This window comes from Thalassospira sp. B30-1 (assembly GCF_015767575.1).
In the GTDB taxonomy this organism is placed as follows: Bacteria; Pseudomonadota; Alphaproteobacteria; order Rhodospirillales; family Thalassospiraceae; genus Thalassospira; species Thalassospira xiamenensis.
Window position 1 is genome coordinate 152,501 of sequence record NZ_CP065232.1, and the last position, 57,103, is coordinate 209,603.

The window sequence follows — 57,103 nt, forward strand, 5'->3', positions numbered from 1 at the left end:
GTGCAGAATAGGCGGGAGGCTATGAACCCGAAGCGCCAGCTTCGGTGGAGCCACCTTTGAGATACCGCCCTTTTGCTTCCTGATATCTAACCGAGGTCCGTTATCCGGATCCGGGACCCTGCATGGCGGGTAGTTTGACTGGGGCGGTCGCCTCCCAAAGAGTAACGGAGGCGCGCGATGGTAGGCTCAGGCTGGTCGGACATCAGCTTAAGAGTGCAATGGCAAAAGCCTGCCTGACTGCGAGACTGACAAGTCGAGCAGAGACGAAAGTCGGTCATAGTGATCCGGTGGTCCCGCGTGGAAGGGCCATCGCTCAACGGATAAAAGGTACGCCGGGGATAACAGGCTGATACTCCCCAAGAGTCCACATCGACGGGAGTGTTTGGCACCTCGATGTCGGCTCATCACATCCTGGGGCTGGAGCAGGTCCCAAGGGTTTGGCTGTTCGCCAATTAAAGTGGTACGTGAGCTGGGTTTAGAACGTCGTGAGACAGTTCGGTCCCTATCTGCCGTGGGCGTAGGATACTTGAGAAGAGCTGTCCCTAGTACGAGAGGACCGGGATGGACGCACCTCTGGTGTACCGGTTGTTCCGCCAGGAGCATCGCCGGGTAGCTAAGTGCGGAAGGGATAACCGCTGAAAGCATCTAAGCGGGAAGCCCCCTTCAAGACTAGGTATCCCTATCAGATCCCTGGAAGACCACCAGGTTGATAGGCTGGGTGTGGAAGCGTGGCAACACGTGAAGCTAACCAGTACTAATTGATCGATCGGCTTGATTGATCCCTCTTGCTAATTGAACATTCTGACTTCTTGCGCAGCGGTAAAACCCGCCAAAGCAAAATACAAAACATCCAATATCGCATCACAAAAACTCCGATCTCTTCGCTGTGTTTCGACGGCCCGGTGGCCATAGCGGCCGGGAACCACCTGATCCCATCCCGAACTCAGAAGTGAAACCTGCCTGCGCCGATGGTACTTTGTCTTAAGGCACGGGAGAGTAGGTCACCGCCGGGCCTTCAAAACACAGCTCCATATTCCCTAATCACACAAAACATCCAGCGCCGCCTCACTCCATGATGCGGCGTTATCTGTTTAACCCACCGGTTAATCATCACCCTGACGCGGGGTGGAGCAGCCCGGTAGCTCGTCAGGCTCATAACCTGAAGGCCGCAGGTTCAAATCCTGCCCCCGCAACCAAATAAAAAAGGCGGTCCCTTCCGGGGCCGCTTTTTTTATTTGATCACGTGAAGAGCCTTTAAACCTCTGATCTTCCTGCGTTATGGGCCTGTGCTCATAACTTGAAGGCTGAGGCTGTGAAGAAATCGCTCCAGTGGAGCGATTTTAAGCCGAAGGTTGAGCACGGGCGGGAGCCCGCGCGCAGACTGCGGAGGTTCGACGCATCCTCCATCCCGTCTGCAATCCGCGCCCCCATATCTTTTTCCAAAAAAGTTCTTGATTTGTTCTTTTGTTTATGGCATAAGATAAAAGTCAACGGGGGAAATGCACCCGGACCGAAACCCGCGAGGCCTTGAGCCTTGCGGGTTTTTGCGTTTGGGGCTGGATGAAAGAGGTGATCAGGATGATGCGGCAAAGAGACGGAATGAGACAGAGACGGGGGCCGGGCGGCGAGGTGACCGGCAGGATATGGGGCGGCGGATGGCGGAGCCGTTACGGCGGGATTCTGCCCAAGGACTAAGGGGACTAACCCGGTCATTTGTCATGACGGGAGAGGTGCGTCTTGTTGGAAAAGGAGCGTTGAATTTGCCGGGAGCGGCAGCGATGGCAGCAGCGGGCAGCGGTGATCTGTGACCCGTCGATGGTGGACCAGTGGGGGCCGTGCGCCCGAAGTGTGTCTGGACCTCGCCGGTTAGCGGAAAGTGCCGCCATTGCCGAAAGTGAGCGGAGCGGGTGGTGGGCCCGGAGATCGTCAGTTGGCGAGGATAGCAGACGCCCGAGATGCGTCCGGGCTTCATCGGTTGCGGGAAATGTCGCGATGGCCGGAGGTGATGGGAGCGGGCGGTGAGCCCGAAGGTCGTCCGTCGGTGAGGATGGAAGACGCCCGAAGTGTGTCAGGGATCCATCGGTTGCCGGAAGAGTCGCCTTGGCCGGGAGTGACCGGAGCGAGGGGTAAGCCCGAAGGTTGTCTGTTGGCGAGGCTGTCGGAGGTCCGAGCTCTGTCCGGGCTTCATCGGTTGCGGGAAATGTCGTAATGGCCGGAAGAGATCGGAGCGGGTCGTGGGCCGAGGTTGCCTGTTGGTGAAGCTGGTGGAGGCCTGCGGTTTGTGTCCGGCGTCTGTGGTTGCCGGAGGAAGTTCGGTTTTACGATGCCTTTGCCGTCAAACTGGACCGGGCCACGTATAGCGCCTTTCGCGAGAAACGGATCGACTGTATCAACGGGTCTGATCTGGCGTCCTTTGGCTGTACCCCCAAGATACAGCCAAAGTGATCTTTATGCGCGGTCGGGAATAAGAAACCAGCCGGCGTTATCCGGCGTTATGCGTTGATCCGGTGCGGAGGCATCAGACCTTTATGCGAAACAGTTTTTCCGCATTTCGGAACGCAATTTTTTCCTTGGCCTCCCGGGGCAGATCGACTGCGCGAAACCAGTCGGTGCCCTGCTTCATGTCGGCAAACGGATAATCGGTTCCAAACATCACGCGGTCCACACTGATGTATTTCAGCAAAAGATGAAGCAGTTCATCCTGGAAAAATGCGCTGGTCGTGTACCAGAAATTGTCATTGAAATACTGCCCGATAGGCCTGTTGAGCGAGCCTTCGGTCACATCGCCCAAATCCCCGACGATACGCTCGTAGTAGAATGGAAGGCCCTCTCCCATGTGGCCGATGATCATCTGCAGTTTGGGGAATCTGTCGAACGTTCCGGTCATGATCAGTCGAAGACATTGCGTAAGCACTTCCTGATGCCAGCCATATCCTGAGCCACTGAGAATGTAGTCCTGATATGCGTCATTATATCCGGGCCGCGCAATGCGGTAGTAAATGTCGAAGACTTCCTTGGGCGGGAAACCCGGATGCAGGTATATCGGCACGCCAAGTGCCTCTGCACGGGCCAGAAGGGGCTCGAAATCGGGATGGTCGAGAAACTTTTTGCCAATGAAGCCATTGGTCATGGCCCCGACAAAGCCATCCCTGCTAACGGCGCGTTCCAGCTCGTCTGCTGATGCCGCCGGGTCCTGCAGCGGCAGGGTTGCATAGGCCCGGAACCGGCCCGGATAGGTGACCATCGGGCCCGTGGCAATCATCCTGTTAAGGCGATAGGCAAAATCGATGCCTTCCTGCCCCGCGAGATCCTGCACGCCCGGCGTATGTGCCGAGAGGATCTGAACATTGATCCCCGCCTGATCCATCGCCCCGATGCGGCCAGGGCCGAGTTCGGCAAGACCGGTTTCCCTGAGGTATTCCACGTGATCATCGTTGATCGCGTTCAGCGCAATCAGCTCGTCGGTGGTATAGGTTTCTTCGGTGGCGATAAAGGGCAGGTCGTGGTCTCGTAACGCGATGATCGAAGAAGCCTCTGTCGCATCTGTCGCGGCAGAGCGGGAGATAAGGGCGGGGGCTGCCAATCCGGTACCAACACCAAGTGCCGCCGCGCCCCCCAGAAAGCTGCGGCGTCCGATTGTGAGGCTATGTTGGGGTTTTTCGGTCGGTTTCATGTCAATTCTAATCCGCTATTGTTGTGTTGTGCAGTTGGGGGGCTGTTTTCGTCATCATGTTGGCGTGAAGGGGGGGGCAGACATCGCATCAGCGGGCAAAAGAGATGCTCCTTCGGGGGATTGGCGCAGACCGCAAGACCGCATGGCGGGAGATACATGGCGGGATAAAAGACAGGACATCTATCCGCAGCTCAGCCGCTATCAGCCGCCCAGTTGCTTCGGGCTAAACCCACCTAGGGCAGATGGATCAGCGGTGTCAGCCATCCCTTTTCCTGCATCAGCTTGATGGCTTCAAATATCGGCCCCGCCGCCAGAAACCACATCGCATCGCGTGTTGTGGTTAAAAACAGTGCCGGTTTGCACAGCAGGTCTTCCTCATCGCGCCAGCGAAACCAGGTCGGGCGAAAGCGCGGGACGGTATTTTGATAGTACCGGAACGCCTTGCCAAAACGTTCCGAGAGCAATGCCTCTTCGTGTGCGACAACATTGCGAAACACCATCCAGCACAGGCCGGCAAACAAACAGCCAAGCACGATACTGCCGGTCTGTGCCCCGACACCGAACGCGCCGATCATGTTGAAAACATAAAGTGGATTTCGGCAGCTCGAATAAGGCCCGGTGGTGACAAGCTCTGTTTTTCTTGCGCCCGCCGATATAAAGGGAGCACCAGCCACGCCCGAAGATGCATAGGCCAATCGCAAACAGCCCGGTGGCTTCGATCATGTCGTGAAGCTCGCTCTGGCGCTCCGCCATCGCCTGACTTCCGGCAACAAGAACCAGAAGCACGACAACGCCAATTCGAAGGATGCGTTTTCGTCGGCGCTGTATGGTGCGCAGAGCCGCGCCTTCGGGAAGTATCCCCGGCGTCTGGTTTGATGGGTCTTTACGGGCGGAACCGAGTTCGGCCGAACACGACATGAAATTTACTCCTGCAAGATCAAGCCGCAGAAGTCATATCGTCAGGGGCTGGTGCTGGCGTCCGGTACTGCATAACCCGGTCGTTCGGATGGCCCTCCCGGACGTATCGCCGCCGACATGGACAGGGTGGCGGGGTACTCCGCAGGATACGGGTTGGCCGATGGCGGTATTCTGTAAAGGGACTAAATAGGACTAACCCGGTCATTTGTCATGACGGGAGAGGTGCGTCTTGTTGAGGAGGAAGCGTTAAATCTGCCGGGAGCGGCAGCGATGGCAGCAGAGGGCAGCATTGAGCGTGGCCTGTCGATGGTGGACCATTGGGGGCCGTACGCCCGAGGTGTGTCCAGGCTTCATCGGTTGCCGGAGGTGTCGCTATGGCCGGGAGTGATCGGAGCGGGCCGAGGGTCGGAAGTGGTCTGTTGGCGAGGATGGCGGTCACGCCAGGGCTTTGATCCAACAGGCTGGTCAACCGCTGCGCCATGCCGAGCGCAAAGGTGCCAGTGATGTGAATGCAGGTGTTATCAGAGCTGAGCGCTAGCGCATACTGGCTAGCCCGGGCATCTTCAAGCACGGTCAGGTTGACCGGAATAAATCTTTCCGGGGCGAGGGCACGGACGGATGCCGCGATGCTCAGCACTGTAAAAGCCAAACAAAGCCCGATCACCACATAGGTCTCAACAGTCCAGATACTGGCAAGGATGCTTACCTGATGGCGGATGGCGCCGCAGTACACCGATCACCTGCCAGACAAAAAAACACCATGAAAAAGAAGAATAACCGCAACCGTTTCGATCAGCGCTGGGAAGCGATCAGTGATGTAAGGCGGGGGCATATAGCCATCGGCAAACAGGATCATGGCACGGATCAGGCAGGTTGACGCACAGCGCAAATAACATCGTATACTTTCCTTGCCAGTGATTTCCGTCAAGGAATCATCCCTCAAATATTGAAAGACTAGTTTTTGGAGAAATGTTGTGGATACCCGTTATCCCGGCTTTGGTGTTTCGAAATATTGATTTAACTGAGAGAATAAACGCCTTTGCAAAAAAATGGTTACGCGACGTTTACGTTACCTGATTCAGGAAAGGTTTTGCAAACCAGCGGCACATTCCTGCAAAGGGTGAGGAGTCTGAAGTCAATTGAAGTATATGATTGCGTTCACTATTGATTTTATTTGTAACAGTATCTTTGAGTTCAAGCGGGGTTGTTGGAAGAAGCATTGCCAACAACTTGACTTGCTCAATTGAGGATGCCAGAGACACATATGTTCTAGAACGTTCTTTCACTAAGCCTCGCCGGTTTAGGCCATAAGTATCTATCGATGTTCGAGCTTTGCGATAATCGATAGATTGTAAATCTGTCGATTCCGGTTTTATTATGCATTTCTCATAAAGTATTTCATACTTAAATAATTTCTCAGGGTATTCTTTTGTGGGGTCAATAAGAAGTGGGATTTCATTAATTTCGCCACCTTCTGTCGTCGCTCTAAGGTTTTCGTTGGTCAGAGGAAAACGATTGCCCTTGCCGACTTTAAGTGATGTGCCATCGAAAAGAGAAAGGGTCTTGGTCTTGTTGCAACGGGCACAAGACGGAAGAAGGTTGTTCCAGTCCGATGCAAGCCACCAATATCCGGGGCGCAAAATCCCATTTTCTGTATCTATCCTAGCCTTTGGACGGAAATGCTCAACATCTTCAGTGAATGCGCCCTCATATGGATGTTCGCAATAAGCACACTTTCCAAGAAACATACTTCTCAATGCTTCTCTTACTGTAGGGTGGGAGTACGCAGTAAATTTAAAGTCATTATTGTGTTTGGGCTGTGAAAAATAGTCGCGTGCCCGTGCTAATTCTTTTTTACCGTTGCTGGTTGATTTTTCCTCTAAAACTTCTGGGGCTTCACCGCGGTTTGCTCGGATCATTATTCATCTTCGCCTTTCAGAAAGCCATTGGTGTCGGCGAAGAATGTTCTAAGTATGTTGGCGCTATCACCTTCTATTTCGTTTGGCTCTCGAGCCTGTCTTTCGCGAATAAAATCAGAGGATGCTTGCAGCATTGCGTTCTCTCTCGCATTACGACCCAAGGCCTCATAGTCCCCGAAGTCTTGGTGTATCTGTGAAATACGTTCTTGTATTTCTGATGTTTGTGGCAGTGATAGCAGATGGTAATATTCATCTAAAAGATCTTCAGCTTCCGGATCGAGCGTCGTATCTAAGCCAAATGCCTTAGATGTGAGGATTTCGTCGATTTGCATGCCTTCGATTGGGGGAAGATCAGAGTCCATCGCAACAGCACCATTTGAAGATCTTTTCAAGAGCACGACTTCCCCGTTCGATAGCCCTCGTAGTAGGAGGGGGTCGTGAGTGCTGGCTATAAACTGTACACGAGGAAAGGACGTCTTAAGAGCTGATACAACCCTCATCTTCCATCTAGGGTGTAAATGTGCGTCAATCTCATCAATCAGAACTACTCCAGATGCGCTTTCCAATGTGTCCCAGAAAGTAAAGAGAACCCGCATGATGTCTGTGGAAACTCCGATCATGGTCTGATAGCCAGCGGAGGCTTTGTTCAATGGTAACGAGGTCCCATCGTGTTGGAATAAAATCTGATTCCCGGATTTAATAAGGGTCATATCCTTTGTTTGGGGAAGTAAGTCTTTCAGTGCTCGAGCAGCTGCATCGAACTTTTCATCAGATAGACTTAGCAACCATCTGTTTGGATATTCGATGCGAGTGATCGGCTGTATAAGGTCATCAACATGAAAATATGCATGTTGCGGGGATAGACTGGAGCGTCGTCGACGTTCTACATGTCTAAGTGCTCCGAATGCTCTCACTGTCGCGGACGAACTTTGTGTTCCTTCAAAACTCTTTGCGCCACGGTTAAACAAAAGTTTCGCAATTTCTCCTGTATCCCAGAACTCAAGTTCAACGAGTCCACTGCTTGCACCATTTGAGAGTACTTTAGACGGGGTGGTTAATCGGGAAGCTTCGTCTGCGCCTACTAAGGCCAATGCAACCGCGAGCAAAAACGTGCTTTTACCCGATGCATTTTCGCCCAAAAGCATTAACCAAGGTGCGCTATCACTCTGAGCTTCTGGGAATGTAAACTCGATATTTTTTAATATGCGGAAGTTATCGATTTTAATTTTTCTGATGGGTCTTTGAGCCAGTCGAATGGCTTCCAACTTTGTTTTGTTTATCTGGCTGGGGCGGGATGTCTCTTGAATGTTTGCTACTTCCACTTTACTCGAGCTGCGGATGCTTCCAAAGGCAGCCGAAGCTGCCGCTGAGTATGGAGAAGTTGGTTGTGAAAGAGAGGAGTCATAAAATCCAGCCTTAGCCATAGAAGTTATGGTATCCCAGACCCGCTGACGCTCTTTGAGGAGTTCAAATCGGTTTAGGTTTAAAATCTCAACAGTTGTTTGTCCTTTTTGCGTTAGTCCGTGAACGATCCCGCCGGAATGAAAGCTCAAGTGTTCGTTCGGATCATCAAAGCATGGGTCAACGAGTAATGAATGTTCTGCCGAATTAATGCTTGTGATTGGTGTTCCGACTTTTGCCCGTTTCCCATGAACAGGAAAAAGGTTCCTTTTCGCTCGGTTGCAAGCCGGACAGGCGGGGTAAAGGTTTTCCCATTCGAAAGCTAACCAATGATAGTGATGAAGCGATCCTTTCCCGTCAGAATTTGCTGCGACCATCGGGCGAAATCGATCTATATGAATTGCCTTAGTTGAGCTGATTACGCTCTCACAGTAAGCACACTTTCCATGGAACATGGAAAGTAGGGCAGGCTGAACTCTCTGACGAATCTGAAACCAGAGTTTTTCACTATGAAGTCTGCTTTGACTTTGTTCTGCATAGCTTTTCCGATAATACTCGTCCAAAGACTCCTGAACCCTATGGCGAATTTCCACAAGAATTGGGTTAGGATAATGCCGCTCAATTCGGATCATATTCGTACTCAAATTTATGCATGATACCTTTGGTGGGGGTAATGTTATTATTTTCCCCTTTAAATAGGCAAGGTTTAGTCGTTTAGGATCATAAAAGTGGGTTCTTATGTTTGATGCTGGTGAGGCTATGCCAGTGTAAGATGGTAAAAAAAACACCCCCAGCCTCACGACCGGGGGTGTTCGTTTGTCAGAACCCGAAAGCTCCAATCCAGATCATTTCAAAGAGCCAAGCCCTTACGCGGCGAGATCAAACCGGTCCGCGTTCATGACCTTGGTCCAGGCCGCGACGAAGTCCTTGACGAACTTCTCGTGGTTGTCGTCCTGGGCGTAGACCTCGGCATAGGCACGCAGGATGGCGTTTGAGCCGAAGACGAGGTCAACGCGGGTGGCGGTCCATTTGGTTTCGCCGGTTTTGCGATCAACGATGTTGTAAAGGTTGTCGCCCGCCGGTTTCCAGCTATAGGCCATGTCGGTCAGATTGACGAAGAAGTCGGTCGTCAGTTGGCCAACACGGTCGGTAAAGACGCCGTGTCTGGTGTCGCCATGGTTGGTGCCAAGAACGCGCATGCCACCGACCAGTGCGGTCATTTCCGGTGCGGTCAGGCCCATGAGCTGGGTGCGGTCCAGCATCATTTCTTCGGGCGAGACCACATAATCGTCTTTTTGCCAGTTGCGATAGCCATCGGCCAGCGGTTCGAGCGCATCGAAGCTTGCGGCATCGGTCATTTCGGCCGTCGCATCGCCGCGGCCCGGTGCGAACGGGACGGTGATGTTGACACCGGCATCCTTCGCGGCCTTTTCAACTGCCGCCGTACCACCCAGCACGATCAGATCGGCAAGGCTGACTTTCTTGGCAAGGCCTGCCTGAATGCCTTCAAGGGTTTTGAGAACCTTGGCAAGGCGTTCGGGCTCGTTCCCGGCCCAGTCCTTTTGCGGGGCCAGACGGATACGCGCACCATTGGCGCCACCCCGCATGTCCGATCCGCGATAGGTCCGGGCACTATCCCAGGCGGTGTTGATCAGTTCAGCACTGGTCAGGCCGGATGCCAGCAGTTTGGATTTCAGATCGGCGATTTCGGCGTCCGAGAGGGTGTAATCAACGCTCGGGATCGGGTCCTGCCAGATCAGGTCTTCGGCGGGCACGTCCGGGCCGACATAGCGGACCTTCGGGCCCATGTCGCGATGGGTCAGTTTGAACCATGCCCGGGCAAAGGTTTCGGAGAAATATTCCGGGTCCTTCATGAATTTCTGGCAGATGGCGTTATAGGTCGGGTCGACCTTCATCGCCATATCGGCATCGGTCATGATCGGCTTGCAACGGATCGAGGGATCCTCGACATCGACCGGCATGTCTTCTTCGGCGATGTCAACCGGTTCCCACTGCCATGCGCCAGCCGGGCTTTTTTTCAGCTCCCACTCGTGGCCAAACAGCATATCGAACCAGCCCATATCCCATTTGGTCGGGTTGGACGTCCATGCGCCTTCGATGCCCGAAACCATGGTATCGCGGCCAATGCCACGGCCATTGGTTTTCATCCAGCCGATGCCCTGATATTCGACGTCGGCGGCTTCCGGTTCGGGGCTGAGGTCCGACGGCGAGCCATTGCCGTGCGATTTGCCGATGGTGTGGCCGCCAGCGGTAAGGGCCGCGGTTTCTTCGTCATCCATCGCCATGCGGGCGAAGGTTTCGCGGACCTGTGCGGCGGTTTTCATCGGGTCGGGCTGCCCGTTCACACCTTCGGGGTTCACATAGATCAGGCCCATCTGGACAGCCGCCAGCGGGTTTTGCATGGTGTCGGGGCGGGTGATGTCTTCATAACGGCTGTCGCTTGGGGCGAGCCATTCCTTTTCCGCACCCCAATAGGTGTCCTTTTCCGGGTGCCAGACATCTTCGCGGCCAAAGGCAAAGCCATAGGTTTTAAGACCGGCGACTTCATATGCAATCGTACCGGCCAGGATCATCAGATCGGCCCAGGAGATTTTGTTGCCATATTTGCGCTTGATCGGCCAGAGCAGACGGCGGCCCTTGTCGGTGTTGACGTTATCGGGCCAGGAGTTGAGCGGCGCGAAACGCTGGTTCCCGGTCCCGCCACCGCCACGGCCATCGGCCAGACGATACGAACCGGCGGAATGCCAAGCGACACGGGCGAACATGCCAACGTAGCTGCCCCAGTCGGCCGGCCACCATTCCTGGCTTTCATTCATCAGCGCGCGAAGGTCGTTTTTCAGGCCCTCGACGTCGAGCTTTTTGAGTTCTTCGCGGTAGTTGAAATCCTTGCCCAGCGGGTTGGTTTTGATGTCGTGCTGATGGAGGATGTCGAAATTCAATGCATTCGGCCACCAATCCATGACCGTGGTGCCCAGTGCGGTCATACCGCCATGCATGACCGGGCATTTCCCTGCTGTGTGTTTTCCGTCCATTTTTCTCTCTCCCGTAATGGCTGGCTGTTCTTGCTTTCCTGACCTGATCAGGTGTCTCTCTCCGGGCGGGTCGTGGGGCCGTCATATCGAGCGCAGGAACATTTGAATATTCTGGTGAACATTTCGGCGTGAGGCTTTCCTGTTCAAGGTAATGTCTAAACTTGTGATCGCAACAAGACGAGATTGTTAAATCATTGGGCGTCATGTCAGGCGATGCTGTCAAGCAGGCTAACGCGGTTTGGGTGTATAGGTTAAATAGTTATTTATGAAATTTTCGATAGATTTTATCGATGGTATTGCGGGCTGATTTTGGGTGCCGCCGGTTTTTGCTTTTAATCGGCAGGGCGGGGCCGGATAATCGGCCCGCGAAATAATGCTGTTTTGACAGGGGTTTGTGATGAAGGTCGGGATTGTCGGGGCGGGAATGGTTGGCAGTTCGGCGGGTTATGCGCTTGCCCTGATGGGGATCGTCAGTTCGGTCGTGCTGGTCGATCACAATGCCGAACTTGCGATTGCGCAGGCCGAGGATATTGCCCATGCGGTGCCGTTCATGTCTTCCTGCGTGGTGGAGGCCGGGGATTATGACCGGCTTTCAGGTGCGTCGGTCGTGATCCTTGCCGCCGGGGTCAGCCAGAAGCCTGGCGAAACGCGCCTGGCGTTGCTTGAACGCAATGCGGCGGTGTTTCGCGATGTGGTGGGCAATGTGTTGCGGGTTGCACCCGATGCGATTTTGCTGATTGCGTCGAACCCGGTTGATATCATGACCCAGATCACGGTGCGGTTATCGGGGCTTCCGGCCGCCAGAGTGATCGGATCGGGCACGATCCTTGATACCGCACGGTTCAGGAGTTTGCTGGGCCGGCATCTGGGGATTTCGCCGCAATCAGTGCATGCCTATGTCCTTGGCGAACATGGCGATAGCGAGGTTCTGGCATGGTCGAATGCGCGGGCCGGGTCGCTTTCACTTGCCGGGTTTGCCGCCCAGGTCGGATCGGCGATTACCGCCGATGTCCGGGCCCGGATCGATGATGGGGTGCGCAATGCGGCCTATAAGATCATCAAGGGCAAGGGGGCGACCTATTACGGGATTGGTGCGGGGCTTGCGCGGATCGTCAAGGCGATTGCGCAGGATCAGCAGGAAGTCCTGACGGTATCAATGGTCAATCGCGAGATCGAAGGGGTGGCCGATGTCGCGCTGTCGATTCCGCGTGTGATCGGGGCCACGGGCATCATGACCGATCTTTTCCCCGATCTGGACGCCGAGGAAAGGGCGGCCCTTCATCGCAGTGCGGCGTTGCTGAAAGCAACGGTCGAGGCGGTTTCGCTTTGATTCCGCTTTGATCTTGTGCGGGGCTGAATTTCAAAAGACATAATTGCCCGCTTTTCACAGCAGGGGCGAACGCGTTAGGCTTGCGGATAGATCAATCAAACATCATTGGGGAAGTTGTGCGACATGGACGGGTCCGATCAGGCGGTGCCGGATATCGCCTATAGCCCGATGCCCGACGAAGCAGGCATCCGTGACTTCATCGCCAGATGCGACCGGCTTTATCCGCCCGATGCGGTTGCCGCCGATATTGCGCAGCAACGCAAATGGTATGGCGCACTTTGTGATGCGTTTGCCTATCCCCATCCGCCGGGGCTTCTGAGCCGTGATGATCATATTGCCGGGGTGGCGGTGCGGATGTATTACCCGGCCAAGATTAGCACCACGCGCAAGCTTTTATACCTGCATGGCGGCGGGTTTATCGTCGGATCGCTTGATAGCCATGATGCGATCTGTGCCGAGATGGCCGAGGCGGCGGGGGCGGAAATGATTTCGGTCGACTACCGGCTGGCCCCCGAACATCTTTGGCCAGCTGCGCATCAGGATGCGTTTGGCGTTGCGCGCGATGTGCTGTCGCGCGGGGCGGAGATCGTCCTGATCGGGGACAGTGCCGGGGCGACATTGGCAGGTGGGCTTGCGATCCGGGCGCGCGACGAGGGGCTTGGCGCAGGCGTGATCGGGCAGGTCCTGATTTATCCGGCCCTTGGCGGGGATCTTGGCTGGCCATCCTATGGGCAGATGGCATCCGCCCCCGGATTGAGCACCGATGATGTGATTTATTATCGCGATGTCCTGAAGGCACCGATGGATGATCCGGTGGCCTATCCGCTTTCGGCGGAGGATTTGCGCGGATTGCCGCCGACCTATATCACCGCGGCCTATTTTGATCCGCTGCGTGATGACGGGCGGGAATATGCCGCGCGGCTGGCCCGCGCCGGGATTGATGTGACGTACCGCGAAGAACCGCAGATGATCCATGGCTGGCTGCGTGCGCGGTATATGAGTGACGGGGCGGCGACCGGATTCCGGTTTTTGTGTGACGCGATAAAGCGCATGGCCGCGGAATAATGTGACCGATAGTGCTGCGAATTTGTTCCTGTCTTCACCGGTGACGTAAAATCCCTGCGCGATGGGGATTTTGATCATTTCCTGTTCTGGTGATAGTCTTGGTCGCCTCATCTGTTTCGAAGGTGTGTTTTGCCCGTTAGGGCACCCGTAGAACGGAGGCAGGGAATGTATCGCAAGATCATGGTACCCGTGGATCTGACGCATATCGACAGGCTGGAAAAGGCGCTTTCGACGGCGGCGGATCTGGCAAAGCATTATGGTGCGGAAATATGCTTTTTCGGGGTCGGGACAAATACCCCATCCCCCATTGCGCACAATCCGGCAGAATATGATCGCAAGATGGCGGCCTTTGCCCAAGAGCAGGGCAAGAAGACCGGTATCAGCTGTTCGGGCATGACCCGCATTTCACATGATCCGGCGATTGATCTGAGCGAAATCATTGTTGATGCGGCAACAGAGGCCAGGGCGGATATGATCGTCATGGCATCCCATGTGCCCGGTATTGCCGATCATATTTTTGCATCCCACGGCGGATATGTTGCGTCGCATTGGGATCATTCCGTGTTCCTGGTGCGTTAATAGCAGGCAAATCGGAAAAATTGCGGCCGGGGGTGGCCGCAAATATGCTTTTCAAGGGAGATTTTCATGGGATCGAATGCCGAGACGGGCATCGAAAGCCCGGATGGTGCCGCCAATCCGATCGAGACCGATTATGAGGTCGGACAGGATAACTTCACCACACAGATCGGGCCGTTCGGGCTTGATGTGCACAATCCCGTCTTTCTGATATCGGGTTTGTCGATTGTGGCGTTCGTCTTTCTGACACTGGCGTTTCAGGACAGTGTGGGGCCGATGTTCAATGACATGCGGGGCTGGCTGACATCGACGCTTGACTGGTTTTTCCTGTCGGCGGCGAATGTGTTTGTTCTGTTGTGCCTGTTTCTGATCGTCTCCCCGCTGGGCAAGGTGCGGCTTGGCGGGCAGGATGCGACGCCCGATTATTCCTATAGCGGCTGGTTTGCCATGCTGTTTGCCGCAGGCATGGGCATCGGCCTTATGTTCTATGGCGTGTCAGAACCGATATCGCATTTCACCACCTCGATGGGGGGTGCGGTTGTTGGTGATGGCGGGGCCCGGACGGACTGGGCACCGCTTGGCGGGGCGATGGGCGATGCGGATGCGGCCTTTGACCTTGGCATGGCGGCAACGATTTTCCATTGGGGCCTTCATCCGTGGGCGATTTATGCCACCGTGGCGCTCGCACTTGCGCTGTTTTCGTTTAACAAGGGCCTGCCATTGACCATGCGGTCGGTGTTTTATCCGGTCTTTGGCGAGCGTGTCTGGGGCTGGACCGGGCATGTGATTGATATCATGGCGGTGTTTGCCACCCTGTTCGGGCTTGCGACGTCGCTTGGTTTTGGGGCGGAACAGGCTAATGCCGGGCTTCAATTCCTGTTCGGGTTACCGGAATCCGACGGATCGAAGGTGTTCCTGATCATCGGGATTACCGGGATTGCGTTGATTTCGGTTCTTGCCGGGCTTGATGCCGGGGTCAAGCGGCTTTCGGAAATCAATATGGTTCTGGCCGCCCTGCTTTTGCTGTTTGTGGTTCTGGTCGGGCCGACCATGGATATCATCAAGGGCTTTTTCACAAGTCTTGTCGCCTATGTCGAATATCTGCCGGCGCTTTCGAACCCGGTCGGGCGCGAGGATGCCAATTTCAGCCAGGGCTGGACGTCGTTTTACTGGGCGTGGTGGATTTCGTGGTCGCCGTTTGTCGGCATGTTCATTGCGCGCGTATCGCGGGGCCGGACGGTGCGGGAATTCATTACCTGTGTTCTGATCATTCCGTCGCTGGTCTGCGTTTTGTGGATGACCGCATTTGGCGGGACGGCGGTGCATATGGTCAATGAAGGTGTTCAGGCGATTGCCGATGCCGCCCTTCCGATCAAGCTTTTCACCATGCTTGAACAATTGCCGTTGCACTCGATCACGTCCTTTATCGGTATTGTTCTGGTGATCGTGTTCTTTGTCACGTCATCGGATTCCGGGTCGCTGGTGATTGATACGATTACCGCAGGCGGCAAGGTCGACGCACCCGTGCCCCAGCGCATATTCTGGTGCACGTTTGAAGGGCTGGTTGCGATTGCGCTGCTGCTTGGCGGCGGATTGGGAGCCTTGCAGGCGATGGCGGTTTCAACCGGTTTCCCGTTTGCGATCATTCTTCTGCTGGCGTGTTATTCGATCATTCAGGGATTGCGCAGCGAGCCACGATAAGCGGAAGACGGATAGACGTAAAAAGGGGCGCAAAACAATGCGCCCCTTTTGTGCGGGTGTTGGCCGGTCGGTTTACGGTTTGATCTGCTCGAATGTCATGATTGACTTGTTGCTGGCGTCGACCAGCATCAGATCGTCTTCCTGCAATTTCCAGCCTTTGACATCGGCCATGGCGGCGATGAAGGCGTCTTCGATCTCCATCGCGTTTTCCATGCACATCATTTTGGTGCTGCCAAGCGGGGAGACATCAAGGGCGGTGTCGTTTCGGGTGTAATTCCCGAAATAGCGGTTGCAACCGGTCGATCCGGCAACCTTGCCATCCTTGGTGAAATTGATGCTGGCGAGGATCGGGGTCATTGGCATCAGGGTTTTGTCTTTGGCCTCAATCCGCATCAATTGCCAGTCGCGATCCGCGATGGCCGACCAGTCGGCGGGGGATTTTTCCTCGGCCGGTTTGGTCGTGGCTGCACAACCGGCAAGCCACAGGCTGCTGGCGATGCCAAATGCGGCGAAGGTTAAAGAGGTTGCTTTGCGCATTGGAAATATCCTGTGTTTGGAGGCTGTCCGGGTCTGAATGCCGTGTTTCGAGCAGCATGAACCATGCCGGGATACTCATACGACTTTGCGGCGAAATTTTAGCAGGGTTACAGCGCATTTTTATCGTTCTGTCGTAAGGGTTTGGCAGGGTTGCGGTGCACAAGACCTTTGCGCTTGGCGGTGCCGGGGGCTATGGTATCCGGGCCCGCCACCATCTTTAAGGTCATCATCATGAAGCTTACCCTGTCAGACGCACATGCGCTTGTGTGTGATACCCTGCTGCGTTGCAAGGTTGATCCCGACAATGCCAGATCGGTGGCAACCGCCCTGATCACGGCCGAGGCCGCAGGGCAGGGAGGGCACGGTTTGCGCCGCGTTCCGGCCTATGCCGCGCAGGCCCGTGCGGGCAAGGTGGACGGGTTTGCCAAACCGGTTGCCGATCAGCCGTTTCCCGCCGTGTTGCGGATCGATGCGCAGCTCGGCTTTGCCTATCCGGCACTTGACCTGATGATCGAACGATTGCCCGATATCGCGCGTGCGCAGGGGATTGCGGTGGCGGCAATCCATAAATCCCATCATGCCGGGGTGATGGGATTTACCGTGGAAAGACTGGCCGAGGCGGGGCTGGCGGCGATGATGTTTGCCAATGCCCCGGCCGCGATGGCGCCCTGGGGTGGGCGTCGTCCGATGTTTGGCACCAACCCGATTGCCTTTGCCACCCCGATCGGCGATGGCGATCCGATCGTGATTGATCTGGCATTGTCCAAGGTGGCGCGCGGCAAGATCATGGCGGCCAAGCAGAAAGGGGTTCCGATCCCCGATGACTGGGCATTGGATGCAGACGGCAATCCGACCACCGATGCGGTCAAGGCGCTTGAAGGCACGATGGTTCCGGCAGGCGGGGTCAAGGGGGCAGCCCTTGCCATGATGGTCGAAATGCTGGCCGCCGGATTGACCGGTGCGCAATTCGGGCATCAGTCATCGTCGCTGTTTGATGACAAGGGTGCGCCGCCGGCATTGGGTCAGATGGTTATTGCGATTGATCCGGTTGCGGTTGGCGGGGCGGGGATCATTGATCATTTGCGCTATATCGCAGATGAGATCGCGCTTGAGGAAACCGTGCGGTTGCCGGGGCGACGCGGGCAGAATGCGCGGCGGGATGCGGAAATTCAGGGGCTGGATATCGAAGATGATGTCATCGCCGCGATTGAAGCCATCAAGTAAATCCATACGCGATGATGCGAAATACGAGACCCCGGCAGTTTCTTTCTGTCGGGGTTTTTTGTGATTTGGCCCGCCTGTATCCATATTTGTGAACGCGGTCACAAGTAATAATTGAATTATTACACTGCCATTTCTTGGATGAGCGTTTTTTTATTTGAATAATATATTGATGTATAGACAAGTTTGATTGTTGTCGGTGAAATGAAGGCGTCGTAATCATCGAACTGTAACATCATCGTCACCATAGAGTCGCGGTTTGTGCGTAGCTTCTTGACCAGCGAAACACAAGCAGGCGGACTTTAATGCTGGTCGTAGATATTTCCGGACTGAACAAGAGCTTCTCGCGCGATAAACGGGCATTGAACAATGTCAGTTTACAGGTCCGCGAGGGCGAGATGGTCGCGCTGATCGGGGCGTCCGGTTCGGGCAAATCCACCCTTATCCGTCATATTGCCGGTTTGCTGCGCGGGGATCGCGATGGTGGCAAGATCGAAGTATTCGGTGAAGTCATCCAGCAGAACGGTCGCATTGCGCGGGGTGCGCGCAAGGTGCGGGCCGATATCGGCGTTGTGTTTCAGCAATTCAATCTGGTCAGCCGCCTGACGGTTCTGACCAATGTTCTGACCGGGATGCTGGGCCGGGTGCCGGCATGGCGCGGGTCGCTTTGCCTGTTCACCAAGGCCGAGCGCATGCGGGCAATGACCGCGTTAAAGCGTGTCGGCATTGACGGGCATGCGATGAAAAAGGCGCGCAACCTTTCGGGCGGGCAGCAGCAGCGTGCGGCGATTGCGCGCACGATTACGCAGGGCGCACGTCTTATTCTGGCCGATGAGCCGATTGCATCGCTTGATCCGGCGTCATCACGCAAGGTGATGAATACGCTTGATCGGGTGAACCGCGAAGACAATGTCACCGTGATCGTATCGCTGCATCAGGTCGATTATGCCCGTGATTATTGTGCGCGCACGATTGCGATGCGCGATGGCGAAGTCGTTTTTGACGGCCCATCCACCGAACTGACGCCGGAATTCCTGCGCGAACTTTACGGCGAATATTCTTCCGAGCTTTTCGCACCTGCCCCGGATCAAGTTCCGGCCAAGAGCAGGGTTGCGGAGAAGGATCTGGCGTTCGCTTCAAGCTAGATCAGGACGATTTCTCTCTGCCTTACCTCTTTTTATTTCACCTCTACCAACCAACCTGACGGGGGACTTCCCATGATCCGCAAGACAATTGCATCCGCAGCCCTTGCTGCCAGCATGCTCGTAACCGGCGTGGCCTATGCCGATGTCGAATTCAAGCCGCTTGAAAAAGACCCGGAAACCATCGTTTTCGGCTTTATCTCAACTGAATCCAGCTCCAACCTGAAAGCCCAGTGGCAGCCGTTGATCGAGGATTTGGAAGAAGCCCTTGGCAAGGATGTCGAAGCATTCTTCGCGCCGGACTATGCCGGGATCATCGAAGGCATGCGTTTTGGCAAGGTTCACGTTGGCTGGTTCGGTAACAAGTCGGCGATGGAAGCCGTTGATCGTGCGGGCGGCGAGGTTTTCGTCCAGACGTCCAAAAGCGATGGCACGAACGGCTATTATTCCCACATCATCACCCAGGCTGATAACGACAAGCTCAACACGCTTGCTGATATGCTGAAATGCGACGGCACGCTTAACTTCGGTATCGGTGATCCGAACTCGACCTCTGGCTTCCTGGTTCCGACCTATTACGTCTTTGCGCAGAACGGCGTTGATCCGAAAAACTGCTTCAAGACCGTTCGCAATGCGAACCATGAAACCAACCTGATGGCGACTGCCAATAATCAGGTTGATGTTGCAGCCAACAATTCCGAACAGCTTGCCCGCACCCAGATGGTCAAGCCGGAAATCACCGACAAGGTCAAGGTGATCTGGACCTCGCCGCTGATCCCGTCTGATCCGATGGTTTATCGCAAGGATATGTCGCGTGAACTGAAATCCGAAATCAAGGCGTTCTTCCTTGGTTATGGTCGTCTGGGCAATGTTGAAGAAGCCAACAAGGTTCTTGGCGGCATTCAGGATGGCATGGGCAAGTTCATGGAAAGCAGCAATGCGCAGCTTTACCCGATCCGTCAGCTTGAACTGTATAAAAACAAGCTGAAAATCGAGAACACGGCAGAATTGTCGGCGGATGAAAAAGCTGCCCGCATTGCCGAGATCGACATGAAACTGGCCGAACTCGACATTCTGGTTTCTTACGAGTAACCGGTTCTATGGCAGGGGGCCCGCATGCGGGCTCCCTGTTTGCTTTTTTACCATCCGGGATTAACACCATGAACAGCAGTATTTCTTCTGCCGCGGCGGCACCGGCGGAACTTCCGCCACGCGATCTGAAACGATCCGCTGCCAATATTCTTTTATGGACCATCATCATGGGTCTTCTGGCCTGGTCCTGGGAAGGCGCGGATATGCGTCCGATGGCGCTGGTGGAAAACAGTGGCAACATGGTCGATTTCGCGGACGGGTTTTTCCCGCCGGATTTCCTGATGTGGAAAACCTATGTCAGCGAAATGTGGATCACCATCCAGATTGCGATCTGGGGTACGGCGCTTGCGATTGTCTGTTCGATCCCGTTTGGCATTCTGTGTTCTGAAAACATCGTTCCGTTCTGGGTTTACCAGCCGGTACGCCGCCTGATGGATTCCTTCCGCGCGATCAATGAAATGGTTTTTGCCATGCTGTTCGTTGTTGCGGTTGGTCTTGGTCCGTTTGCAGGTGTCCTTGCGCTTTGGATCCATACCACCGGCGTTCTGGCAAAGCTGTTTTCAGAAGCCGTCGAGGCAATTGATCCCGAACCGGTCGAAGGTATCCGGGCCACCGGTGCCAACGGGTTGCAGGAGGTCATCTTTGGGGTGATCCCGCAGGTTCTTCCGCTTTGGATTTCCTATTCGCTGTACCGGTTTGAAAGCAACGTGCGGTCGGCAACCGTTCTTGGCATCGTTGGTGCGGGTGGCATTGGCATGGTTTTGTGGGAATATATCCGCGCATTTTATTACGCGGAAACCGCAGCGGTCATGATCATCATCATCATATCGGTTAGTCTGCTTGATGTGATTTCGCAGCGTCTGCGCAAACTGGTGACCTGATCCATGACGTTCAAGATTACGCAGGCCAAACCGGCAATGAAACAATTGTCGGAGGCCCCGACGATTGATCCGAGTGCGGTGGTGGTTGATTGCGAATTTGGTGTCTGGACCGAAATTGGCCCGCGCACCAGCATCCGCGAAAGCGTGATGGGTGATTATTCCTATGTCGTCAATGACAGCGAGATCATCTATTCCGACATCGGGAAATTCGTAAATATCGCCGCCCACACGCGGATCAATCCGGGGCAGCACCCGATGGACCGGGCATCGATGCATCATTTCCAGTACCGGTCGAGTGCCTATGAGCTTGGCGATGATGATCCGGCATTTTTTGACTGGCGCCGGGAAAAGCGGGTCAAGCTTGATCATGATGTCTGGATCGGGCATGGCGCGATTGTTCAGGGTGGGGTTACCATCGGGATCGGCTCCGTCGTCGGTTCGGGTGCGGTGGTGACCAAGGATGTGCCGCCCTACACCATTGTCACCGGCATTCCGGCCAAACCGCTTCGGCCGCGATTTGATCCGGAAATTGTTGATGCGCTGCTTCGTATTTGCTGGTGGGACTGGGATCATGCAACATTGGCAGAACGGCTTGACGATTTTCGGCGTCTGCCGGTACGGGATTTCTGTCTGAAATACGATTTGCGATAAATCGACATCCAATCTGAGGCCCCATGACCGATTATCAGCGTTATGCTGTTTATTATGCACCAAAAGCCAACAGTGATCTGGCGGATTTTGGCAATGCCTGGCTGGGGCGTGATCCGGCAACCGGGCGGGAAATCGCGCGCCCGGATGTTGCGGGACTTGACCGGGACGAGATCGCATCGATCACCGTTTCCCCATCGCGATACGGGTTTCATGGCACCCTGAAACCGCCATTTGCCTTAAAGGATGGGCAGACACGCGCGCTGCTTGAAAGCGCGATTGCCGACTATTGCGCCGGGGCAAGCCCGGTTGCGTGCGGTCCCCTGATCCTGAAAGCCATCGGAAGTTTCATCGCACTTGTCCCGACCGAACCGGTCGGCGGGCTTGGCGATCTGGCATCCGGCCTTGTGAAGGTGCTTGACGGTTTTCGCCAGCCCGAAGACGAAGCCGCGATGAACAAACGCCGTGCATCGGGACTGAGTGACCGGCAGGAAGAATATCTGGTCCGGTGGGGGTATCCCTATGTGATGGAAGAATTCCGTTTTCACCTGACCCTGACCGGCAAGCTTGATCCGGATCGGCTGATGCGGGTGCGCGATGCGCTTGCCCCGATTGTTGCACCGTTGTGCGAGGCACCATTTACGATCAGCGATGTCTGTCTTTTTGGTGATCCGGGGGATGGAAAGCCGTTTGATTTGTTGCGACGCTTTGCGCTTGGATGACGGGTGATTGCGCTCCGGAAGTTAAAAAAATGCTGCAGTGTTTTGCTGCAGCATTTTTTGTTTAGACTGCCCTGTTTCCGGGCGATTGGTTCTTTGGGGCCGGGCGATGGAAAATGGCATCAATGAAACGGCCAATACCGGTTTCAAGGTCATTGTCATTTTCAACGGCGATCACGTTGGGACCATCGACCTGATAGGCCGATGCACGCCGCAGGCGTTGTTCGATATCGTCGGAACTTTCGCGGCCACGGGCCACAAGGCGTTGGCGAAGGGCATCCTCGCCCGCGCGGATGCTGATGACCCGGACGTGATCGGAACCCAGAAGATCGCGGGCATCGTCAATCACGCTGCGCGAGGCGTTGACGACAACGATTTTGCCGTTGGCGACGTCGTTCTGGACATGATTGGGAATGCCGTAACAAAGATTGTGCGCCCGCCAGCTCAGCAGGAAGGCCCCCTGCTTTGCCATCGAAGCAAAATCCTCGGCGCGGACAGGAATATGGATTTCGCCAACCGATCCGGCCGGGCGGGTAATGCAGCGACGGGGAAACAGGATGGTTTCATCGTCGTGCAAACGTGCCCGCGCCGCATCCAATAGGGTATCCTTTCCAACCCCGCTGGGGCCGACGACAAGAATCAGCAATCCATTTTCCGAAACGCCATGAGGGGTGTCATGGCGCGCGATCATGACACGCGGCTTCCCAGACGCCACACACCACGCACAATCGGATGATGCGGTGAATGATGGACCCGGATCAGGTCGCCGCGTTTGCCAACCGCAATTTCGCCCCGGTCATCAAGGCCGACCTGTTTTGCCGGGGTCAATGTTGCGGTGCGCACCGCACGCGGCAGGTCATAGGCATCGAAATCATCAAACAGTTTCATGACGCCATGCAGCAGACTGTGCGGGACATAGTCGCTTGAGATAATGTCGAGATAGCCGTGCTTTGCCAGATCGCCCGCGGCGACATTGCCGCTATGTGAGCCGCCGCGCACAAGGTTCGGCCCGCCCATCATCACGCCAAGCCCGCCTTCGTGTGATGCCTTGGCAGCCGCCAGTGTCGTCGGGAATTCGGCCACCGTCATTTTATCGGCGACGGCTTCGGCAACGTGTTCCTCGGTCGCGTCATCGTGGCTTGCCAGTGCAAGGCCCCGGCTATGGGCGACGTCGACAACGTGGCGGCGGTGTTTGGCGGAATACAGTTCGGAATCACGTTTGCGGCTGGCGACGAATTTGCGCATTTCCTCGTCCGAGAGGCCGTATTTGCCCTGATAATAGGTGTAATAGGCATCCAGACTGACGAATTGGCGTTGGCCCGGCGTGTGATCCATCACCGAGAGCATCTTGACTAGAGGCAGATCAACCAGATTATCGAGTGCCTCGACCAGCCCGCCATAGGACGTTTCACAGCGCAGATGCAGTTTGTGATCTGCGCGCAAAAGGTTGTTCTCGAGCGCATGCTGAAGGGCAGTCACCGATTCAACCAGTCGTTCGATCCGTTCTGATCCGTCTGAGACGTCGCCGACTGAGATGGCATCAAAGACCGTTGTGATGCCGGCACTGGCGACCTGATTGTCGTGCGCAATCACCGCAGCGGTAGCGGGCCAGCGGGTTTTGGGACGCGGGGTCAGGTGTTTTTCGAGATTGTCGGTATGAAGTTCGACCAGACCGGGCATCAGATAATCGCCGCCCATGTCTTCGGCACCGGGCAGATTGGACGGGCGGTCCGAGATATCGGTGATCAGTCCGTCTTTGATCTGAACGGCACCTTCGATGACATCATTGGCCAGGACAATTTTGGCATTGGTAAAAATCTGTTCAGTCATTGGCCCCAACTTTAAACGAAGTCACATCAAACGATCCCGTGCAGACCGCATCGCGGGTATCGTGATCATGGAAAATACCGGCAATGGCAGCGCCGCGTGCCTTGGCTTCTTCAATCAATGCCAGAACCGTGGCACGATTTTGGGTGTCAAGCGATGCGGTCGGTTCATCAAGCAGCATGATCGGATAATCGGCGATGAAACCGCGCGCGATATTCACGCGTTGCTGTTCGCCCCCGGAAAAGGTCAGGGGGGAAAGTTGCCACAGACGTTCGGGAATGCGCAAGCGGGTCAGAAGATCGCGGGCCTTTGCCAGTGCCGTTTCGCGGGCCGTGCCCAGCGCGATCAGGGGCTCGGCGACGATTTCAAGTGTTGGTACGCGCGGGATGACGCGCAGGAACTGGCTGACATAGCCCATGGTGCGTTTGCGCATATCAAGGATCGCATGCGGGCTTGCGGTGGTGATATCAAGCCAGTCGCCATCGTGCAGCACGCTGATCGAGCCGCTTGAACAGGTGTAATTGGCATAAAGCATGCGCATGAAGGTGCTTTTCCCCGATCCGGATTCACCGGTCAGCGCGATGCATTCACCGGCATTGAGGTGGAATTCCACCCCTTCGAAAACCGGGATCGTGACGCTGCCCTGAGTATGCAGGGTAAAGCCCTTGGCGACGTTTTTGGCGTGAAGCATTTCAGACATTTCAATCGCCCTAATTTTGCAGGATGGAAGAAACAAGCAGCTGGGTATAGGCGTGCTGCGGATCGTCGAGCACCTGATCGGTCAGGCCGCTTTCGATCACTTGGCCGTTCTGCATGACCATCAGGCGATGCGATAACAGGCGGGCGACCGCCAGATCGTGGGTGACGATGATCACCGCCAGATTAAGGTCGTGAACCAGCCCGCGCAGCAGATCGAGCAGGCGGGCCTGAACCGAGACGTCCAGACCACCCGTGGGTTCGTCCATGAAAACGAGACGCGGGCTGGTTACGAGGTTGCGGGCGATTTGCAGGCGTTGCTGCATGCCACCCGAAAAGGTTGAGGGCAGATCATCAAGGCGTTCGGTGGCAATTTCGACCTTGCCAAGCCAGTTTTCCGCGGCATTCCGGATGTTGCCGTAATGACGATCACCGACCGCCATCAGGCGTTCGCCGATATTGGCCCCGGCACTGACATTCATGCGCAAACCATCGCGGGCATTCTGGTGGACAAACGCCCAGTCGGTGCGCATCAGCAATCGACGTTGCGCTTCGGACATCTGATAGACGTCACGGATGCCATCAATGCGGGTGTGATATTCGACCGTGCCCTTGGTCGGTTCCTGCCGGGCTGCAATGCTGCGCAGCAAAGTTGATTTTCCGGAGCCGGATTCACCCACGATGCCAAGCACTTCGCCGGGGCGGAGTTCGAAGCTGACATTGCGGCAACCGACCCGGTCGCCATACATCATGGTCAGGTCGGAAACGCGCAGAAGCGGTTCATGTGAATGGGTCATTATTCTGCGGCCTTTCCGTTGCTGTGGCTGGTGCCAAGGGGCTGATCATGATGTTGCGGGCCGCGATGGCCGGCTTCCTGCCGTTCGCTGCAATAATCGGTGTCCGAGCAGACGAACATCCGGTTGCCCCTGTCATCGAGGATGACTTCGTCAAGGTAGCTGTCGGTTGCGCCGCACATGCCGCATTCGTCTTTCCAGCTTTGCACCTCGAACGGGTGATCATCGAAATCGAGGCTTTTGACCTTGGTGTAAGGCGGCAGGGCATAGATGCGTTTTTCGCGTCCGGCCCCGAAAAGTTGCAGGGCGGCCATCATGTCCATTTTCGGATTGTCGAATTTCGGTGTCGGCGACGGGTCCATGACATAACGATCATCGACCATCACCGGATAGGCATAGGTGGTGGCGATATGGCCGTGACGCGAAATGTCCTCATAAAGCTTCACATGCATCAGCCCGTATTCCTCAAGCGCGTGCATCTTGCGGGTTTCGGTTTCGCGCGGTTCAAGGAAGCGAAGCGGTTCGGGGATTGGCACCTGATAGACAAGGATCTGGTCTTCGCGCAGTTCCTTTTCGGGAATGCGGTGGCGGGTCTGGATGATCGATGCCTCGGCGGTTTTTTCCGTGGTGGCGACATTGGCGGTCTTGGCAAAGAATTGCCGGATCGACACGGCATTGGTGGTGTCATCTGCGCCCTGATCGATGACCTTAAGCGTATCGTCCGGGCCGATGACGGCGGCCGTGACCTGCACCCCGCCCGTACCCCAGCCATAAGGCATCGGCATTTCGCGACCGGCAAACGGCACCTGATATCCTGGGATGGCAACGGCCTTTAGCAACGCGCGCCGGATCATGCGTTTGGTTTGTTCGTCAAGATAGGCAAAATTATAGGCCGAAGATGCTTCCACCGGATTATTTACGGTCTGTTCCATATTGGTTACTCCGCGGCTTCGGGTTGTGATCTGGCGTTTTTGGCATCGGCTGCGTCCGCCTTTGCCAGACGTTCCAGCACTTCGGCACGCATGCGCCGGACAAGTTCAAGTTCGCCCTGGAAATCGACATAGTGGGGCAGCTTGATATGTTCGACAAAGCCGGTTGCCTGCACATTGTCGCTATGTTCCATGACGAATTCCTCGTCCTGGGCCGGGCCCATGACCTGTTCGCCCATTTCACGCGCGCGCATGGCGCGATCCACCAGTGCCATCGAAATCGCCTTGCGTTCGTTCTGACCGAAGACAAGCCCGTAGCCACGGGTGAATTGCGGCAGTTTGGTTTTGGAACCCTTGAACTTGTTGACGGTTTCGCATTCGGTCAGTTCGATATCACCGATATCAATGGCAAAGCCGAGTTCTTCGGGTTCGATTTCGACCGCAACGCTGCCATAGCGGATTTCACCGACAAAGGCGTGGCTGTTGGCGTAGCCGCGCTGGGTGGAATAACCGAGTGCCAGAACAAAGCCCTCGTCCCCGCGGGCGAGATTTTGCAGGCGAAGATCACGATCCGCCGGGAATTTGACCGGCTCGCGCGTCAGGTCGGCGACCGGGGCGTCATCATTGGTCGGGTTGGGTTCATCCTGTATCAGGCCCTCGTAATTCAGAAGGTCGTCAAGAACGCGGGGCATGGTTTCATCAACCGGGTGATCGGCGGTGTGGGCGGTTGCCGGTTCCTCGCCATTGGCCATCAGGGTGAAATCAAGCAGGCGGTGCGTGTAATCAAATGTCGGGCCCAGAATCTGCCCACCCGGCAGATCCTTGAAGGTTGCCGAAATGCGGCGTGCGATATCCATTTCGGCGGTTTTGACCGGTTTGGAAAAGGCAAAGCGCGGCAGCGTGGTGCGATAGGCGCGCATCAGAAAGATCGCCTCGATCAGATCACCGCGCGCCTGCTTGATGGCAAGGGCGGCGAGATCGCGGTCATAAAGCGATCCTTCGGCCATGACGCGGGTGACCGAAAGCGACAATTGCTGTTCGATCTGGCTGGTTCAATCTCGGCAACGTCCCTGTCGCCACGGCGTTTTTCGGCCAGAAGCCGGTGGGCATTGTTGATGGCGCGTTCGCCACCTTTGACGGCTACATACATTTTATCTGACCTCGATCCGGGTGGTGCGCGGAAGGGCGGCGATTTTGCGATCTGCGGCAAAGACGACATCGACACCGCAGGGGAACAGATGATGGTTTTCAGAACGCCATGCGTGGAAGGCAGCGGGCAGGCCGGGCACGGAAAGGTTCTGGCTGTCCTTGATGCCGGGCCCACGCAGGATCATGTCGGCCTTGTCCGATATGTCTTCGACCATCAGGATCAGGGTTGCCGACTGATCGGGATATTCGGCATTGCCAAGCGCCAGATCGGTGATGAAACCAAGATCTTCGCCAAGGTTGACCACGGCAAAATCGGCAGCGGATGGTGTTCCGGTGATCGGGCTGCCGCAATGGAATTTCAGATGGGCATTGGCCCCGTCCGATGCGCAATCAGGTGACAGCCAGATTGTCGTATCCATATCGGCCATCGCCAGCAGAAAGGCGGTTGCGGATTTGTTCAGCCCGACCGGTGCCGGGAGATCAAGCGGCAGATCGTAAATCCGACCGGGATGCGCCATCGCATCAAGAAGGGTGCGGAAAACGGCATTGGACTCAAAGGCGGCATTTTCAAAACCGCGCAGCAATTCGGGGGTCCGTGGTTGCAGGGTCATTCGTCTTCTCCGCGGACAAGGGTAAAGAAATCGACCTTGGTGGCCGCAGCCTTGCGGGCGGCTTCGCGTTTTGCCTCGGCCTGCTGGCGGGCCAGCATGTCGATGAAATCGGACGCACCATCGTCGCGTTGCATGATCGCATCAAACAGGGCGGCATATTGTGCCTGTATCCGGTCGCGCCCCTTGACATAGGCATGACCGACGGTGCCGTCGGACAAAGTGACCGCGCAGCGTGTGACGGTCATTTCGCCAAGGTTGAAGCGCTGCCCGGCCCCACCGGCGCGACCGCGCACCATGACCATGCCGATTTGCGGTTCGCGCAGGTGGCTCCATTGCACATTGGCAAAATGATCGTGCCATTCCTGTTCAAGAATTGCGCGGTTCGTGCGGGCCAGCACCGCCATCCAGCGGTGGCGTGCCTGTGTGGCGGGATCGATGTTCGATCCGTGGTCTGATCCGGATTGCGGTGCGGGTTGCGCCGTCATCTGTTTGATCCTTCTATGCGGGTATCGACAAATTCAAAATTTGTCTAGACGTCTATACATATTCACGTTATAAGACGATTACGCGCGCTTGGCAAAGGCCTTGCGGTGAAAGTTTTGTGAATGGGGATTTCGATGGATTGGGAAGCAGGGCTATCTATCTGGAAGCAAATCGAAAAACAGCTTCTTGCCGATATTGCCAGCGGGGTGTTCGCACCCGGCGATAAAATGCCGACCGAGATGGAACTGGTCCGCCGATTCGGCGTGAATCGCCATACGGTGCGACGCGCGATGTCAGCCCTTGTCGATGCCAATGTCGTGCGTGTCGAACAGGGACGGGGGGCATTTGTTCAGGAACAGATTCTGGATTATCCGCTTGGTGCCAAAACGCGGTTTTCCCAGATCGTATCGGGCCGTCATCGATTGCCGGACAAGAGATTGATTTCGTCTGAAGTCCTGAAAGCCAGTGCAACCATCGCCCAGTTTCTGGATGTCAAACCGGGGACGCGGGTTGTCGAACTGTTTTCCGTGTCGGAGGCCGATGGCATTCCGCTGGCGGTGGCGACAAGCTATCTTCCGGTTGCGCGGTTCGAGGGGATTGTCGAGATATTTACCCAGACAAAATCCCTGACCGAAGCTTTCAAGCATTTCGGGATTGATGATTACAGCCGCAAAACCACCCGCATCAGTGCCCAGTTGCCATCATCACGTGTGGCAAGCCTTTTGAAACAGGCGAAAAACCGGCCGGTGATATCGACGGAAAGTGTTGATGTCGATTCTGCCGGTGTACCGATTGAATACGGGATTACCGCCTTTTCCAGTGACCGGGTGCAGTTGATTGTCGAGTAGTAGACAGGTTCAGTATTCCCGCCCCGGACGGGCCCTATAGACCGGGAAGCTCAGTTTAAACCATATGGCACTTGCGCGCAGGGCGAAGGAACACAGGAACGCGATCAGGGCGACCGGGGCACGGGGAAGCGACAGGATATCGGTTCCGATCACATAGATTGATGCGCCGAGAAGCGCGCAGGTGATGTAAATTTCCGGGCGCAGGATCAGCGGGATTTCGTTACACACCACATCACGGACCATGCCGCCAAATGTGGCCGTGATGGTGCCAAGGATGATGGCAACCAATGGCGATACGCCAAGGTTAAGGCCGATGGCCGCCCCCGTCACGCCAAACATCGCAAGCCCGAGAGCATCAAGCCAGATCAGCGCGACATAACGCCGTTCAACCAGATGGGCGGTGAAATAGGTGAAGACGGCACTGCCGATACAGGTAATGACCCAGGCCGGGTCCCTGATCCAGAAAACCGGTGTGGCGCCAGTGATCACGTCGCGAACCGTCCCGCCGCCGATGCCGGTAAAGGTCGCGATCAAAACGAAGCCGACAATATCCATCTGGCGCCGCGATGCTTCCAGCGCGCCGGTCACGGCAAAAACGGCAACGCCGGTCAGTTCGAGCCAATAAATAATCTGGGTAATTGTCATAATGTCGCTTCAATACCGTTTCAGATATGCAGTCTTATCGGATCGATCTGACTTGCCGGATGGCATAGAATTTCAGTATCACCGATTTTTCAGCATGTTTGGTGCCATCATGCCAAACGTAAGATCGCTTTGGAAAATGTTTTCCCCGTTCGTCTTAAAAAGCCGAGAGCGCGGTCTTATATGCAGCACACGATAAGCCGCATGTCTTAAAAATGACGGCATATAAATCGGGCAATCGCAAATAAGGCTGTCCGTAGGGAAGTGAGAGGATTGACTGTGAAAAGCTTTTCGCAGGTGGGTGTCCGTGTCCAGATCGCGCTGGTCACAGCTGTGCTTGTTGCGGCACTTGCCGGCATCATGAGCTATGTCGTTGGTCAAAGGTCGGCTGACGTTCTGACAAGGCAGATCGGCACTGGTGTGGCCGATGTTGCACTGCAAATGGCAGACGAGCTTGATCGCACGATGTGGACCCATCGCGGTGAAGTCGCGGTTCTTAGTACCTTGCGCGCGATCCGAAACCTGAATGACATTGATCAGGCCAGCGAACTGATCAACCGGTTGCAGCATGAATTGCCAATTTTCACATGGATCGGTGTGGTGGATGCGAATGGCACCGTTGTTGCCGCTACGGGGGATATTCTGGTCGGCAAGGACATTTCGGCACGGCCGGTTTTTGAGTTTGGCCGCAAGGAGATGTTCATTGGCGATGTCCATGACGCCAAATTGCTGGCCGAAAAATTTCCGGGCCCGACCGGCGAGCCGATCCAGTTTGTTGATATTGCCGTTCCGTTGCTAAACGATGCCGGTAACTTCAATGGGGTTCTGGCAACGCATCTGAGCTGGGAGTGGGCGAATACGGTAAGGCGCAACCTGTTCGCAGGCCAGGGTTTGCATCGGAGCGTTGATATCTTTGTCATCAGTGCCGATGGCACGGTCCTGCTTGCGCCGGATTTTGAAAGGGCGGGCCAGAAGCTTGATCTTGATCTGAAAAGTGCAAACGACACGCCGAATGCTGGCTGGCAGATCGCCCGCTGGCCCGATGGCAATGACTATCTTACGGGGGCTGCACCGGCCGATGGCCACCTTGATTATGCCGGGCTTGGCTGGACTGTGCTTGTGCGCCAGCCGGTAACCTCGGCATTGATGCCGGTCAACGATTTGCGTTCCGATATTCTGGCGCTGGGCCTTGGTCTTGCGGTGCTGTTTAGCATCATTGCCTGGTGGGGGGCTGGTTTCATCGTCGGCCCGCTGGTCAGGATCGCGAATGCCGCCGGGGAGCTTAAACGTGGTGAGATCGAAAACCTGCCACAGGTTGCAGGGGCGCGCGAAATCCGCACGCTTTCAAGCAGTCTGAACAGTCTGGTCGTTAAACTGACCGAGAAGGACAACGCCCTTGGCGAGATGAAGCATATTGCGCATCATGATCCCCTGACCGGGCTTGGCAACCGTCTGGCACTGGATGTTTATTTCGAACATGCCCTGGCGCAGGCCAACCGCCAGCGCAGTCAGCTTGGCATTCTTGTTCTTGATCTGGACGATTTCAAACCGGTCAATGACCGGCTGGGGCATGCGGCAGGGGACGAGGTGCTGTGTGAAGTTGCCCGTCGGCTGCGTCGCTGTGTGCGCGGTGGGGATCTGGTTGCCCGCACCGGTGGGGACGAGATGGTCATTGTTTCGCATCTTGGCGAAAACGGTGTGACCGAAGCGCGCGCACTGGCCGAAAGAATCCTTAATGACATTCTGATGCCGTTCATTACCGGCGGAAACCGGATATCGATCAATATCAGCATCGGTATTGCCGTTTATCCCGATCATGCCACCCGCCCGGAGACGCTGCTGGAGCAGGCCGATCAGGCGCTTTATGTGGCCAAAAGCAAGGGCAAGCATCGCTATGTCATTCATGGTGAGGAAAACCGCGCGCAGAATTCAGGCTCACGCGCCTGAAATCGGGTCAGATATGACCATCCAATGGCTTGACTTGGTGGTGATTGCTAAGCATTAAGCAATTCATGACCATTTCATCAGAAACCGAACTTGAACATCTGCGCCGTATTGGACGCATCTGTGCGCGTGCGCGCGACGTGATGGGGGCTGCGGCCGTTGCCGGAATGACCACGGCCGAACTTGATGCCATTGGCCGCAAGGTCCTTGAGGATGCCGGGGCGGTTTCAGCACCCGAAAGCGAATATGATTTTCCCGGTGCGACCTGCATCAGTGTGAATGAGGAAGTCGCACACGGTATTCCGGGTGATCGGGTTCTGGCGGATGGCGATCTTGTGAATATCGATGTGTCGGCGTCGCTTGACGGCTATTTTTCCGATACCGGTGCCAGCTTTATCGTCGGAACGCCGCGCCCTGAAATCGTGAAGCTGTGCGATGATGGCAAAAAGGCAATGTGGGCGGGGATCAAGGTCGTGCGCGACAAGGCACCGATCCGTGAAATCGGTCTTCGGATCGAAAACTTTGCCCGAAAGGGCGGTTACAGCCTGATTAAAAATCTGGCCAGTCACGGGATCGGCAAATCATTGCACGAAGCGCCGGAAACCATCCCGACATGGGATGATCCGCGCGAACGCCGGTCGCTGAAAAAAGGTCAGGTCATCACCATCGAACCGTTCCTGTCGCGGGGGTCGAACTGGGCGCTTGACGGGGATGATGGCTGGACGCTGTATGCCGATACCGGCGCACCCACCGTACAATACGAACATACGCTGGTGGTGACACAGAATGGCTATGAAATCATGACATTGGCCGGATAAACCCACCGGTTCATATTGCGCAGCATGATGGATATGAAAAAGGCCGCCAGGAACAAGCCGGGCGGCCTTTTTAGTGCGGTATTGATGGCAGTTATGCGCCGTATTTTGCCTTGGCTTCGCGGCGACGCGCGTGCAGGACCGGCTCGGTATAGCCATTTGGCTGTTCGCGGCCCTTGAACACCAGATCACAGGCGGCAGCAAAGGCAACACTGTCATCAAAGTTCGGTGCCATGTTGCGATATTCCGGGTCGCCTTCGTTCTGTTTGTCGACGACGGCGGCCATGCGTTTCATGGTTTCCATCACCTGATCCTTGGTGCAAAGCCCGTGATGGAGCCAGTTGGCGATATGCTGGCTGGAAATGCGCAATGTGGCGCGGTCTTCCATCAGGCCGACATTGTTGATATCGGGCACTTTGGAGCAGCCAACCCCGGCATCGATCCAGCGGACAACATAGCCAAGAATGCCTTGGGCGTTGTTATCAAGTTCTTCCTGGATTTCGCTTGGCATCGGGTTGATGTCGCCAAGACGCGGGATCGAGAGGATATCATCGAGGCTTGCGCGTTCGCGTTTGCCAACTTCGTCCTGTACGGCACGGACATCGACCTGATGGTAATGCATGGCATGCAGGGTGGCCGCAGTGGGGGATGGAACCCATGCGCAGTTGGCGCCGGCTTTGGGATGGCCGATTTTGGCGGTCATCATTTCGGCCATGCGATCCGGTTTGGCCCACATGCCCTTGCCAATCTGGGCGATGCCCTTCATGCCGCATTCAAGGCCGACATCGACATTCCAGTTTTCATAGGCCGAAATCCAGTACTGGTCTTTCATCGCTTCCTTGCGAACGACCGGGCCTGCTTCCATGCTGGTGTGGATTTCATCGCCGGTGCGGTCGAGGAACCCGGTATTGATGAAAACAACACGGTCCTGGGCAGCACGGATGCATTCCTTGAGGTTCACCGTCGTGCGGCGTTCCTCGTCCATGATGCCGACCTTAAGGGTATTTTCCGGCAGGCCGATTTCACGTTCGACAAAGGCAAACAGATCATTGGTCAGGGCGACTTCTTCGGGCCCGTGCATTTTCGGTTTCACGATATAGACGCTGCCATGGCGCGAGTTCGAGACGCTGCTATTGCCGTCAATGTCGTGTTTGGCAATCAGGCTGGTGAACATCGCATCAAGGAAGCCTTCGGGGACTTCGTTGCCATTGGCGTCAAGCACCGCGTCGCTTGTCATCAGGTGGCCAACATTGCGCACCAGCATCAGACTGCGCCCCGGCAGGACAACATTGTGGCCATCAAACCCCTGATAGGAACGGTCCGGGTTGAGGCGGCGGGTAACGGTTTTGCCGCCCTTTTCAAAGCTTTCTTCCAGCGTGCCTTTCATCAGGCCAAGCCAGTTGCGATACACCGCAACCTTGTCTTCGGCATCAACGGCGGCAACCGAATCCTCGCAATCCTGAATGGTGGTCAGGGCGGATTCCATGATCACATCGCAGACACCGGCCGCATGGGTTTTGCCAATCGGATGCGTGGGATCAATGCGGATTTCCAGATGCAGGCCATGATTGCGCAGCAGGACTTCGGAAAGGGCACCGTCTTTTTCGTTGTAGCCAATAAATTGCGATGGCTGTGCCAGCGATGTTTCGCTGCCGTCTGACAGGGTCACCACCAATGTCCACCAGCCAGACCCGTCTTCGCGGACTTCGTATTTGGCGACATCGGCATGTTTGCCATTGGCCAGCGGCACCGCCTGATCAAGGAATTTTGCGGCATAGGCAACGACGGCTGCCCCTCGCTTGGGATTAAAGCCAGCGGTCTTTTCCTTGCCATCGGCATCGTCAATGACATCGGTGCCATAAAGCGCGTCATAAAGGCTGCCCCAGCGGGCATTGGCCGCATTAAGCGCGTAACGCGCATTCATCACCGGCACGACCAGCTGCGGGCCGGCGACGCGGGCGATTTCCGGGTCAACATTGGTGGTCGAAATATAGAAATCGTCGCCTTCGGGCAGAAGATAGCCGATTTCCTTGAGGAATTCCTTGTAGGCCAGCGGGTCGCGGGCCTGATCCTGCCGAGACAGGTGCCATTCGTCGATTTTGGCCTGCAACTCGTCGCGCTTTGCCAGCAGCGAACGGTTGCGCGGGCCAAGTTGGTTCACGAGCTTTTCGAACGATGCCCAGAACTGGTCGGAGGAGACACCGGTGCCCGGGGTGATTTCGTTGGCAACCAGATCATGCAGAACGGTTGCGATCTGAAGGCCGCCTTTGGTGATACGTTGGGTCATGTTTCCTCTCGACAGGCTTGAAGTCTTCTGCACGGCCCGATGTGACCGATGCATATCTTTGTCACAACATATGGGCTGGAAGCGGGCAGGGTCCACAGCCGGTTTCACTTTCGTGGGATGTTTTCCGTATTGTGGAAACGATACCGACGCCCGCCGGGTGATTATTGCAGTTATATGCCGCTATATTTTGCCCAAAGACGGGGTGTTAAGGGTTGTGTCTGTTTTGATCCGGGCCCTGATTTGGGTCTTGATCCGGGGCTGAGCCCGCCTGATCAGGGGTGTCATCTGTCGCGGGATGGCCGATATCGTCCGGTCGGTCGGCGGCATGTGAGGCACTTCCGTCTTCTTCCTCGACGATGTCATCGGTGATGGGCGACATTTCAAGTGCCATGGGCGTGGTGCGCGGCACGGCGACAAACTGGCCCTGCTCCTCGATCGTGATGCGGCGACCGAAACCGGCACGATAGATGGCAAAGCTTGCCACCAGCACGCCGACAATCGCAAACAGAACCGGCATGCCCCATGGACCAAAATGACCAATGGCAAGCGACCCGATGATCGGCCCGGTGGCAGCAGACCCGCCATAAATGATCAAGAGGCCACCCGATGCGGAAACGATCTGATCGGGTTCGAGATAGTCATTCACATAGGCGACCGACAGGCCATAAACCGGCATGATGAAAATGCCGATGATCGCGCCCCAGACAGTCAGATTGGCGCGCACGACTTCTGGCGCGACAAGCGGGAACAGCCCGCAGATGGCAAGCCCGATCAGCACGGCGATCATGACATACTGGCGCGGGACAATGTCGGACAGGCGGCCAATCGGCCACTGCATGATCATGCCGCCCAGAATGACGAAGGCCATGAAGTTGGCGACCTCATTGGTTGCCAATCCAAGGTCGGAGGCAAAGATCGGACCGACGCCATAAATCGCACCGGACAGAACGCCACTGCCGGCGGCGGCGACAAAGCCGAGCGGCGAAATGGCGTATAGCTGACGGAATTTCATGCGCGCGCCACTGACCGCGGCGGGCGGGGGCTGCCGGGTGAGCGCAATCGGCACCAGAGACAGCGACAAAAGGACCGATGCCACGGTGAACAGTTCGAAACTGCCAATCGGTGACACGTTCAGCAACAGCTGCCCGATGGCAAGACCCGCCAGCGACACGGTCATGTAGGCGGCAATCATGCCGCCGCGCGATGTATTGTCGACCTGTTCGTTGAGCCAGCTTTCAATCACCAGATACAGGGCCGAAATGCACAGGCCCGTCATGGCACGAAACAGCGACCAGGTAATCGGATCCACAAACACGGCATGCAAAAGCGTAATTGCCGATCCGGTCGATGCCAGTGCGGCAAAGGTCCGGATATGCCCCACACGGTTGACAAGCCCCGCCCCCCAGATGATCCCGCCGATAAACCCGGCATAATAGGATGCCATGATGATACCGGTATAGATCGGGGCAAATCCCTCCGACGAGGCGCGCAACGCCAGCAGCGAGGATTGCAGCGACGCCCCGGTATTGAGGGTGAAGGCTGCAAACAATGTCGCAGATAATGCGATGATCAGTGCGACCGGCGAACGGGGCATTGCTATCCTCTGGTGGTAAAGTCGCGGCAGGGTCTACCCTGCGCGAAGGTCGGGAACCCTGTCAATCTTTACAAGGTGCTGTTCTGAAAGGTCTTGTCAGCCTTGCGGGACATGTGACGGATCGAACGTTACGGCGCATAAGATGTTCCGCAGAATTTCAAGCATTGAATTAAAGTCGAAGCCCTGCCGCGAACAGTACCGGTTTTGCGCAACTGCCATGTTAAAAGTGCGATAAGGTTGAAACCGGTAAAGGGTGGGCTGAGCGAATAACCAGCTTGACCTTCGGCCCTTTGATGCGCTCTATGACTTGGAATTGGAAGCAATTTGCCAAAATCCGTTGCCGTAAAGACGGATTTTTGCGTTGATCGCCACTATTGGCCCGATCCGCACCCAAGTTCGGTATTTGCAAACCGACCGGTGCCCGGGTTCTGCAAGGGGAGGAAACCTTGAACATTCTTCGTACAATCGGCGCAATCGCGACCGGTATTGTTGCCTTGTCGGCGGTAAGTGCCGCCCAGGCAGAAACCCGCGTCACTTTCAAATCGGCCAAGGCGGCGTCATCCTATTATCAGATGGCAGCCCAGTTCGCAGAAGCGATCAAGACCGGTACGGACGGCGAAATCATCGTCACGGTCGAGGAAAGCCAGGGATCGGTCCAGAACGTGATGGAAGCATCGGTTCGCCCGGGCAATTATCTTTTCACAAGCCCGCCCGCACTTGTTGGCCTTGCACAGGCAGGCAAGGGCGCGTTTGAAGGGCGTCCGACCGAAAAATTCAATGAAGTCCGGGCCCTGTTCCCGATCCCGTCGCTGACCATGCATTTCGTGATGCGTGCTGATTCGGGCGTAACCGACTTTGCCGGGCTTGAGGGCAAGACCATTCTGCTTGGCAAGGGGTCGTTTGGCGCGAATGAGGGTGAAAAATACCTCGATCTGTTCGGGCTTAAAGATAAGGTCACACTGTCAGAAGCGGAGCTGTCCAACGCGGTTGCCGCCCTTAAAAACGGTCAGATTGACGGTTTTGTCACTGCCGGTTCCTGGCCCGCGCCGAACGTGATCGAGGCCGCGGCAGGCACGGATGTCAATATCCTGTCGCTTTCCGATGACCAGCTTGCGATGACCAAGCGCGATCTGACGGTGATCCCGGCCGGGACCTATAACGGTCAGAAGGATGATATCCGCACCTCTTCCCTGTCGGTGGTTGCCTATGCCACGACCGAGATGGATGATGAAACCGCCTATCAGCTGACCAAAACTTACTGGGGCCAGAAATCCGCCATGAGCTCGAACGCGTCTTGGTGGAAAGGTGTGACCCAGGAAATGCTGGCCAATATCAAGGGTAAAATTCACCCCGGCGCGCTTCGTTTTTACGCCGAAGCCGGTTTCCCGGTTCGCGACGATCAGAATTGATCGCCGATTGGCAATAATGTGATGACAGGCCCGGCCGCCACAGCCGGGCCGTTCTTTATCGGACGTATCAGGATTACGATGTCTGCTGTTTCCCGCCCTTTCTGGATTGCGCTTGGCGCGGTATCCATCTTTTTTCATCTCTGGCTGATTTTTTCGGGGCTGGTTCCCAATCTGGTCAGTCGGCCGTTGCATATGGCTTTGGCGCTGCCTTGGGCATTGGTGTTTGTTGCCAAAACACCGTGGCAGAAAATCAGCGGTCTGATCCTGACCGTGATCGGGTTTGCGGCATGTTTGTGGGTGGCGTTCAATCATGGCATGCTGGGTGATCAATACGGGTTCCTGGTCGGGAATCTGCAAATTGCCATATCATTTGCCCTGCTGGGCATTGTTCTTGAAATGGCACGGCGCGCGATTGGCTGGCCTTTGCCGAGTGTGGCGGCGATTGCGCTGCTTTATGGGTTCTTTGGCGAATATATTCCCGGTGAATTCGGCCATGGCGGGCTTCCGATTGAAAGCATGCTGGGTACGCTAACCATTGCCGAAGGCGGCCTTTGGGGAAGCCTGACCGGGGTTTCGGTCAGCATCGTTGCGATCTTTGTCATCTTTGGCGCGATCCTGAATGGCGGCGAAGCCGGGCAGGGCTTCATGAATGTTGCCGGTGCGGCTGCGGGGCGGCTGCGTGGTGGCGCGGCCAAGGTTTCGGTGATTTCGTCGGCGTTGTTTGGCTCCATTTCCGGGTCTGCGTCGGCCAATGTGGCGTCCACCGGGGCGATTACCCTTCCGGCCATGACCAAGCTTGGTTATCCGAAAAAACTGGCCGCCGCGGTCGAGGCGGTGGCATCGTCGGGCGGGCAGATCATGCCGCCCTTGATGGGGGCCGGGGCCTTTGTCATGGTCGAGCTGACCGGGCGGCCCTATGTCGAGATCATGGTTGCGGCCATTTTGCCGGCAATCCTTTATTTTCTGGCGGTGTGGGTCGGGATCAATGCCTTTGCGCTTCGCTATGACTTGCCCGGTGTGCCGGAAAAAGATCGGCCTGATACCCGTGCGGTCATTGTAACCTCCGCCTTCTTTCTTGTGCCATTTGCGATCCTGCTTTGGGGCATGTTTGGCGGTGGCTATACGCCGCAATATGCCGCCTGCCTTGCGATGATTGCCGGTGCGGCTTTGCTGTTTTTAGATGGCAATCTGCAATTCAGCCTGAGACGGACGGGCGAAAGATTTACCGAGGTCTGCCTGAGTGCCGGGCGGCAGGTATCGATGATTGCCGCCATCATTTTGTGCGCGTCCATCGTTATCGGTGTTTTGGGTCTGACCGGGCTTGGCGTGAAGATCACGTCGCTTTTGCTGTCGGGATCGGGCGGGATGTTGTGGCCGGCCTTGCTGCTGACGGCGGTGGCGTGCCTGATCCTTGGCATGGAAGTGCCGACAACGGCGGCTTATGTGATCTGTGTTTCGGTGGCCGGACCCGCCCTGACCGAGCTTGGGCTTGATCCATTGCAGGCGCATCTTTTCGTGTTCTGGTTTGCCCTGCTGTCGACGATTACCCCGCCGGTTTGCGGTGCGGTGTTCATTGCCGCGGGCATGGTCGAGGAAAACTGGCTGAAGGTGGCCGGAACGGCAATGGCGCTTGGCGTCGGGCTTTACATCGTGCCGCTGGCGATGATCGCAAACGGGTCATTGATTGATCTTGCGGCCAATCCGGTTTGGGCGTTGGTTGCCGGGCTTAAGGTTGCGGTTGGTCTGACGGCGATTTCATATGGCCTGATATCGCCGCGCCCGGTTCTGGTCCGCATCGCATCGGGCGTTATGGGCGGGCTTGTCATTTTTGTTGCCGGGGTTTAACCCCGGCGGCTTCCCTGTTGGTCCTGCGTCTGACTGAAATCATCAAGCAGCTTCATGAAATCATCGACATCCGGGAAGCCCGTGAAGCTGTGCTGTGCCGGGATGCTGACCCATGGCAGTTTTTCAGATGTCATGGTTTCGATGAAGGGTGTGGCAAGGGACTTCTGATCAAACAGGGTCGGGCGGACATTGACAAAATCATCCATGCCGGTGATCCGGGTAAACATCCATGTCTTGCAGTCGGGGCAGAAAAAATGGTCCAGTTCGGGGCCTTGAACGCCGCCTTTGACCGGTGTCCCGCGCACAACGCGAAAGCTGTCTGATTTGCACATCGCTGTGAGCGAAAAGGCGCTTGAGCTCATTTTCTGGCAACCGCGACAATGGCAGGCTGCGGTCAGGACCGGGGGTGCTGCCAGCGCGATTTCAAGTTTCCCGCAACGGCAGGATCCTTTGACGGGATAGGAAATCTTGTCCATCGACTGGCACCCGGTTGTAATTGCGCACAAAAAAGGTCAGGCATGCAAATTAATGCGTGCCTGACCGGAATGCCAACAGGTTCTTCGCCAGGGTGCTTTGTCCCTGGCGGCTATTGGGTGCTGTTAGTGATTTCTGCGTTAAGCGCGTCCGCTACGCGGACCGGCAAACAGCCAGATGATCAGGCCGAGAACCGGCAACACGAGGATCAGAATCGTCCAGATGATTTTTGAACCGGTGCTGGCACCGCTGCCCATGACATTGATGATCGCCCAGATATCGGCAATCAGAATGATCAGTCCGATAATTCCACCATATTCCATAACCCAACCTCATTTTTCTGTGTCAGCAGACAGGAAAGCTGTCGGCTGTTCTTGAAAGTCAAACGGCTTGGATGGGAAGTTGTTCCCGCGGGGTATTTTGCGACCAAATGGCGAAATTACCTAGACGACTTGTCCGGCCGACCAGCCCGATGACCAGGCCCACTGGAAATTGAACCCGCCAAGATGGCCGGTAACGTCAACGACTTCACCGATGAAATAAAGGCCGGGGACATCGCGGCATTCCATGGTTTTCGATGACAGGGCGTTGGTGTCGACCCCGCCCAGCGTGACCTCGGCGGTGCGATAGCCTTCGGATCCCTGCGGCATGACCGACCACTGATTGACATCGGTTGCAAGCAGACGCAGCGCCTTGTCCCCGGTTTCACCAATCGGGCGATCAAGCCCGTGGCGGGCGGTGATCATCTGAGCCAGACGGTTTGGCAGAATGCGCGAGAGCACATTATGCACGGCCTGTTTCGGGCTTTCGGCCTTGGCCGATTTCAGAAGATCAAACGCGTCTTCTTCGGGGTTCAGATTGACCGTGATGGCATCGCCTTCATCCCAATAGGATGAAATCTGTAGGATGGACGGGCCGCTGAGCCCGCGATGGGTGAACAGCAATCCTTCGCGGAACTGCTTTTTGTGGCACTGGACAATCGCATCAACCGAAATGCCGGAAAGCTGGCCCAGATCGGCCCGCATATCCGGGTCAAAGGTCAGCGGGACAAGGGCGGCCCTGGTCGGAACGATGTCGATGCCAAACTGTCGGGCAATCTGATAGCCAAAGCCGGTTGCGCCGATTTTGGGAATGGAAAGGCCGCCACAGGCCACGACAAGGGATTGGCAGGTCCATTGCGCGCCGGTGCGTGTGGTGACATCGAACCCGGCATCATCGCGGCGGATGATGTTGCTGATTTCGGTGTTCAGGCGCAGCTCGACATGGGCGGCATCACATTCATCGAGCAGCATGTCGATGATCTGGAACGAGGATTCATCGCAGAAAAGCTGGCCCAGTGTTTTTTCATGCCAGGCAATGTCATGGCGATTGACCAGATCGATGAAGTCAAACTGGGTGTAACGTTTGAGTGCCGAGACGCAGAAACGCTTGTTTTGCGAAATGAAATTTTCCGGGCTGGCATGCAGATTGGTGAAGTTGCAGCGACCGCCCCCGGAAATCCGGATTTTTTCAGCCGGTTTCGCCGAATGATCGACAATCACAACCGAACGGCCGCGTTTTCCGGCTTCGATTGCACACATAAGGCCGGCGGCACCGGCACCAATCACAAGGACATCAATCTTCTTCACGCAGCAGGCCAATCTTTCGGGGAAAACGACCTGCCTTATACGGATAAATTGGTGTTCTGTCAGTGCCTGTCAGGCGTAACGCTGCTTTTTGGGCTGGGGCGTTGTGATATCGGGTGTCTGGGCCGTCGGATGGGCATCTGCAATCTGGCGTTCGGTTGCAACCCGATTGCGGCCTTTGGCCTTGGCCAGATAAAGCGCCTGATCGGCGCGTTCGATAAAGCGGCCAAGCGGCTCGCCATAGGCAAAGGTGCTGACCCCGATTGAAACGGTGACCTTGCCAAGTTCTTCATGGCGGATGCGGCTGACCACCTTGCGGGTTTCGACATTGTGGCGGATATGTTCGGCCAACTGGCGGGCGCAACCAAGCCCGGTCATCGGCAGAATGACGGCAAATTCCTCCCCACCGTAACGGGCGGCGGTGTCGCGGCCCTTGACGTTCTGCTGAAGGGTCTGGGCCATCAGCCGAATGACCTGATCGCCGGCCTGATGCCCGTGGTTATCGTTGAAAGTTTTGAAATGGTCGATATCGATCAGAAGCAGGCTAAGCGGTTTGCCGGTTTCCATCGACTGCATCGCGCAATCGCGTAATCGCAGATCAAATGCCTTGCGGTTGGCAATGCCGGTCAGACAGTCGGTCATGGCCTCGCGCTTCATGTCTTCGAGGTCCCGGCGCAGTTTCGATATTTCGGTCGAGGTATTATCAAGCCGGGTTTCAAGAAGGCGGTTTACGCCTTCGATGTCGCGGGTTGCACCGAGCAGCGTTTTAAGCGCCTGTTCCAGATTGGTGAAATCCTTGTCTCCGATATATTCGCAGAAATGATCAAGGGCCTCGCCATAGGCACAGGTGTCAATTCCGGCATTGCGCACGGTTTCCAGAACCGATGACAACTGATTGCGCAGATCTTCGGTGATGCGGGTGACGATTTCGCGTTCATTCACGGTGTCAAAAAACCGCGTGAAAAGGTCGCGGCACTGCAATTCGTCGAATTCGCGATTGTTGCTGCGCAGGATATCAATCGTTTGCGTAAGATCGGGTTCTTCGCCAGACAGGTAATTGAAAAAGATCGTAAAATTGTTCGGATGCGCGATAACGCCCAGTTCGGACATCATGGCGAGGGCTGCGTTTGACAATTGCTGTGCCCGATCCGGGCTGGTGCCGTATTCGATCATCGATACCTGCGCGACTTTCCAAAAAATGTATGTTTTGGCAGGGGCAATATATCGTTACAGTCCAATCATAACGTTGATTTGGATCATGGCCGAAGCCGGGTTACAAAAGCCCCGCCAATAAAACCAAGCCATAAAAAAGAAACAGGGAAGCAGCAGGAAATGACGTTACGGTTTGAACGCATGGTCGCCGGTATTATCGTGATGATGGTGGTTCTGGTCTCATCACCGGTTCTGGCGCAGGATGGCATGGGGGCTGCCCCTGCCACATCTGGCACGTCATCGGGCGATACGTTGCCACCAGTCGATTTTCGTCCGATTGAAGCTGGTGAACGCACCAATATGCCGCCGCTTATGGAACGCTATGTACTTGACGAGTTAAAGGCATTGCGGACCGAAATGCAGGGCATGCGCGCCGAATTGCTGCGCGAGGTTGTTAACCGGCAGCTTGAGGCCATCGACAAGGCGATTTCCTATTCGTCGAACACGGTGACCTATTTCTTCTATTTTGTGGCCGCTGTCGGTGCGCTTCTGACCATGCTGGGCTGGCAGTCGTTGCGGGAACTTAAATCAAGTGTGCGTAACCTTGCCGATACGGAATTGCGCCGCCTGTCCGAAGAATTTGAAACACGTCTGAGCGCGCTTGAAGACGAGCTGCGCCAGAAAAGCATGGTGATCAACGATCATCAGCAGGAAATCGAAAATACCCAGACCATTCATGCCTTCTGGCTGCAGGCGAACAAGGTGACCAATCCGCGGTCCAAGATCGAGATTTACGACAAGATCCTTGAACTGTCGCCGGGCGATCCGGAAGTCATGGCCTATAAGGCGGATGCCGCCCTTCAGCTGGGTGATCGTGACTGGGCGCTTAGCCTGTGTAACCGGCTCCTGGCCGAGGCGCCGGATAATGCCAATGGTTATTATCAGCGGGCGTGCGCCAATGCAGGGCTGGGTTATCCGGAAGCCGCCCTTGCCGATTTGCAGCGTGCGGTGGCACTTTCGGATGCGATGCGTCAGCCTGCCTGGACCGAGGTTGAGTTTGAGCCGCTTCGCAATTTGCGGGAATTTGCCGAAATTCTTGGTAATCCCGAGAGTGCTGCGCCCGCGGAATAACGTCGAGGGCATTTCACGCCCCAAGCCAAAAACAAACCCCCGGCAGTGCGGACTGCCGGGGGTTTGCATATCAGTTGATCGGTGATCTTAACCGGCCAGTTCATTCCACAGCGGATGGATCGGCGCGACATCATTTTCGATTTCGCTGAACCGGGCGTCGCAGTCAAAGAAGTAGTTGTCGGCAAGGTCATCATTGACCTGCGATACTTCGCCAACGATCACCGGGCCTTTGCCTTCTTCGCCATAGAAGCGATGCACAAGCGTGCGCGGCAGGGTGACACTTTGACCGGGTTCGAGCACGACCTTGCCACCGGCCGGAAGGATATTGAGCTTGCCATCGGTGCGGACATGCACGTCATTGACCATGTCCATTTTGCCGTCTTCGGTCAGATTGGTCAGTTCGATCACCAGATTGCCGCCGCCACGCACAATGATGTCTTCCATTTTGACCTTGTGGTAATGCCACGGGCATTCCTGATTTTCGCCGACAATCATGATTTTTTCGGCATAGGGGACTTCGCCCGGCTGGCGCAGGATGCCATTGCGCAGGCAAAACAGGATCAGGCCGCGACGGGCGAAATCGCCTTCGCCGTAATCGGTTACGTCCCAGCCCATCTGATGGGCACGGCACCATTTCGCAAGATCAGGCTCGGCATCCCACTGCGCCGGGGAATAGTGGCCCCAGACGGGCAGTTTGAAGGAAATGGACTCGAACAGTTCCTTGGCATGCGTGATATGTGCATTGATATCGGAACGGCGCATGGACGACCTCGTAAAGCTTTTGCGTGTTTGAATGGTTGGCCGCGCGATGCGCAGGCGTTGCTGGCTTTTAGCATGTTCGAAAAAGGATTGCGACCCAATTTGAATGCATTCAAACGCCCGTTATCCGATTTCGCAAACCTGCAAAATGACTGCCCTGATTTTGTCGATTTTGTTCCGTCTGATAAGGTGTTCAAAACAAAAGCTATGCGTTTAGCGGAACAACAATAATCAAGGAAACACGGGCATGTCTTCTTCTTCGGGATTTGCGAAATTTGTTGCGGCGGTTGTGGTCAGTGCCGGTATTGCCGGTGCCGGATGGCTGGTCGGCAAGGGATTGTCCGACATGCGGTCGCTTGACCGGTTCGTGACCGTCAAGGGATTGGCCGAACGCGATGTGGTGGCGGATCGCGCGGTGTGGCCGATTACCTATGTTGCGACCGATGATGTTCTGCAAAACGCACAGGCCAAGATCGAAAGCGATACAGCGGCGCTTCTGGCGTTTCTTGAAACGCATGGCATCACCAAGGACATGACCGAACTGCAAAGCCTTCAGGTTACCGATCAACTGGCGCAGTCCTATCGTTCCGGGCCGATTGAAAGCCGGTATATCGTCAGTCAGACGATCCAGGTCCGCACCGACAAGATCGACGCAGTCGTTGCGGCAACACAGGATATTGGAAAATTGCTTCAGGGCGGGATCGTTCTGGGCGGGCAGGGTTATAACCCCGGTCCGAGTTTCATGTTCACCAAGCTTAATGACATCAAACCGGAAATGATTGCGGCGGCCACGGCCAATGCGCGTGAAAGTGCGCAGCAATTCGCCACCGATTCCGGTGGTCATCTGGGCGGTATTCGCCGCGCAACGCAAGGGTTGTTCCAGATCCTTCCGGCGGATGGTGCCCCCAATACGATGGAAAGCCAGCAGATCAATAAAACCGTGCGTGTTGTCACCACCATGGAATATCTGATCGAGGATTGATCACGTTCGGCCGAACTGGTTGACTTGTCCGGTTGACTTGCCCAGTTGACTTGTTTGGCAAAAATGGTTCTATGCGGCGCATGGCGCAGCTGATCCTTTTTAACAAGCCGTATGGCGTTCTGACCCAGTTTACCGACCGTGAAAACGGTCGGGCGACGCTGGCCGATTATATCGATCTGCCCGGTGTCTATGCCGCTGGGCGGCTGGATCGCGATAGCGAAGGATTGCTGCTGCTGACAGATAACGGGCCGCTGAATGCCCAGATCGCCCACCCGAAATTCAAAAAGCCGAAAACCTATTGGGTTCAGGTGGAGGGCGAGCCGACCGAAGAAGCCCTTTCGGCCCTTCGTAACGGGGTGGAGTTGAAAGACGGCATGACCCGACCGGCGCGCGCGCGCCTGATGGGGGAGCCCGAAAATCTTTGGCCGCGTGATCCGCCGGTGCGGTTTCGCAAATCGGTTCCGACAAGCTGGATTGAACTGAGCATCTCCGAAGGTCGCAATCGGCAGGTCAGGCGTATGACAGCCGCAGTCGGCTTTCCGACCTTGCGTCTGATCCGTTATGCGATTGGTGACTGGACGCTGGATGATCTTGCGCCCGGTGACTGGCAGGTGATCGAGGTCAATGCACCCGAACCCGGCCCGGTTCAGGTCAAACCCCTGCCCGGGAATATGCAGGCCAACCGGCGACCCCGTACTGAGGGTGAGGGTAAAAACGCATTCCGGTCCGGGCGGCCCCAAAAGTCGCGCAACCCCAAACAGTCACGCGGTGGCAAGCCACGCGCATCTAGAGGATAAAGGCAATGCTGAGCTATCTACACGGCTTTCACGCGGGCAATTTTGCCGATATTCACAAGCATGCCGCGATGCGGATCATCCTTGATTATCTATGCAACAAAGAAAAACCGTTCTGTGTGATCGATACCCATGCCGGGTCAGGCTGGTACGATCTTGGCAGTGCGCAGTCGGCGAAAACCGGTGAATGGAAAAACGGTATTGCTGCGGCACAGAAAAAGGGAAATGCGCCCAAACAGATGCAGCCCTTCCTTGATCAGATCGCGGCCTTCGATCCGATTGCCAAGGGCCGCGATTACGGGGTGTTTGAGGATGACGACCTGAAGGGGCCGTTTTATCCCGGGTCGCCGTTTATCATGCGCGAATTGCTGCGCGAGCATGATGAAATGATCCTGATGGAATTGCATCCGCGCGAATATGACCTGCTGGAATACAGTGTTGAACGCGATCCGCGTATTCACCTGCACAAGCGCGACGGTTACGAGGGACTGGTTGGCATGATGCCGCCCGCCATCCGGCGCGGTCTGGTGCTGATGGATCCTAGTTACGACGTCAAACAGGATTATCAGAAGGCGGCAAGTTCGATCAAACGGGCCTGGGAACGGTGGGAAAACGGCATCTTCATGCTGTGGTATCCGATCCTTGAGGCCGGATTTGATGCCGAACTGCGCGAAAACTTTGCCCAGATCAAAGCCAAGGGTGGCGTGCTGTGTGCGGAGCTTTCGACCAATCAGGGCGGGGCAAAGGGGCGGATGCGCGGCACGGGTCTTCTGATCATCAATCCACCTTATGGATTTGATCAGGAGTTTGATGAAATCGGCCAATGGCTTTGCGATGCCGTCAAACTGCCCGGCCCGGCAACGCACCGGACCCATTGGCTGGTGCCGTCGCAATAGGTGCCTTTGCGCACGCAGACGCACGGATCAAATAAAGAAAGGCCGCGGACATCGCTATGTCCGCGGCCTTTCTGCGTCGGGACGCAGTTTTACTTATATGCCGATGAAGGGCTGCAGCAGTTTTGGCAGCAGACGGTTGAATTTCATCGGGGCATCGGTCGCGATCAGGCAGATGCATTCCTCGGCGGTGTCGGCAATCGGCTGATGATCGACATCGTTGCCAAGATCGGCGACGTCACCGGCCCGGAACCGACCGATTTCATCGATATACGACCCTTTAAGCAGCAGGGTCATTTCATGGCCGTGATGCCCGTGATCGGGGATCGACACACCCGGTGCGATTTTCATCAGTCGCACGGTGCCTTTGCTTTCGATCGATTTCAGCTGGTAATGCTTCACACCCGGTGCCAGCGACTTCCACGGAATGTCTTCGAGCGAAAGAACATCATCAGGCAAAAGATTTGCCAGGGGCCGCGGGACGGATGGAATGGCGCTTCCGGTAATGCTTTCCCCGACGGCAACCCGACGTATGGACGGTATTTCGCTGAAAACGACATTCTCGTTGGCGGTTTCGCGTTCGATCATGGCCATGACATGGTCAAGCGCATGAGTATTCATGGACATGACGTTTGCCGTTTCCAGCGCCGCACCGCCAAGGGCCTCGAATTCCGCGACCTTTTCACGGCATTTCGGGCAAAGGGTCATGTGCGTTGCCACAAGCAATTCCATCGCCTGAGACATCCTGCCGCTGGCGTATTCCATCAATGTCTGATCTGTCGGGTGGTGTTTGATATTCATGCTACACCCTCCAATCCACCACGAAGTTTGGTTAAGGCCAACCGCAACCGCGATTTGACAGTGCCCAGCGGGATATCAAGCTTTTCGGCAATTTCGCTGTGCGAGAGATCTTCAAAAAACGACAATTCAACAACCACTTTCTGATCGGCGGGCAATTCTTCCATGGCGGATTTGACGAGAACGGCATGTTCATCCCGGTCGACGATTTCGTCGGCAAGCGGGCTATCGTCAATAATCAGCGTCGGATCGGAATCGTCCACTTCGATATGTTTGCGTTGCCGGAAACGATCAATACGAAGGTTTCTGGCGATTGTAAAAATCCATGTACTGGCGGCAGCCTTGTGCGGATCAAACAGATGCGCCTTGCGCCAGACCTGCATCATGGCTTCCTGCGCAAGTTCCTCGGCGTTTTCGGAATTGCCGCCAAACCGGAACATGTAGGCTTTGACGCGGGGGGCAAAGTGGGCAAACAGTTGCGCAAATGCCTCACGGTCCTGCGTCGCCGCAACCGCCACAATCCAGCTGGCACATTTCCTGGCCTCGTCGGGGTCAGCCGGACCGGGCCTTGATCTTGTCGTGCCGCTCATTTTCGTTTCTGGTCCCCTTCGGGGCCGCGCCATGATCGTGTTCATGAACAATCATACGCCAGCCGGAAATTTTTGGATCAAACGAATTTGTACGTTTTCCACCAATTACTTAAAATTATCAGCATTCGTTGTAACGCAGTGATCTGCAAATTGCTGGCATTCGTAAATATATGTAACTTAGACATTGTCACTGCAAGCAGGCGCGCCACATATGACGCTTCGATCATCGGGGAAACTCAATATAGCTGTTGTTGGTTCGGGTATTTCCGGCCTGTCGGCAGCCTGGTTGCTCAGCCAGTCTCACAACGTCACGCTTTATGAAAAGGATGACCGTCCCGGCGGGCATTCCAATACCGTCGATGCGGGTCAAACACCGGTTGATACCGGTTTCATTGTTTATAACACCCGTTGTTACCCAAATCTTTGTGCCCTGTTTGATCATCTGAATGTCGAAACGGCTGGGACCGATATGTCCTTCGCCGCCTCGATGGACCGGGGCGGTCTGGAATATGGCGGATCTGATCTGGCATCTTTGATCGCGCAGAAACGCAATATTTTCCGCCCGCGTTTCTGGCGGATGGTGCGCGATATCCTGCGTTTCTATCGCGAGGCACCACTTGCGCTTGAAACCGGGCAGGCCGAAACGCAAAGCCTTGGCGATTATCTGTCGGCCCATCGTTATTCGAAATCCTTTATCAATGATCATCTGTTGCCGATGGGGGCTGCGATCTGGTCAACGCCGGTCGATACAATGATGGAATACCCGTTGGCGGCGTTTGTCCGGTTCTGTCAGAATCACGGGCTTTTGCAGATCAAGGATCGGCCGCAATGGCGCACCGTTGCTGGTGGCTCGCGTCAGTATGTCGGCAGGATGATCAAGGAGATTTCCGGTGGTGTTATCCTTGATAGCGCCATTGCCCAGGTCGGGCCGAATGGCAAGGGTGGGGTGTTCATCGAAAATCGTTATGGCGAACGGACAGACTACGATCACGTTGTTCTGGCCTGCCATGGTGATCAGGCCCTTGCGCTTCAGGCCAATCCGGCACGCGCGGTGCGCGAATTGCTGTCGGCGTTCCAGTATGAGCGCAATCTGGCGATCCTGCATAATGATGAAAGCCTGATGCCGCAAACGCGCAAGGTCTGGTCAAGCTGGAATTACCTTGCCGAAGAGCATGACGGCGAACAGAAAGTCTGTGTGACCTATTGGATGAACCGGTTGCAGCATCTTGACGAAGCGCAGCCGCTTTTTGTTACCCTTAACCCCGCGCGTGCGCCGCGTGAGGGCAGTGTCATTCGATCCTTCCTGTATGATCATCCGGTTTTTGATGCGGCGGCAATGGACGCACAGAAACGGCTCTGGTCGATTCAGGGGATGGATAACATCTGGTATTGCGGCAGCTATTTTGGCTATGGCTTCCACGAAGACGGCATTCAGTCGGGCCTTGCCGTGGCCGAGGCATTGGGTGGTGTTCGTCGCCCGTGGAATGTTGAAAATGAAAGCGGTCGTATTCATCTGGGCCCTGTTGATACAGTGCAAAAAGAAGTTGCCGCATGACAGGCACATGGACATCCGCCCTGTTTGAAGGATCGGTGATGCATCATCGCCTTCGCCCGCGTGATCACAAATTGCGCTATCGGGTGTTTTCCTTTTTGTTTGATCTTGATGAAATCGATAGTCTCGCCGGATCGCTGAAACTGTTCAGCCGCAACCGGTTCAACCTGTTTTCATTCCATGACCGTGATCATGCCGATCGTGAACACGGAGATATCCGCAAACGTATCGAAGATATCCTGAACAAGCACGATCTTGGCGATTGTGCGCATCGGATCGAATTGCTGTGTTATCCGCGCATTCTGGGCTTCGTTTTCAATCCGCTGTCGGTTTATTTCTGCCATCGGTCGGACGGTTCGGTCGGCGCGGTCCTGTATGAGGTTTCCAATACTTTCGGTGACCGGCACAGCTATCTGATCCCGGTGGGCAGCGATGCGATTGATGAAAAAGGCGTGCTGCGGCAAAGCTGTGCCAAGGGATTTTACGTTTCGCCCTTTATCGATATGCAGGCCGATTATCATTTCCGCATTTGCATGCCGGGTGAAAAAGTCGCGGTTGCCATTCGTGAAACCGACAAGGACGGCGCATTTCTGAATGCGGCATTTGTCGGTGATCGAACCGCACTTTCTGACCGTAACCTGTTTATGGCCTTTATTCGCTATCCGCTGATGACGCTTAAGGTGGTGGCGGGCATTCATTACGAGGCGCTGCATCTGTGGCGCAAAGGCATGAAGTTCCATAAACGTCCAACGCCGCCAGCACATGATGTGACTTATGTGTTTGCTGCCAATAGCCAGACGGCCGAAGCCGCAAAAAGGTAATCAGGAAATGCCGGAACGCAATCGATCCTCTTCGACAATAGTCCGCCCGTTTCGTGACAGGTTCCTGCCCGTCATCGGGGGCATGACCGGAAGTCGCAATCTGCTGAAAATCATGCTGAAACGCATTCTGGCACATTTGCATTACGGTCGATTGACGATTGTTTTGCCCGATGGGGACACGTTGCAGTTTACCGGGCAGGAGCAGACCGAAATCCGCGCGGTTCTTCATATTCATGACTGGAAGGCGATCCGCAGGCTTGCGACCGGTGGCGATGTTGCCTTTGCCGAGGCCTATATGGATGGGGCATGGACAAGCCCCGATCTGACCAATGTGATGCGGGTGGCGATGTTAAACGAAAATATCGTTCGCGCCCGACTTGCAGGCGGCATGATTTCCCGGCTGGTGGCCCGGATCGGGCATTTGCGAAATGCCAATACGGTCGAAGGATCAAAACGCAACATTGCCTATCACTACGACCTTGGAAACCGGTTCTATCAGGAATGGCTTGATCCGGGGATGACCTATTCATCCGGTCTTTATCGCCGCCAGGACATGACGCTTGAGGCCGCACAGGATGCGAAATACCGCCGGATTTGCGAACTTGCATCGCTGCAACCCGGCGAACGGGTTCTGGAAGTCGGCTGTGGCTGGGGAGGGTTTGCCGAAATGGCGGCCGGCCAGCATCGATGCCATGTTACGGGGCTGACGCTTTCGCGCGAACAGCATGCGTTTGCGCATCATCGCCTTCTGACACTTGGCCTGTCGGATCGCACCAGTATCGAGCTTCGCGATTATCGCCATCAGGACGGGCAGTTCGACAAGATCGTTTCAATCGAGATGTTCGAGGCCGTCGGTGAGGAACATTGGCCGATCTATTTCGATATGATCCGCAAGCGGTTGAAACCGGGCGGCAAGGCGGTTTTGCAAATCATCACCATTGATCATGACCGGTTCGAGGATTACCGCAAGGGGGCGGATTTCATCCAACGCTATATCTTCCCGGGCGGGATGCTGCCCTCGCCGGAGGCGCTTGGTACGGCGATTTCCAATGCCGGTCTTTCGCTTTGTCATTCCGAATTTTTCGGCAAATCCTATGCCCGCACACTGGCCGAATGGCAGCGCCGTTTCCAGCATGGCTGGGACAGCATCGCCGAGCAGGGATTTGATATCCGTTTCAAACGGATGTGGGAATATTATCTGTCCTATTGCGAAACCGGATTTGATGAAGGGTCGATCGATGTCGGGTTCTTTGTGATCGAACATCCCGAAAATGCCGCAACCTGATCGGGGCCGCAAAACGGCGTTTTATTATGCGCTGCCAGCAATGGCGGCGGCGGTGCCGACGATTCCCGCCTATGTCCTGTTACCCAGTTATTATGGCGATGATCTTGGCCTTGGGCTTGCCCTTACGGGGGCGATCCTTCTTGCGGTGCGGATCATTGATATGCTGACCGATCCGCTTGCCGGGTGGCTTTCGGATTATACGGGACGGCGCAAAATCTGGGTCGGGTTTGGTGCGGTGATTGCCGGGATCGGGATCTGGATGCTTTTTGTGCCGCCCGATCAGCCCGGTGGCGGGCATCTTTTTGTTTCGGCAAGCATTCTTTTCCTTGGCTGGACGCTGTTTCAGGTGCCCTATCTGGCGTGGGGGGCAGACCTTTCGGGGGATTACCGGGAACGGACATTGATCACGTCCCTTCGTGAAGGGGCGGGGCTGATTGGTATTGTCATTGCCGGGGCGATCCCGGTTGTGATGATGAATGCATCCCGGGCCGATGAAATCCGAACCCTTGCGATGATGACCATTGTTGCGGGGGCGGTTTTCGTTACGCTTCTGATCGTCAAGGTCCCAGACAGCGCAGCCCGCCCGGGGCGCGGCCGTACTGCCGATACCCAACAGGCGGGTGTTTCCCTTCGTGCCCGGTTTGCTCAGTCGCTTCGCAGTCTGCGCCAGAACCGGCTTTTTGTCCGGCTTTTGGCCGCATGGATGATCAATGGCCTTGCCGGTGGATTGCCCGCGGTCTGTTTCCCGCTTTTTGTGCGCTATTACCTGAAGCTTGATACGGATACTGAAAACGCCCTGATCCTTTTGTATTTTGTTGCGGCCATTGCGGCCATTCCGTTTTGGGTGTTTCTGGCCGGTAAAATCAGCAAACACCGGGTCTGGTGCGTGGCGATGATCATGGCGGTGTCGGCATTCGCGTTCGTGCCGTTTCTGTCAGCCGGGGACTGGGCGGGGTTTGCGGTGATCTGTGTCTTTACCGGGGCGGCCTTGGGGGCGGATCTGGCGCTGCCACCCGCCATTCAGGCCGATGTCGATGACTGGGACCGGTACCGGTTTCATGCGAGCCGGACCGGTGTTCTGTTTGCGCTTTGGAACATGACCAACAAGCTTGCGATGGCGTTGGCGGCGGGAATTGCCCTGCCAATTCTGGGGGCTTTTGGCCTGACGGACGGGGGGGATGAAAATTCCGCGGCTTTGATCGCACTTGTCATGATCTATGCGGTGCTGCCCATCGTACTGAAAGCAGGAGCAATCGGGATGATGTGGCGTTTTCCATTGGATCGCGTGCATCAGGTTGCAATTCGTCGGCGTCTGGCTCGCCGCACCTTCTGATCCTTGTATCCTTTGCGGGAGAAAGCTGATGCTGCGATCTTTTACGGCGCTTGTGATGGTTTTGATACTTACCGGGTGTGGGTCAATGAAACCGCAGGATTTTGCGCAAAAAGAACCCCGCTTCGATGTGTTTGAATACTTCGAAGGCAATAGTCGGGCGTGGGGTATTTTTGAGGACCGGTTCGGCAAGCTGCGGCGCCAGTTCACGGTTGATATCACTGGAACCGTCAATGATGGTGTTCTGACGCTGGAAGAAGATTTTCTGTATGACGATGGTGAACAGGACCGCCGTGTATGGACGATCCGCAAGACCGGTGAGCACAGCCTGAGCGGAGAGGCCGATGACATCATCGGCACGGCCGCGGGCGTGCAGTATGGCAACGCGTTGAACTGGAGCTATGACATGGACCTGAAGGTCGGTGACGGTAGCTGGCGGGTGACGTTTGACGACTGGATGTTCTTGCAGGGCGACGGGGTTCTTGTGAACCGGGCGCGTGTGCGCAAATGGGGGTTCGAGATCGGCGAGGTCACCCTGTTCTTTACGAAACAGCCATCCGCGCTGCGAGCCGCCGAATAAACCAGCCCAGCAGCGGAATGCGGGCATAAAAGGCCATGCCGGAATCCCAGTGATCGACATGGGATGAAATGCGCGTGCCGTCATCGGAAAACGTCACCGCCGACATGCCGGTGACATCCCAATTCCCCAGAACCGAAATCCTGGCCGTAAAGCGCCAGCGCAGAAAACCGAGATCATCATCAATCGCGTGATGGGTGACGATGAATTGCGGATTTTCGGTGTCGCGAAACATCTTGTCGAGATAGGCACAGACCCGATCCGGGCCATTGATGGTGTTGAACGGATCGGTAAAACTGTAATCCGGTGTGACGAGATGATGCAGGTTTTCAATGGTTTCCGGGCTTAGTTGCGCAAAATAATCGCCATAGGATTTCAGCGTTTCGAGCCTGGTTGCGTTCTGTTCATCCATTGGATTTTCCCATCACTTTGCGGATCAGTTTGAAGTAAAGCCGATAGGGCAGAATGCGGGCAAGTTTTAGCTGCCGGACAAAGGGTGGCGGGAAGGCGATTTCAAAACCGTTGCCGCCCGTCAGGCCGCGATAAACATAGTCGGCTGCCTGCGCGGGCGTTTGCAGATAGGGCATATCGAAATCGTTTTTGTCGGTCAGACGGGTTTTGACAAAGCCCGGATTGATCACCCGAAGACAGACACCCGTTTCCCCCAATTCGGCGCGCAGGGTTTCGCACAGATTGATCAGGGCGGCCTTGGTCGGGCCATAGGCCCCGGCCTTTGGCAACCCGCGATAACCGGCGACCGAGGCGACAACCGCGATCTCGCCCGAACCGCGTTTACGCATTTTCGGGATCAGGGTTTCAAGGCAATTGACCGTGCCGAAATAATTGACATCGAAATGGTCGCGGATGGTTTTGGCGGAAAATTCATCGACCGGCATCGGCGAATAGATCCCGGCGGCCAGAACCACCAGATCGGGCAGGCCAAACCGATCTTCGATCAGGGCAATCGCATCGCGAACCGCATCGGGTTTGGTCACATCAAGTGGCACGGCATGGATGTTTTCCGACGATGCCGCCAGATCGGACAGCGCATCGGCGGAGCGTGCCGATGCGATAATCGTCGTGCTTGCATCGGCATCGGATTTTGCGAATTTTTCGACAAGTGCCGCCCCGATCCCGGCGGAGGCACCGACGATCCAGATGGTTTTGAAATGTTTGATCATCCGCGGATATCCTTTTGTGCCGTATCGGTCTGGCAGCTTGTGCAGCGATAGGTGATTTCAGAGCCATCGCGCGCCTTGAAGCGCAATCCAACCCACCGGCCATCGGCATCGTACCATGCATTGGTTTGCAATTGGCCATCATAGGTGAAGTGGGTGGCGTTGATCATGCCGTTGCCAACAGCCAGGCGTTCGCGGCCTGTCTGGGATATGGTGACCGCGTTGGGATTGCCGGTGAGCGTATTAAGAACCTGATCGGTTTGCAGAACACCGCAATGCCAGTGATCGGTCGGAAAAATACCGGGCGGCAGGGATTTCTGGCCGTCGGGACCATCAACGACAAGCTGATCGTTTTCGCGCCGGGCCGCGATGCTGGTTTGATCGCCATCATCATCGACCTTGACCGACAGGGTGGATAATTGACCCTCCTGCCAGATGCTTTCGGAGCGGTAGCGGAAGCTATAGGCGTTAAAGCCGAGAAACGAGATATCGATATTGCTTTGGGCGACGACCTGAAGACCGTCCTGACCGCGATTGAAGCGCACGATATGCTGCCCGACCGGGGCATCATTGCGTCGGATCTGAAACACCAGTTCATTGCCGTATCGCGCAATCGGATCGAAGTTGCGACAGGCCGCGTTACGATCAAGGCCGTTGGATTGTGCGGGGGTAAGGGCCGAAATCTCGCCGTTTTGTGCCAGCGCAGAACCGGCATTCTGGACTGCCAGAACGGCAAGCGTCGCAAGCAGATATTTAAGGGGTTTCGGGCGTGGCATGTGGTGGCTTACCCTGCTGTTGGCCCCGGCGATCAGGACGCGATCAAGCCGGATTTCGAAAATGAAATGCTGTTACTGTTACGCATGGAAATGCGGTTCAGATCAGGTTTGCCGTGCCCTGCCCATGTGCCGGGTGATTGCGGTGCGCCCGGCTTTGAGGTAAAGCAGGGACAACAATGAAAGGCCGACCATGCCCCATCCGATAGCCGAAGACCTGATCGCAAGCGTTCTGCATCGCGATTCCAACGTCATCGTTCTGAACAAGCCGCCGGGATTGGCATCGCATGGCGGGCCGAAAACCTATTTCCATGTCGATGCGTATCTGCCCGACCTTAAATTCGGCATTCAGCCCGAACCGACCCTGGCGCACCGGCTTGACCGCGATACGGCCGGGTGCCTGTTGCTGTGTCGGCATCCGAAATCATCGAAAAAGATCACCCGCCTGTTTACCGAAAAACTGATCGGGAAAACCTATTGGGCGGTGGTGCGTGGTGCGGTTGCCGATGATCACGGCTTTATCGACGCGCCGATTGGCAAGACCAATGATGAAAGCGGCTGGCGGATGCTGGTTCATGAGGACGGGCAGCCATCAAAGACCGAATATCGGGTGCTGGGGCGTGGCAAGGACGAAGCGGGC

At 55.8% G+C, this 57,103-nt stretch carries 53 protein-coding genes, 1 tRNA gene, 2 rRNA genes and 1 pseudogene (2 of these 57 cut by a window edge); 30 read left to right on the plus strand and 27 right to left on the minus strand.

Annotated features, from left to right (window positions below; genetic code table 11):
- The 3 genes from IT971_RS00705 to IT971_RS00715 all read left to right on the plus strand — a co-directional run.
- Positions 1–779: ribosomal RNA gene (locus IT971_RS00705) — 23S ribosomal RNA — on the plus strand; it begins 1,971 nt to the left of the window's first position.
- 119 nt (positions 780–898) lie between these two features.
- Positions 899–1,013, plus strand: a 5S ribosomal RNA gene (gene rrf / locus IT971_RS00710).
- A gap of 106 nt (positions 1,014–1,119) precedes the next feature.
- A tRNA-Met gene (locus tag IT971_RS00715) sits at positions 1,120–1,196 on the plus strand.
- 1,322 nt (positions 1,197–2,518) lie between these two features.
- Here IT971_RS00715 and IT971_RS00720 read toward each other — a convergent pair.
- The 5 genes from IT971_RS00720 to katG form a co-directional block, all read right to left on the minus strand.
- Positions 2,519–3,673 (minus strand): amidohydrolase family protein, encoded by a 1,155-nt coding sequence (locus tag IT971_RS00720; protein ID WP_063093590.1) that lies wholly within the window; start codon positions 3,671–3,673, stop codon positions 2,519–2,521.
- A gap of 233 nt (positions 3,674–3,906) precedes the next feature.
- The gene (locus IT971_RS22325) at positions 3,907–4,347 is read right to left on the minus strand and encodes an isoprenylcysteine carboxylmethyltransferase family protein (protein ID WP_252724179.1); all 441 of its coding nucleotides are present in this window, start codon (positions 4,345–4,347) and stop codon (positions 3,907–3,909) included.
- A 1,308-nt stretch (positions 4,348–5,655) separates the two neighbouring features.
- A complete protein-coding gene (locus IT971_RS00730) occupies positions 5,656–6,510 on the minus strand; it encodes an HNH endonuclease (RefSeq protein ID WP_063093592.1) in 855 nt (284 codons plus the stop codon).
- Positions 6,510–8,543 carry an AAA family ATPase gene (locus IT971_RS00735; protein ID WP_063093593.1) on the minus strand — a complete coding sequence of 678 codons (2,034 nt, stop codon included), beginning with the start codon at positions 8,541–8,543 and terminating at the stop codon, positions 6,510–6,512. The genes IT971_RS00730 and IT971_RS00735 overlap by 1 nt, the downstream gene beginning before the upstream one ends.
- Before the next feature lie 234 nt (positions 8,544–8,777).
- Positions 8,778–10,964, minus strand: coding sequence for a catalase/peroxidase HPI (gene katG / locus IT971_RS00740; RefSeq protein ID WP_063093594.1), 2,187 nt, complete (start codon positions 10,962–10,964; stop codon positions 8,778–8,780).
- A 397-nt stretch (positions 10,965–11,361) separates the two neighbouring features.
- On the opposite strand from katG, the gene IT971_RS00745 reads away from it, so the two are divergent.
- From IT971_RS00745 to IT971_RS00760, 4 genes are all read left to right on the plus strand, one after another.
- A complete protein-coding gene (locus tag IT971_RS00745; RefSeq protein WP_063093595.1) occupies positions 11,362–12,294 on the plus strand; it encodes an L-lactate dehydrogenase in 933 nt (310 codons plus the stop codon).
- Positions 12,295–12,417: 123 nt separating this feature from the next.
- The gene (locus IT971_RS00750) at positions 12,418–13,359 is read left to right on the plus strand and encodes an alpha/beta hydrolase (protein ID WP_110252607.1); all 942 of its coding nucleotides are present in this window, start codon (positions 12,418–12,420) and stop codon (positions 13,357–13,359) included.
- 165 nt (positions 13,360–13,524) lie between these two features.
- Complete coding sequence (locus IT971_RS00755) at positions 13,525–13,938, plus strand: universal stress protein (RefSeq protein WP_063093596.1); 414 nt, start codon at positions 13,525–13,527, stop codon at positions 13,936–13,938.
- A gap of 66 nt (positions 13,939–14,004) precedes the next feature.
- Positions 14,005–15,636: a BCCT family transporter gene (locus IT971_RS00760; protein ID WP_063093597.1), complete on the plus strand. Its 1,632-nt coding sequence runs from the start codon at positions 14,005–14,007 to the stop codon at positions 15,634–15,636.
- Between the two features lie 72 nt (positions 15,637–15,708).
- Here IT971_RS00760 and IT971_RS00765 read toward each other — a convergent pair whose 3' ends face one another.
- Positions 15,709–16,173 (minus strand): META domain-containing protein, encoded by a 465-nt coding sequence (locus tag IT971_RS00765; protein WP_051682270.1) that lies wholly within the window; start codon positions 16,171–16,173, stop codon positions 15,709–15,711.
- A 231-nt stretch (positions 16,174–16,404) separates the two neighbouring features.
- Between IT971_RS00765 and IT971_RS00770 the strand changes: the two genes are divergently transcribed.
- The 6 genes from IT971_RS00770 (at position 16,405) to IT971_RS00795 (ending at position 21,879) form a co-directional block, all read left to right on the plus strand.
- A complete protein-coding gene (locus IT971_RS00770; RefSeq protein WP_063093598.1) occupies positions 16,405–17,397 on the plus strand; it encodes an Ldh family oxidoreductase in 993 nt (330 codons plus the stop codon).
- 302 nt (positions 17,398–17,699) lie between these two features.
- The gene (phnC, locus tag IT971_RS00775) at positions 17,700–18,539 is read left to right on the plus strand and encodes a phosphonate ABC transporter ATP-binding protein (protein ID WP_063093599.1); all 840 of its coding nucleotides are present in this window, start codon (positions 17,700–17,702) and stop codon (positions 18,537–18,539) included.
- Between the two features lie 72 nt (positions 18,540–18,611).
- On the plus strand, positions 18,612–19,628 hold the full coding sequence (phnD, locus tag IT971_RS00780; protein ID WP_063093600.1) for a phosphonate ABC transporter substrate-binding protein: 1,017 nt from the start codon (positions 18,612–18,614) through the stop codon (positions 19,626–19,628).
- Positions 19,629–19,696: 68 nt separating this feature from the next.
- On the plus strand, positions 19,697–20,509 hold the full coding sequence (gene phnE / locus IT971_RS00785) for a phosphonate ABC transporter, permease protein PhnE (RefSeq protein ID WP_037990637.1): 813 nt from the start codon (positions 19,697–19,699) through the stop codon (positions 20,507–20,509).
- A gap of 3 nt (positions 20,510–20,512) precedes the next feature.
- Positions 20,513–21,160: a chloramphenicol acetyltransferase gene (locus tag IT971_RS00790; protein ID WP_063093601.1), complete on the plus strand. Its 648-nt coding sequence runs from the start codon at positions 20,513–20,515 to the stop codon at positions 21,158–21,160.
- 23 nt (positions 21,161–21,183) lie between these two features.
- Complete coding sequence (locus IT971_RS00795; RefSeq protein WP_063093602.1) at positions 21,184–21,879, plus strand: DUF1045 domain-containing protein; 696 nt, start codon at positions 21,184–21,186, stop codon at positions 21,877–21,879.
- A 61-nt stretch (positions 21,880–21,940) separates the two neighbouring features.
- Here the strand turns inward: IT971_RS00795 and phnN are convergent, their stop codons facing one another.
- The 8 genes and pseudogenes from phnN to phnG all read right to left on the minus strand — a co-directional run bounded on the left by phnN (position 21,941) and on the right by phnG (position 28,367).
- Positions 21,941–22,567, minus strand: a complete 627-nt coding sequence (gene phnN, locus IT971_RS00800; RefSeq protein ID WP_063093603.1) for a phosphonate metabolism protein/1,5-bisphosphokinase (PRPP-forming) PhnN — start codon at positions 22,565–22,567, stop codon at positions 21,941–21,943.
- Positions 22,564–23,706 (minus strand): alpha-D-ribose 1-methylphosphonate 5-triphosphate diphosphatase, encoded by a 1,143-nt coding sequence (locus IT971_RS00805; protein ID WP_063093604.1) that lies wholly within the window; start codon positions 23,704–23,706, stop codon positions 22,564–22,566. The genes phnN and IT971_RS00805 overlap by 4 nt, the downstream gene beginning before the upstream one ends.
- Complete coding sequence (phnL, locus tag IT971_RS00810; protein WP_082822613.1) at positions 23,699–24,403, minus strand: phosphonate C-P lyase system protein PhnL; 705 nt, start codon at positions 24,401–24,403, stop codon at positions 23,699–23,701. Before phnL ends, IT971_RS00805 begins: the two co-directional genes overlap by 8 nt.
- A gap of 10 nt (positions 24,404–24,413) precedes the next feature.
- A complete protein-coding gene (phnK, locus tag IT971_RS00815; protein ID WP_063093605.1) occupies positions 24,414–25,196 on the minus strand; it encodes a phosphonate C-P lyase system protein PhnK in 783 nt (260 codons plus the stop codon).
- Positions 25,196–26,125, minus strand: coding sequence for an alpha-D-ribose 1-methylphosphonate 5-phosphate C-P-lyase PhnJ (locus tag IT971_RS00820; RefSeq protein ID WP_063093606.1), 930 nt, complete (start codon positions 26,123–26,125; stop codon positions 25,196–25,198). The genes phnK and IT971_RS00820 overlap by 1 nt, the downstream gene beginning before the upstream one ends.
- Positions 26,126–26,130: 5 nt before the next feature.
- Positions 26,131–27,272 (minus strand): annotated as a pseudogene (locus IT971_RS00825) (carbon-phosphorus lyase complex subunit PhnI).
- Position 27,273: 1 nt separating this feature from the next.
- The gene (gene phnH, locus IT971_RS00830; protein WP_063093608.1) at positions 27,274–27,882 is read right to left on the minus strand and encodes a phosphonate C-P lyase system protein PhnH; all 609 of its coding nucleotides are present in this window, start codon (positions 27,880–27,882) and stop codon (positions 27,274–27,276) included.
- On the minus strand, positions 27,879–28,367 hold the full coding sequence (gene phnG / locus IT971_RS00835) for a phosphonate C-P lyase system protein PhnG (protein ID WP_063093609.1): 489 nt from the start codon (positions 28,365–28,367) through the stop codon (positions 27,879–27,881). The genes phnH and phnG overlap by 4 nt, the downstream gene beginning before the upstream one ends.
- Positions 28,368–28,499: 132 nt before the next feature.
- On the opposite strand from phnG, the gene phnF reads away from it, so the two are divergent.
- A complete protein-coding gene (phnF, locus tag IT971_RS00840) occupies positions 28,500–29,213 on the plus strand; it encodes a phosphonate metabolism transcriptional regulator PhnF (protein ID WP_223304964.1) in 714 nt (237 codons plus the stop codon).
- 9 nt (positions 29,214–29,222) lie between these two features.
- Here the strand turns inward: phnF and IT971_RS00845 are convergent, their stop codons facing one another.
- Positions 29,223–29,858, minus strand: coding sequence for a trimeric intracellular cation channel family protein (locus IT971_RS00845; protein WP_007089242.1), 636 nt, complete (start codon positions 29,856–29,858; stop codon positions 29,223–29,225).
- Between the two features lie 276 nt (positions 29,859–30,134).
- On the opposite strand from IT971_RS00845, the gene IT971_RS00850 reads away from it, so the two are divergent.
- Together IT971_RS00850 and map are read left to right on the plus strand one after the other, a co-directional pair.
- Entirely contained in the window at positions 30,135–31,802 is a 1,668-nt protein-coding gene (locus IT971_RS00850) for a GGDEF domain-containing protein (protein ID WP_063093611.1), read from the plus strand.
- Positions 31,803–31,867: 65 nt separating this feature from the next.
- Entirely contained in the window at positions 31,868–32,617 is a 750-nt protein-coding gene (gene map, locus IT971_RS00855; RefSeq protein ID WP_007089240.1) for a type I methionyl aminopeptidase, read from the plus strand.
- Positions 32,618–32,708: 91 nt separating this feature from the next.
- Here the strand turns inward: map and IT971_RS00860 are convergent, their stop codons facing one another.
- Together IT971_RS00860 and IT971_RS00865 are read right to left on the minus strand one after the other, a co-directional pair.
- Positions 32,709–34,901 (minus strand): malate synthase G, encoded by a 2,193-nt coding sequence (locus IT971_RS00860; RefSeq protein WP_063093612.1) that lies wholly within the window; start codon positions 34,899–34,901, stop codon positions 32,709–32,711.
- A 205-nt stretch (positions 34,902–35,106) separates the two neighbouring features.
- Complete coding sequence (locus tag IT971_RS00865) at positions 35,107–36,495, minus strand: MFS transporter (protein ID WP_063093613.1); 1,389 nt, start codon at positions 36,493–36,495, stop codon at positions 35,107–35,109.
- Between the two features lie 446 nt (positions 36,496–36,941).
- On the opposite strand from IT971_RS00865, the gene IT971_RS00870 reads away from it, so the two are divergent.
- Together IT971_RS00870 and IT971_RS00875 are read left to right on the plus strand one after the other, a co-directional pair.
- Positions 36,942–37,904, plus strand: a complete 963-nt coding sequence (locus IT971_RS00870; RefSeq protein ID WP_063093702.1) for a TAXI family TRAP transporter solute-binding subunit — start codon at positions 36,942–36,944, stop codon at positions 37,902–37,904.
- Between the two features lie 21 nt (positions 37,905–37,925).
- Positions 37,926–39,749, plus strand: coding sequence for a TRAP transporter fused permease subunit (locus IT971_RS00875; protein WP_223304966.1), 1,824 nt, complete (start codon positions 37,926–37,928; stop codon positions 39,747–39,749).
- Here the strand turns inward: IT971_RS00875 and IT971_RS00880 are convergent.
- From IT971_RS00880 to IT971_RS00895, 4 genes are all read right to left on the minus strand, one after another.
- On the minus strand, positions 39,746–40,225 hold the full coding sequence (locus tag IT971_RS00880; RefSeq protein ID WP_063093615.1) for a GFA family protein: 480 nt from the start codon (positions 40,223–40,225) through the stop codon (positions 39,746–39,748). The genes IT971_RS00875 and IT971_RS00880 overlap by 4 nt on opposite strands.
- Positions 40,226–40,363: 138 nt before the next feature.
- Complete coding sequence (locus tag IT971_RS00885) at positions 40,364–40,546, minus strand: PLD nuclease N-terminal domain-containing protein (RefSeq protein WP_037990397.1); 183 nt, start codon at positions 40,544–40,546, stop codon at positions 40,364–40,366.
- A gap of 120 nt (positions 40,547–40,666) precedes the next feature.
- On the minus strand, positions 40,667–41,851 hold the full coding sequence (locus IT971_RS00890; RefSeq protein WP_063093616.1) for an NAD(P)/FAD-dependent oxidoreductase: 1,185 nt from the start codon (positions 41,849–41,851) through the stop codon (positions 40,667–40,669).
- A 69-nt stretch (positions 41,852–41,920) separates the two neighbouring features.
- Positions 41,921–43,021 carry a GGDEF domain-containing protein gene (locus IT971_RS00895; RefSeq protein WP_063093617.1) on the minus strand — a complete coding sequence of 367 codons (1,101 nt, stop codon included), beginning with the start codon at positions 43,019–43,021 and terminating at the stop codon, positions 41,921–41,923.
- A gap of 159 nt (positions 43,022–43,180) precedes the next feature.
- On the opposite strand from IT971_RS00895, the gene IT971_RS00900 reads away from it, so the two are divergent.
- A complete protein-coding gene (locus IT971_RS00900) occupies positions 43,181–44,131 on the plus strand; it encodes a tetratricopeptide repeat protein (protein ID WP_063093618.1) in 951 nt (316 codons plus the stop codon).
- Positions 44,132–44,218: 87 nt separating this feature from the next.
- Here IT971_RS00900 and IT971_RS00905 read toward each other — a convergent pair whose 3' ends face one another.
- Positions 44,219–44,893, minus strand: a complete 675-nt coding sequence (locus IT971_RS00905; protein ID WP_037990402.1) for a D-lyxose/D-mannose family sugar isomerase — start codon at positions 44,891–44,893, stop codon at positions 44,219–44,221.
- On the opposite strand from IT971_RS00905, the gene IT971_RS00910 reads away from it, so the two are divergent.
- The 4 genes from IT971_RS00910 (at position 44,867) to IT971_RS00925 (ending at position 47,562) form a co-directional block, all read left to right on the plus strand.
- The gene (locus tag IT971_RS00910) at positions 44,867–45,121 is read left to right on the plus strand and encodes a hypothetical protein (RefSeq protein ID WP_139189997.1); all 255 of its coding nucleotides are present in this window, start codon (positions 44,867–44,869) and stop codon (positions 45,119–45,121) included. The genes IT971_RS00905 and IT971_RS00910 overlap by 27 nt on opposite strands.
- Positions 45,122–45,137: 16 nt before the next feature.
- Positions 45,138–45,872: an SIMPL domain-containing protein gene (locus tag IT971_RS00915; RefSeq protein WP_063093620.1), complete on the plus strand. Its 735-nt coding sequence runs from the start codon at positions 45,138–45,140 to the stop codon at positions 45,870–45,872.
- A gap of 71 nt (positions 45,873–45,943) precedes the next feature.
- Positions 45,944–46,669 (plus strand): rRNA large subunit pseudouridine synthase E, encoded by a 726-nt coding sequence (locus IT971_RS00920; protein ID WP_063093621.1) that lies wholly within the window; start codon positions 45,944–45,946, stop codon positions 46,667–46,669.
- 5 nt (positions 46,670–46,674) lie between these two features.
- Positions 46,675–47,562 (plus strand): 23S rRNA (adenine(2030)-N(6))-methyltransferase RlmJ, encoded by an 888-nt coding sequence (locus IT971_RS00925; protein WP_063093622.1) that lies wholly within the window; start codon positions 46,675–46,677, stop codon positions 47,560–47,562.
- A gap of 93 nt (positions 47,563–47,655) precedes the next feature.
- Here the strand turns inward: IT971_RS00925 and IT971_RS00930 are convergent, their stop codons facing one another.
- Positions 47,656–48,360 (minus strand): ChrR family anti-sigma-E factor, encoded by a 705-nt coding sequence (locus IT971_RS00930; protein WP_063093623.1) that lies wholly within the window; start codon positions 48,358–48,360, stop codon positions 47,656–47,658.
- Positions 48,357–48,947, minus strand: a complete 591-nt coding sequence (locus IT971_RS00935; RefSeq protein WP_074624797.1) for a sigma-70 family RNA polymerase sigma factor — start codon at positions 48,945–48,947, stop codon at positions 48,357–48,359. Before IT971_RS00935 ends, IT971_RS00930 begins: the two co-directional genes overlap by 4 nt.
- A 211-nt stretch (positions 48,948–49,158) precedes the next feature.
- On the opposite strand from IT971_RS00935, the gene IT971_RS00940 reads away from it, so the two are divergent.
- The 5 genes from IT971_RS00940 (at position 49,159) to IT971_RS00960 (ending at position 54,515) form a co-directional block, all read left to right on the plus strand.
- Positions 49,159–50,502, plus strand: a complete 1,344-nt coding sequence (locus IT971_RS00940; RefSeq protein ID WP_063093624.1) for an NAD(P)/FAD-dependent oxidoreductase — start codon at positions 49,159–49,161, stop codon at positions 50,500–50,502.
- Positions 50,499–51,320 carry a DUF1365 domain-containing protein gene (locus tag IT971_RS00945; protein WP_063093625.1) on the plus strand — a complete coding sequence of 274 codons (822 nt, stop codon included), beginning with the start codon at positions 50,499–50,501 and terminating at the stop codon, positions 51,318–51,320. The genes IT971_RS00940 and IT971_RS00945 overlap by 4 nt, the downstream gene beginning before the upstream one ends.
- Positions 51,321–51,327: 7 nt before the next feature.
- Positions 51,328–52,605, plus strand: coding sequence for a cyclopropane-fatty-acyl-phospholipid synthase family protein (locus IT971_RS00950; protein ID WP_063093626.1), 1,278 nt, complete (start codon positions 51,328–51,330; stop codon positions 52,603–52,605).
- Positions 52,592–53,938: an MFS transporter gene (locus IT971_RS00955; protein ID WP_063093627.1), complete on the plus strand. Its 1,347-nt coding sequence runs from the start codon at positions 52,592–52,594 to the stop codon at positions 53,936–53,938. Before IT971_RS00950 ends, IT971_RS00955 begins: the two co-directional genes overlap by 14 nt.
- Before the next feature lie 85 nt (positions 53,939–54,023).
- On the plus strand, positions 54,024–54,515 hold the full coding sequence (locus IT971_RS00960) for a DUF3833 domain-containing protein (RefSeq protein WP_063093704.1): 492 nt from the start codon (positions 54,024–54,026) through the stop codon (positions 54,513–54,515).
- On the opposite strand, the gene IT971_RS00965 is transcribed toward IT971_RS00960, so the two are convergent.
- The 3 genes from IT971_RS00965 to IT971_RS00975 are packed head-to-tail and all read right to left on the minus strand — an operon-like array spanning position 54,478 to position 56,466.
- The gene (locus tag IT971_RS00965) at positions 54,478–54,924 is read right to left on the minus strand and encodes a nuclear transport factor 2 family protein (RefSeq protein ID WP_007089218.1); all 447 of its coding nucleotides are present in this window, start codon (positions 54,922–54,924) and stop codon (positions 54,478–54,480) included. The genes IT971_RS00960 and IT971_RS00965 overlap by 38 nt on opposite strands.
- Entirely contained in the window at positions 54,917–55,693 is a 777-nt protein-coding gene (locus IT971_RS00970; protein WP_063093628.1) for an SDR family oxidoreductase, read from the minus strand. Before IT971_RS00970 ends, IT971_RS00965 begins: the two co-directional genes overlap by 8 nt.
- A complete protein-coding gene (locus IT971_RS00975; RefSeq protein ID WP_063093629.1) occupies positions 55,690–56,466 on the minus strand; it encodes a DUF6134 family protein in 777 nt (258 codons plus the stop codon). Before IT971_RS00975 ends, IT971_RS00970 begins: the two co-directional genes overlap by 4 nt.
- Before the next feature lie 3 nt (positions 56,467–56,469).
- Between IT971_RS00975 and IT971_RS00980 the strand changes: the two genes are divergently transcribed.
- Together IT971_RS00980 and IT971_RS00985 are read left to right on the plus strand one after the other, a co-directional pair.
- Positions 56,470–56,646, plus strand: a complete 177-nt coding sequence (locus IT971_RS00980; protein WP_156487986.1) for a hypothetical protein — start codon at positions 56,470–56,472, stop codon at positions 56,644–56,646.
- 10 nt (positions 56,647–56,656) lie between these two features.
- Positions 56,657–57,103 carry the 5' portion of an RluA family pseudouridine synthase gene (locus IT971_RS00985; protein WP_063093631.1) on the plus strand. The gene runs 363 nt beyond the window's last position, so only the first 447 of its 810 coding nucleotides appear in the window; the start codon lies at positions 56,657–56,659; its stop codon lies beyond the right edge, outside the window.

Excerpts from the sequence above, each read along its gene's own strand:
- IT971_RS00720 (WP_063093590.1), bottom strand. The coding sequence starts at position 3,673 with ATGAAACCGACCGAAAAACCCCAACATAGCCTCACAATCGGACGCCGC.
- IT971_RS00730 (WP_063093592.1), bottom strand. The coding sequence starts at position 6,510 with ATGATCCGAGCAAACCGCGGTGAAGCCCCAGAAGTTTTAGAGGAAAAA.
- IT971_RS00735 (WP_063093593.1), bottom strand. The coding sequence starts at position 8,543 with ATGATCCGAATTGAGCGGCATTATCCTAACCCAATTCTTGTGGAAATT.
- katG (WP_063093594.1), bottom strand. The coding sequence starts at position 10,964 with ATGGACGGAAAACACACAGCAGGGAAATGCCCGGTCATGCATGGCGGT.
- IT971_RS00745 (WP_063093595.1), top strand. The coding sequence starts at position 11,362 with ATGAAGGTCGGGATTGTCGGGGCGGGAATGGTTGGCAGTTCGGCGGGT.
- IT971_RS00750 (WP_110252607.1), top strand. The coding sequence starts at position 12,418 with ATGGACGGGTCCGATCAGGCGGTGCCGGATATCGCCTATAGCCCGATG.
- IT971_RS00755 (WP_063093596.1), top strand. The coding sequence starts at position 13,525 with ATGTATCGCAAGATCATGGTACCCGTGGATCTGACGCATATCGACAGG.
- IT971_RS00760 (WP_063093597.1), top strand. The coding sequence starts at position 14,005 with ATGGGATCGAATGCCGAGACGGGCATCGAAAGCCCGGATGGTGCCGCC.
- IT971_RS00765 (WP_051682270.1), bottom strand. The coding sequence starts at position 16,173 with ATGCGCAAAGCAACCTCTTTAACCTTCGCCGCATTTGGCATCGCCAGC.
- IT971_RS00770 (WP_063093598.1), top strand. The coding sequence starts at position 16,405 with ATGAAGCTTACCCTGTCAGACGCACATGCGCTTGTGTGTGATACCCTG.
- phnC (WP_063093599.1), top strand. The coding sequence starts at position 17,700 with ATGCTGGTCGTAGATATTTCCGGACTGAACAAGAGCTTCTCGCGCGAT.
- phnD (WP_063093600.1), top strand. The coding sequence starts at position 18,612 with ATGATCCGCAAGACAATTGCATCCGCAGCCCTTGCTGCCAGCATGCTC.
- phnE (WP_037990637.1), top strand. The coding sequence starts at position 19,697 with ATGAACAGCAGTATTTCTTCTGCCGCGGCGGCACCGGCGGAACTTCCG.
- IT971_RS00790 (WP_063093601.1), top strand. The coding sequence starts at position 20,513 with ATGACGTTCAAGATTACGCAGGCCAAACCGGCAATGAAACAATTGTCG.
- IT971_RS00795 (WP_063093602.1), top strand. The coding sequence starts at position 21,184 with ATGACCGATTATCAGCGTTATGCTGTTTATTATGCACCAAAAGCCAAC.
- phnN (WP_063093603.1), bottom strand. The coding sequence starts at position 22,567 with ATGATCGCGCGCCATGACACCCCTCATGGCGTTTCGGAAAATGGATTG.
- IT971_RS00805 (WP_063093604.1), bottom strand. The coding sequence starts at position 23,706 with ATGACTGAACAGATTTTTACCAATGCCAAAATTGTCCTGGCCAATGAT.
- phnL (WP_082822613.1), bottom strand. The coding sequence starts at position 24,403 with ATGTCTGAAATGCTTCACGCCAAAAACGTCGCCAAGGGCTTTACCCTG.
- phnK (WP_063093605.1), bottom strand. The coding sequence starts at position 25,196 with ATGACCCATTCACATGAACCGCTTCTGCGCGTTTCCGACCTGACCATG.
- IT971_RS00820 (WP_063093606.1), bottom strand. The coding sequence starts at position 26,125 with ATGGAACAGACCGTAAATAATCCGGTGGAAGCATCTTCGGCCTATAAT.
- phnH (WP_063093608.1), bottom strand. The coding sequence starts at position 27,882 with ATGACCCTGCAACCACGGACCCCCGAATTGCTGCGCGGTTTTGAAAAT.
- phnG (WP_063093609.1), bottom strand. The coding sequence starts at position 28,367 with ATGACGGCGCAACCCGCACCGCAATCCGGATCAGACCACGGATCGAAC.
- phnF (WP_223304964.1), top strand. The coding sequence starts at position 28,500 with ATGGATTGGGAAGCAGGGCTATCTATCTGGAAGCAAATCGAAAAACAG.
- IT971_RS00845 (WP_007089242.1), bottom strand. The coding sequence starts at position 29,858 with ATGACAATTACCCAGATTATTTATTGGCTCGAACTGACCGGCGTTGCC.
- map (WP_007089240.1), top strand. The coding sequence starts at position 31,868 with ATGACCATTTCATCAGAAACCGAACTTGAACATCTGCGCCGTATTGGA.
- IT971_RS00860 (WP_063093612.1), bottom strand. The coding sequence starts at position 34,901 with ATGACCCAACGTATCACCAAAGGCGGCCTTCAGATCGCAACCGTTCTG.
- IT971_RS00865 (WP_063093613.1), bottom strand. The coding sequence starts at position 36,495 with ATGCCCCGTTCGCCGGTCGCACTGATCATCGCATTATCTGCGACATTG.
- IT971_RS00875 (WP_223304966.1), top strand. The coding sequence starts at position 37,926 with ATGACAGGCCCGGCCGCCACAGCCGGGCCGTTCTTTATCGGACGTATC.
- IT971_RS00880 (WP_063093615.1), bottom strand. The coding sequence starts at position 40,225 with ATGGACAAGATTTCCTATCCCGTCAAAGGATCCTGCCGTTGCGGGAAA.
- IT971_RS00885 (WP_037990397.1), bottom strand. The coding sequence starts at position 40,546 with ATGGAATATGGTGGAATTATCGGACTGATCATTCTGATTGCCGATATC.
- IT971_RS00895 (WP_063093617.1), bottom strand. The coding sequence starts at position 43,021 with ATGATCGAATACGGCACCAGCCCGGATCGGGCACAGCAATTGTCAAAC.
- IT971_RS00900 (WP_063093618.1), top strand. The coding sequence starts at position 43,181 with ATGACGTTACGGTTTGAACGCATGGTCGCCGGTATTATCGTGATGATG.
- IT971_RS00910 (WP_139189997.1), top strand. The coding sequence starts at position 44,867 with ATGTGCATTGATATCGGAACGGCGCATGGACGACCTCGTAAAGCTTTT.
- IT971_RS00905 (WP_037990402.1), bottom strand. The coding sequence starts at position 44,893 with ATGCGCCGTTCCGATATCAATGCACATATCACGCATGCCAAGGAACTG.
- IT971_RS00915 (WP_063093620.1), top strand. The coding sequence starts at position 45,138 with ATGTCTTCTTCTTCGGGATTTGCGAAATTTGTTGCGGCGGTTGTGGTC.
- IT971_RS00920 (WP_063093621.1), top strand. The coding sequence starts at position 45,944 with ATGCGGCGCATGGCGCAGCTGATCCTTTTTAACAAGCCGTATGGCGTT.
- IT971_RS00925 (WP_063093622.1), top strand. The coding sequence starts at position 46,675 with ATGCTGAGCTATCTACACGGCTTTCACGCGGGCAATTTTGCCGATATT.
- IT971_RS00930 (WP_063093623.1), bottom strand. The coding sequence starts at position 48,360 with ATGAATATCAAACACCACCCGACAGATCAGACATTGATGGAATACGCC.
- IT971_RS00935 (WP_074624797.1), bottom strand. The coding sequence starts at position 48,947 with ATGAGCGGCACGACAAGATCAAGGCCCGGTCCGGCTGACCCCGACGAG.
- IT971_RS00940 (WP_063093624.1), top strand. The coding sequence starts at position 49,159 with ATGACGCTTCGATCATCGGGGAAACTCAATATAGCTGTTGTTGGTTCG.
- IT971_RS00945 (WP_063093625.1), top strand. The coding sequence starts at position 50,499 with ATGACAGGCACATGGACATCCGCCCTGTTTGAAGGATCGGTGATGCAT.
- IT971_RS00950 (WP_063093626.1), top strand. The coding sequence starts at position 51,328 with ATGCCGGAACGCAATCGATCCTCTTCGACAATAGTCCGCCCGTTTCGT.
- IT971_RS00955 (WP_063093627.1), top strand. The coding sequence starts at position 52,592 with ATGCCGCAACCTGATCGGGGCCGCAAAACGGCGTTTTATTATGCGCTG.
- IT971_RS00960 (WP_063093704.1), top strand. The coding sequence starts at position 54,024 with ATGAAACCGCAGGATTTTGCGCAAAAAGAACCCCGCTTCGATGTGTTT.
- IT971_RS00965 (WP_007089218.1), bottom strand. The coding sequence starts at position 54,924 with ATGGATGAACAGAACGCAACCAGGCTCGAAACGCTGAAATCCTATGGC.
- IT971_RS00970 (WP_063093628.1), bottom strand. The coding sequence starts at position 55,693 with ATGATCAAACATTTCAAAACCATCTGGATCGTCGGTGCCTCCGCCGGG.
- IT971_RS00975 (WP_063093629.1), bottom strand. The coding sequence starts at position 56,466 with ATGCCACGCCCGAAACCCCTTAAATATCTGCTTGCGACGCTTGCCGTT.